Annotated in this window: 54 protein-coding genes (1 of these 54 only partly in view); 23 read left to right on the top strand and 31 right to left on the bottom strand. The window is 60.6% G+C overall.

Annotation, left to right across the window (positions count from 1 at the left end; genetic code table 11):
* Window positions 1–448, top strand: partial view of a class II fumarate hydratase gene (locus tag AOA59_RS11000; protein ID WP_065931355.1) — the 3' end only. The gene continues 941 nt to the left of window position 1, outside the view; only the last 448 of its 1,389 coding nucleotides appear in the window; its start codon lies off the left edge, out of view; the stop codon is at window positions 446–448.
* 200 nt (window positions 449–648) lie between these two features.
* Here AOA59_RS11000 and AOA59_RS10995 read toward each other — a convergent pair whose 3' ends face one another.
* The 12 genes from AOA59_RS10995 to pap all read right to left on the bottom strand — a co-directional run bounded on the left by AOA59_RS10995 (window position 649) and on the right by pap (window position 13,015).
* A complete protein-coding gene (locus AOA59_RS10995) occupies window positions 649–1,605 on the bottom strand; it encodes a DMT family transporter (protein WP_099487285.1) in 957 nt (318 codons plus the stop codon).
* An 81-nt stretch (window positions 1,606–1,686) separates the two neighbouring features.
* Window positions 1,687–2,640, bottom strand: a complete 954-nt coding sequence (locus tag AOA59_RS10990) for a fimbrial protein (protein ID WP_099487283.1) — start codon at window positions 2,638–2,640, stop codon at window positions 1,687–1,689.
* A gap of 91 nt (window positions 2,641–2,731) precedes the next feature.
* Window positions 2,732–3,268, bottom strand: coding sequence for a fimbrial protein (locus tag AOA59_RS10985; RefSeq protein WP_069786553.1), 537 nt, complete (start codon window positions 3,266–3,268; stop codon window positions 2,732–2,734).
* An 11-nt stretch (window positions 3,269–3,279) separates the two neighbouring features.
* On the bottom strand, window positions 3,280–3,759 hold the full coding sequence (locus AOA59_RS10980) for a fimbrial protein (protein ID WP_065931351.1): 480 nt from the start codon (window positions 3,757–3,759) through the stop codon (window positions 3,280–3,282).
* 13 nt (window positions 3,760–3,772) lie between these two features.
* Window positions 3,773–4,267, bottom strand: coding sequence for a fimbrial protein (locus AOA59_RS10975; RefSeq protein WP_065931423.1), 495 nt, complete (start codon window positions 4,265–4,267; stop codon window positions 3,773–3,775).
* 10 nt (window positions 4,268–4,277) lie between these two features.
* Entirely contained in the window at window positions 4,278–4,862 is a 585-nt protein-coding gene (locus AOA59_RS10970; RefSeq protein WP_065931350.1) for a fimbrial protein, read from the bottom strand.
* A gap of 25 nt (window positions 4,863–4,887) precedes the next feature.
* Entirely contained in the window at window positions 4,888–5,646 is a 759-nt protein-coding gene (locus AOA59_RS10965; RefSeq protein WP_099487281.1) for a fimbria/pilus periplasmic chaperone, read from the bottom strand.
* On the bottom strand, window positions 5,643–8,246 hold the full coding sequence (locus AOA59_RS10960; RefSeq protein WP_158235237.1) for an outer membrane usher protein: 2,604 nt from the start codon (window positions 8,244–8,246) through the stop codon (window positions 5,643–5,645). The genes AOA59_RS10965 and AOA59_RS10960 overlap by 4 nt, the downstream gene beginning before the upstream one ends.
* Before the next feature lie 20 nt (window positions 8,247–8,266).
* On the bottom strand, window positions 8,267–8,827 hold the full coding sequence (locus AOA59_RS10955) for a fimbrial protein (protein ID WP_099487279.1): 561 nt from the start codon (window positions 8,825–8,827) through the stop codon (window positions 8,267–8,269).
* 52 nt (window positions 8,828–8,879) lie between these two features.
* Window positions 8,880–9,401, bottom strand: coding sequence for a fimbrial protein (locus tag AOA59_RS10950; protein ID WP_099487278.1), 522 nt, complete (start codon window positions 9,399–9,401; stop codon window positions 8,880–8,882).
* A gap of 494 nt (window positions 9,402–9,895) precedes the next feature.
* On the bottom strand, window positions 9,896–11,080 hold the full coding sequence (locus AOA59_RS10945; protein WP_065931347.1) for a thiolase family protein: 1,185 nt from the start codon (window positions 11,078–11,080) through the stop codon (window positions 9,896–9,898).
* Window positions 11,081–11,500: 420 nt separating this feature from the next.
* Window positions 11,501–13,015 carry a polyphosphate:AMP phosphotransferase gene (gene pap, locus AOA59_RS10940; protein WP_065931346.1) on the bottom strand — a complete coding sequence of 505 codons (1,515 nt, stop codon included), beginning with the start codon at window positions 13,013–13,015 and terminating at the stop codon, window positions 11,501–11,503.
* Window positions 13,016–13,171: 156 nt separating this feature from the next.
* On the opposite strand from pap, the gene mnmC reads away from it, so the two are divergent.
* From mnmC to AOA59_RS10915, 5 genes are all read left to right on the top strand, one after another.
* A complete protein-coding gene (mnmC, locus tag AOA59_RS10935) occupies window positions 13,172–15,160 on the top strand; it encodes a bifunctional tRNA (5-methylaminomethyl-2-thiouridine)(34)-methyltransferase MnmD/FAD-dependent 5-carboxymethylaminomethyl-2-thiouridine(34) oxidoreductase MnmC (RefSeq protein WP_099487276.1) in 1,989 nt (662 codons plus the stop codon).
* Window positions 15,161–15,324: 164 nt separating this feature from the next.
* Window positions 15,325–17,097, top strand: coding sequence for an N-acetylglutaminylglutamine amidotransferase (locus tag AOA59_RS10930; RefSeq protein WP_099487274.1), 1,773 nt, complete (start codon window positions 15,325–15,327; stop codon window positions 17,095–17,097).
* 3 nt (window positions 17,098–17,100) lie between these two features.
* Window positions 17,101–18,846, top strand: a complete 1,746-nt coding sequence (ngg, locus tag AOA59_RS10925) for an N-acetylglutaminylglutamine synthetase (protein WP_065911446.1) — start codon at window positions 17,101–17,103, stop codon at window positions 18,844–18,846.
* Window positions 18,847–19,012: 166 nt separating this feature from the next.
* The gene (locus AOA59_RS10920; RefSeq protein ID WP_056861133.1) at window positions 19,013–20,197 is read left to right on the top strand and encodes an osmoprotectant NAGGN system M42 family peptidase; all 1,185 of its coding nucleotides are present in this window, start codon (window positions 19,013–19,015) and stop codon (window positions 20,195–20,197) included.
* A gap of 90 nt (window positions 20,198–20,287) precedes the next feature.
* On the top strand, window positions 20,288–20,515 hold the full coding sequence (locus AOA59_RS10915) for a YheU family protein (protein ID WP_056861132.1): 228 nt from the start codon (window positions 20,288–20,290) through the stop codon (window positions 20,513–20,515).
* Between the two features lie 7 nt (window positions 20,516–20,522).
* Here the strand turns inward: AOA59_RS10915 and csrA are convergent, their stop codons facing one another.
* Together csrA and AOA59_RS10905 are read right to left on the bottom strand one after the other, a co-directional pair.
* On the bottom strand, window positions 20,523–20,720 hold the full coding sequence (gene csrA / locus AOA59_RS10910) for a carbon storage regulator CsrA (RefSeq protein WP_065911447.1): 198 nt from the start codon (window positions 20,718–20,720) through the stop codon (window positions 20,523–20,525).
* A 260-nt stretch (window positions 20,721–20,980) separates the two neighbouring features.
* Entirely contained in the window at window positions 20,981–21,796 is an 816-nt protein-coding gene (locus AOA59_RS10905; protein ID WP_065911448.1) for an SDR family oxidoreductase, read from the bottom strand.
* A gap of 328 nt (window positions 21,797–22,124) precedes the next feature.
* On the opposite strand from AOA59_RS10905, the gene AOA59_RS10900 reads away from it, so the two are divergent.
* Entirely contained in the window at window positions 22,125–22,277 is a 153-nt protein-coding gene (locus AOA59_RS10900) for a DUF3309 family protein (RefSeq protein ID WP_015885095.1), read from the top strand.
* Between the two features lie 56 nt (window positions 22,278–22,333).
* Here AOA59_RS10900 and AOA59_RS10895 read toward each other — a convergent pair whose 3' ends face one another.
* The 5 genes from AOA59_RS10895 to AOA59_RS10875 form a co-directional block, all read right to left on the bottom strand.
* Window positions 22,334–24,421 (bottom strand): LTA synthase family protein, encoded by a 2,088-nt coding sequence (locus AOA59_RS10895; RefSeq protein WP_056861129.1) that lies wholly within the window; start codon window positions 24,419–24,421, stop codon window positions 22,334–22,336.
* Between the two features lie 408 nt (window positions 24,422–24,829).
* Window positions 24,830–25,021 carry a PLDc N-terminal domain-containing protein gene (locus AOA59_RS10890; RefSeq protein WP_003172956.1) on the bottom strand — a complete coding sequence of 64 codons (192 nt, stop codon included), beginning with the start codon at window positions 25,019–25,021 and terminating at the stop codon, window positions 24,830–24,832.
* Window positions 25,022–25,088: 67 nt separating this feature from the next.
* The gene (locus AOA59_RS10885) at window positions 25,089–25,619 is read right to left on the bottom strand and encodes a hypothetical protein (RefSeq protein ID WP_099487272.1); all 531 of its coding nucleotides are present in this window, start codon (window positions 25,617–25,619) and stop codon (window positions 25,089–25,091) included.
* A 40-nt stretch (window positions 25,620–25,659) separates the two neighbouring features.
* Window positions 25,660–26,175 carry an ankyrin repeat domain-containing protein gene (locus AOA59_RS10880; RefSeq protein ID WP_099487271.1) on the bottom strand — a complete coding sequence of 172 codons (516 nt, stop codon included), beginning with the start codon at window positions 26,173–26,175 and terminating at the stop codon, window positions 25,660–25,662.
* Window positions 26,176–26,275: 100 nt separating this feature from the next.
* Complete coding sequence (locus AOA59_RS10875; RefSeq protein ID WP_099487269.1) at window positions 26,276–28,102, bottom strand: long-chain-acyl-CoA synthetase; 1,827 nt, start codon at window positions 28,100–28,102, stop codon at window positions 26,276–26,278.
* Between the two features lie 393 nt (window positions 28,103–28,495).
* Between AOA59_RS10875 and AOA59_RS10870 the strand changes: the two genes are divergently transcribed.
* Window positions 28,496–28,774: a DUF3509 domain-containing protein gene (locus tag AOA59_RS10870; protein WP_016970113.1), complete on the top strand. Its 279-nt coding sequence runs from the start codon at window positions 28,496–28,498 to the stop codon at window positions 28,772–28,774.
* A 62-nt stretch (window positions 28,775–28,836) separates the two neighbouring features.
* Here AOA59_RS10870 and AOA59_RS10865 read toward each other — a convergent pair whose 3' ends face one another.
* The 4 genes from AOA59_RS10865 to aroC form a co-directional block, all read right to left on the bottom strand.
* Window positions 28,837–29,106: a response regulator transcription factor gene (locus AOA59_RS10865; RefSeq protein WP_017137824.1), complete on the bottom strand. Its 270-nt coding sequence runs from the start codon at window positions 29,104–29,106 to the stop codon at window positions 28,837–28,839.
* A gap of 208 nt (window positions 29,107–29,314) precedes the next feature.
* Entirely contained in the window at window positions 29,315–29,845 is a 531-nt protein-coding gene (locus AOA59_RS10860) for an acireductone dioxygenase (RefSeq protein ID WP_099487267.1), read from the bottom strand.
* Complete coding sequence (locus tag AOA59_RS10855) at window positions 29,842–31,002, bottom strand: MFS transporter (protein WP_099487265.1); 1,161 nt, start codon at window positions 31,000–31,002, stop codon at window positions 29,842–29,844. Before AOA59_RS10855 ends, AOA59_RS10860 begins: the two co-directional genes overlap by 4 nt.
* 10 nt (window positions 31,003–31,012) lie before the next feature.
* Window positions 31,013–32,104, bottom strand: a complete 1,092-nt coding sequence (aroC, locus tag AOA59_RS10850; RefSeq protein WP_056861123.1) for a chorismate synthase — start codon at window positions 32,102–32,104, stop codon at window positions 31,013–31,015.
* A 143-nt stretch (window positions 32,105–32,247) separates the two neighbouring features.
* On the opposite strand from aroC, the gene AOA59_RS10845 reads away from it, so the two are divergent.
* Together AOA59_RS10845 and AOA59_RS10840 are read left to right on the top strand one after the other, a co-directional pair.
* Window positions 32,248–33,210, top strand: coding sequence for an alpha/beta hydrolase (locus AOA59_RS10845; protein WP_099487263.1), 963 nt, complete (start codon window positions 32,248–32,250; stop codon window positions 33,208–33,210).
* A 99-nt stretch (window positions 33,211–33,309) separates the two neighbouring features.
* Window positions 33,310–34,116, top strand: a complete 807-nt coding sequence (locus AOA59_RS10840) for a hypothetical protein (protein WP_069786546.1) — start codon at window positions 33,310–33,312, stop codon at window positions 34,114–34,116.
* Window positions 34,117–34,267: 151 nt separating this feature from the next.
* Here AOA59_RS10840 and prmB read toward each other — a convergent pair whose 3' ends face one another.
* Window positions 34,268–35,176 carry a 50S ribosomal protein L3 N(5)-glutamine methyltransferase gene (gene prmB, locus AOA59_RS10835; protein ID WP_058420625.1) on the bottom strand — a complete coding sequence of 303 codons (909 nt, stop codon included), beginning with the start codon at window positions 35,174–35,176 and terminating at the stop codon, window positions 34,268–34,270.
* Window positions 35,177–35,416: 240 nt separating this feature from the next.
* On the opposite strand from prmB, the gene AOA59_RS10830 reads away from it, so the two are divergent.
* The 5 genes from AOA59_RS10830 (at window position 35,417) to AOA59_RS10810 (ending at window position 38,194) form a co-directional block, all read left to right on the top strand.
* Complete coding sequence (locus AOA59_RS10830) at window positions 35,417–36,007, top strand: cysteine hydrolase family protein (RefSeq protein ID WP_058420624.1); 591 nt, start codon at window positions 35,417–35,419, stop codon at window positions 36,005–36,007.
* A gap of 136 nt (window positions 36,008–36,143) precedes the next feature.
* Complete coding sequence (locus tag AOA59_RS10825; RefSeq protein ID WP_056861118.1) at window positions 36,144–36,464, top strand: hypothetical protein; 321 nt, start codon at window positions 36,144–36,146, stop codon at window positions 36,462–36,464.
* Window positions 36,465–36,539: 75 nt separating this feature from the next.
* A complete protein-coding gene (locus AOA59_RS10820; RefSeq protein ID WP_099487261.1) occupies window positions 36,540–37,097 on the top strand; it encodes a Smr/MutS family protein in 558 nt (185 codons plus the stop codon).
* A gap of 78 nt (window positions 37,098–37,175) precedes the next feature.
* Window positions 37,176–37,721, top strand: a complete 546-nt coding sequence (gene folE, locus AOA59_RS10815; protein ID WP_003442011.1) for a GTP cyclohydrolase I FolE — start codon at window positions 37,176–37,178, stop codon at window positions 37,719–37,721.
* A 101-nt stretch (window positions 37,722–37,822) separates the two neighbouring features.
* Window positions 37,823–38,194, top strand: a complete 372-nt coding sequence (locus AOA59_RS10810; protein WP_017137834.1) for a glutathione S-transferase N-terminal domain-containing protein — start codon at window positions 37,823–37,825, stop codon at window positions 38,192–38,194.
* A gap of 136 nt (window positions 38,195–38,330) precedes the next feature.
* Here the strand turns inward: AOA59_RS10810 and AOA59_RS10805 are convergent, their stop codons facing one another.
* From AOA59_RS10805 to AOA59_RS10795, 3 genes are read right to left on the bottom strand one after another with little or no spacing between them, the layout of a single operon-like run.
* Window positions 38,331–38,651: a hypothetical protein gene (locus AOA59_RS10805; protein WP_099487260.1), complete on the bottom strand. Its 321-nt coding sequence runs from the start codon at window positions 38,649–38,651 to the stop codon at window positions 38,331–38,333.
* Complete coding sequence (locus AOA59_RS10800) at window positions 38,648–39,970, bottom strand: acyclic terpene utilization AtuA family protein (RefSeq protein ID WP_099487258.1); 1,323 nt, start codon at window positions 39,968–39,970, stop codon at window positions 38,648–38,650. The genes AOA59_RS10805 and AOA59_RS10800 overlap by 4 nt, the downstream gene beginning before the upstream one ends.
* 1 nt (window position 39,971) lies before the next feature.
* On the bottom strand, window positions 39,972–41,264 hold the full coding sequence (locus AOA59_RS10795; protein WP_099487256.1) for a CitMHS family transporter: 1,293 nt from the start codon (window positions 41,262–41,264) through the stop codon (window positions 39,972–39,974).
* Window positions 41,265–41,375: 111 nt separating this feature from the next.
* Here AOA59_RS10795 and AOA59_RS10790 point away from each other — a divergent pair, with 111 nt between their 5' ends.
* Complete coding sequence (locus AOA59_RS10790) at window positions 41,376–42,272, top strand: LysR family transcriptional regulator (RefSeq protein ID WP_099487254.1); 897 nt, start codon at window positions 41,376–41,378, stop codon at window positions 42,270–42,272.
* Between the two features lie 129 nt (window positions 42,273–42,401).
* On the opposite strand, the gene AOA59_RS10785 is transcribed toward AOA59_RS10790, so the two are convergent.
* Window positions 42,402–43,004, bottom strand: coding sequence for a glutathione S-transferase family protein (locus tag AOA59_RS10785; RefSeq protein ID WP_056861112.1), 603 nt, complete (start codon window positions 43,002–43,004; stop codon window positions 42,402–42,404).
* Between the two features lie 10 nt (window positions 43,005–43,014).
* Entirely contained in the window at window positions 43,015–44,181 is a 1,167-nt protein-coding gene (locus AOA59_RS10780; protein WP_099487252.1) for a PLP-dependent aminotransferase family protein, read from the bottom strand.
* Window positions 44,182–44,262: 81 nt separating this feature from the next.
* Here AOA59_RS10780 and AOA59_RS10775 point away from each other — a divergent pair, with 81 nt between their 5' ends.
* The 3 genes from AOA59_RS10775 to AOA59_RS10765 all read left to right on the top strand — a co-directional run bounded on the left by AOA59_RS10775 (window position 44,263) and on the right by AOA59_RS10765 (window position 47,050).
* Window positions 44,263–44,694, top strand: coding sequence for a MarR family winged helix-turn-helix transcriptional regulator (locus AOA59_RS10775; RefSeq protein WP_099487250.1), 432 nt, complete (start codon window positions 44,263–44,265; stop codon window positions 44,692–44,694).
* A 314-nt stretch (window positions 44,695–45,008) separates the two neighbouring features.
* Window positions 45,009–46,355, top strand: coding sequence for an NCS2 family permease (locus AOA59_RS10770; RefSeq protein ID WP_099487248.1), 1,347 nt, complete (start codon window positions 45,009–45,011; stop codon window positions 46,353–46,355).
* 68 nt (window positions 46,356–46,423) lie between these two features.
* A complete protein-coding gene (locus tag AOA59_RS10765; protein ID WP_099487246.1) occupies window positions 46,424–47,050 on the top strand; it encodes a LysE family translocator in 627 nt (208 codons plus the stop codon).
* Here the strand turns inward: AOA59_RS10765 and AOA59_RS10760 are convergent.
* Both AOA59_RS10760 and uraH read right to left on the bottom strand, forming a co-directional pair.
* A complete protein-coding gene (locus AOA59_RS10760) occupies window positions 47,040–52,274 on the bottom strand; it encodes a dermonecrotic toxin domain-containing protein (RefSeq protein WP_099487244.1) in 5,235 nt (1,744 codons plus the stop codon). The genes AOA59_RS10765 and AOA59_RS10760 overlap by 11 nt on opposite strands.
* 162 nt (window positions 52,275–52,436) lie before the next feature.
* Window positions 52,437–52,790, bottom strand: coding sequence for a hydroxyisourate hydrolase (uraH, locus tag AOA59_RS10755; protein ID WP_065911480.1), 354 nt, complete (start codon window positions 52,788–52,790; stop codon window positions 52,437–52,439).
* A gap of 390 nt (window positions 52,791–53,180) precedes the next feature.
* On the opposite strand from uraH, the gene puuE reads away from it, so the two are divergent.
* From puuE to AOA59_RS10735, 4 genes are all read left to right on the top strand, one after another.
* Complete coding sequence (gene puuE, locus AOA59_RS10750) at window positions 53,181–54,107, top strand: allantoinase PuuE (RefSeq protein ID WP_065911482.1); 927 nt, start codon at window positions 53,181–53,183, stop codon at window positions 54,105–54,107.
* Window positions 54,104–54,619, top strand: coding sequence for a 2-oxo-4-hydroxy-4-carboxy-5-ureidoimidazoline decarboxylase (gene uraD, locus AOA59_RS10745; RefSeq protein WP_099487242.1), 516 nt, complete (start codon window positions 54,104–54,106; stop codon window positions 54,617–54,619). The genes puuE and uraD overlap by 4 nt, the downstream gene beginning before the upstream one ends.
* 41 nt (window positions 54,620–54,660) lie before the next feature.
* Window positions 54,661–55,656 carry an allantoicase gene (gene alc / locus AOA59_RS10740; protein WP_065911485.1) on the top strand — a complete coding sequence of 332 codons (996 nt, stop codon included), beginning with the start codon at window positions 54,661–54,663 and terminating at the stop codon, window positions 55,654–55,656.
* Window positions 55,657–55,794: 138 nt separating this feature from the next.
* Window positions 55,795–56,298, top strand: coding sequence for an ureidoglycolate lyase (locus tag AOA59_RS10735; protein ID WP_056861103.1), 504 nt, complete (start codon window positions 55,795–55,797; stop codon window positions 56,296–56,298).
* Window positions 56,299–56,339 lie beyond the last annotated feature (41 nt).

Below are 56,339 nucleotides of genomic sequence, written 5' to 3'. Positions count from 1 at the left end.
GGGCAGCTCGATCATGCCGGGCAAGGTCAACCCGACCCAGTGCGAAGCGCTGTCGATGCTGGCCTGCCAGGTGCTGGGCAATGATGTGACCATCGGCATCGCCGCCAGCCAGGGGCACTTGCAGCTGAACGTGTACAAGCCGGTGATCATCCACAACCTGCTCGAATCGATCCGCTTGCTGGCCGACGGCTGCAACAACTTCCAGGAGCACTGCATCGCCGGCCTTGAGCCGGATGCCGAGCAAATGGCCGAGCACCTGGAGCGCGGTTTGATGCTGGTAACGGCGCTCAACCCGCATATCGGCTACGACAAGTCGGCGCAGATTGCCAAAAAGGCCTACGCCGAAGGTTTGACGCTGCGCCAGGCCGCGCTGGATCTGGGTTACCTGACTGATGAAGAGTTCGATCAGTGGGTGCGCCCGGAAAACATGCTGGAAGCCGGGCACTAGGAGAGCGGGCGAAAAAGCATCCTGTGGTGAACGCAGTTTCTGTGGCGAGCAGGCTTGCCCTGCGTTGGGTGGCAAAGCCGCCCTGATCCAGGCAACGCGCTCTGTCAGACAGACCTCGTCGGCGGGTTTTGGGGCCGCTGCGCAGCCCAACGCAGGGCAAGCCTGCTCGCCACAGTGGGCGTGTTCGTCCTTTAAGGGTATTAATGCGCCATGCGCAGCCGCCGGGCCTTGAGCCCGGCGAGCAGCGACGGCGCCAGCGCTACCGTCGCTGACCCGAGCACCACCACCAACGCGCCGACGTAGCCCAGGGTATTGATCTGCTCCGCCTGCACATAGTCCGGCCACAACCACGCCGCCAAGGCCACCGCGACAAAGGTCACCAACGGCGTCAGCGCCAGGGTCGCACTGACCCGCGACGCCTCCCAATGCGCCAGCGCTTCGGCAAACGCGCCATACGCCACCAACGTGTTCATGCAGCAGGCCAACAGCAACCAGCCTTGCAGCGGGCTCAATTGCAAAGCCTCCAGCGGATGCGCCCACGGCGTGAGCAACAGGGCGCACGACAGGTAGATCACCATCATTACCTGCAGCGAATTCCACACCGTCAGCAGTTGCTTCTGGCCAAGGGCGTAGAACACCCAGATGGTGGTGGCCAGCAGAATCGTCAGCACGCCGGCCGTGTAGGCACCCATGGAGGTCAGCAACTCAGCCAGGCGCTGATTGAAGAACAGACCAAAACCAAGGATCAGCACCACCAACCCCGCGCCCTGCCCCAGGCTGAAACGCTCCTTGAACACGAACACACTGGCGATCATCAAAAAGATCGGCCCCATCTGCACCACCAGTTGCGCGGTGCCGGGGCTGAGCATTTTCAGGCCCACCAGGTACAGCACGTAGTTGCCCACCAGCCCGCACACAGCCATCGCCACCAGCCAACCGCCCCTGGGGCCAAGCACCTTGCGACTGGGCAAGCGTTTGCTCAGCGCCAGGTAGATAAACAGGCAACTGCCGGCCGCCACCAGGCGAAACCAGGTGACGGTAACCGGGTCCATCACCTGCAACACTTGTTTAAGCTTGATCGGCAGAATGCCCCAGAGCAGCGCGGTCAGCAGGGTCAGGAGAAAACCATAGACCCAGCGGCCCGAAGAAATGTGCATGAGTGCCCCAAAAAACCAGAGGTGGAGGAGCCGGCATTCTAGGGCGATGCACTGCGCTTTGGGTATCGATCATTTGGTGTGTCAGGGCACCCCCATCACCAGCACACCGCTGCCACTTACAGCCCCTGCTGTCGGAAGAGAGCCATTGCGCCGTACCAGCGAGAACGTCACATCGTCTGCGCCCGTGCTGTTGGTGATACGGGTGAGGAACGAACCGTTCACCGGCACTGCAGTTCCCGCGCGCACCATGGCCGTGCCCACGTCCGGGTTACTCATCATCAACAGCCGCGTGTCGAATCCGGAACGGGTGCCTTTGTAGGTAATCGTGATAGGCGTGTTGATCCCGCCGTCCGGGCACGAGTAGGTGAGTCTGCGGTTACTGACGATGGAGGATGTGAGCGGGTCTATGCCGATTGCGCGCTGGTGCACCGTGCCGAAGTTGATTTCGATCGGGTTATTGTTGTTGATCGTGCAGGTGGAGGGGGAAACGGTGAAGTCGTTGCCTGCGGTGTAGGTCACCGTGAGATCCGCTCTGTCTGAGTTATAGTTGTTCGTGGCGGAGATACGCAGGAGCCCAAGCATATCGCCGATTCGAACATCGATCGGGTTGGATGGACTGCTACGCATCAGAATGTAAGGCGTGATATTGATCGGGTAGCCGACGCCGTTGTTGGGCATCGTGGCTATTCGTATCCCCGCCGGAACAGGAACATTCTGGAAAGATCCGTTGATTCGCAAACCGGCCCTCTCGCTGCTGAATTTAGGGCCGGGGGTCCAAGGGGCGCCTGTTGGATTACCGGTAGCCCAGTAGTCTTCGCCCCAAGCAGGACCTGCACCAGCGGTGAATCGACATTCGAGCCGGGCACCCTCCATCAGAATCCTCGTGCGATCCTCATCGAGCCGGACGTTCACGGGTACGGTCAGGTGAGTGACACGCCCCCACGCCCCGCCATTGACCCGACAGTCAACGGCCTGCGCGGTCGTTGCAACAGCAGTCAGCAGGAGCAGCACAACAGCTTTGTATATTCGTTTCATTTTGATCTCTCGTTGCGTATCCGCGCAGACCACCTTCCAGCGAGCGAGGTGTGTGCAAGGCTGTTTCCAACCTATGAATGTCGGTTGATCGTTACGGGTAATCCAGCGTAAACGTTGAGGTCACCGTGTATGCACCGTGCCCGATGGTTTGATCCCTGATGGCGGTCGGCTCGCCCTGCACAAAAGCCTTGAGCTCGATCACATTGCTGCCATCACTCAACACCTGTTCATCGCTGACGGCATTCACAGGCAGTGGCTTATCACTCAGTGTCTCAATACCGACGCCAATCCCTGAGGCACCACTGCCACCGTCCAGCGCGAACAAACCGGGCAGCTCGCCGTTTTCGGCACCGCCGAAGGTGATGGTCACGGTGTTGCCAATGGTGGTGTCACACTCCTCCAGGTGCAGCTGGAACCGCTTGCCCACTGTTCGCGTGTTGATGTAGAGGTGCTTACTGGTGACGTCCCAGAGCTCCAACGTGATTGCTTCATCGCCTGGGCGGAGGGTGCAGGCCTCTTCAACCAGGTTGCCCTTGAACATCAGGTTGTCCGCCGCATGGCCCAGGGGGATCAGGCCGAAGGTGAGCAAAAACGCCAGCCCGCCTTTTGGCACAATGTGGTTTCGCATCGACTCAGCTCCTACTGGTATTCGGCCAACAACGTGGCCACCGCCGTAAAACGCGAGGGCGTCAAAATGGCGCCTGGCAGCTGCACCGGCACCACTTCCAAAGTCGGCGGTGACGACAGGTTGATGTCCAGTGGCGTATTAAGTGGAAGTGGCAGGTTATTCTGGAAAACACGAATGCCCAGTGCCGGTACGTTGGTCTGCACCGCTGCACCGTCAAACGAGGTGGCTGTGCCGTTGACGCTCAATTTGAGCTCCCACGGCAACGTGTCGGTGCCACAGTTGATGGCGTAGCCGACACCTCTGCGATACTTCACACCGTCGACGCGCTTTACCCCGACGTCGCCAAAATCCACCTCAATCGTGTTGCCGCTGTCGATCGTGCAAGGCGGTGGTTCATTCAGCGTCCCGCTGAACGTCAAATTGGCCGACGCACCACTGCAAAGGCCGATGGAACACAAGGTGAGCAACGCGCGCTGCTGCCAAAAAGTCATTGATCATTCCTCGTCATTGGTAATCGACCACCAGGGTGGCGGCAGCATCGAATGCCCCACCGGTCAGCTTGCTGCCCTCACGCTTGACCGGCACCGCCTGCACCACGGGGAAATTGGGAAAGGTAAAATTCACCGCCGTATTCAGCGGCCAGTCAGTGCCGTTCACGAACAACTTGACCCCAAGGTCGGCCTTGCGGGTCGCCAGCACGCGGCTGTCAAACCCGGCGCCGGTGCCTTTGAGTTCCAGGGTCAGGGCGTTGCTGAAGGGCGAATCACAGGTGACGGTGTAAGGCACGCCGCGACGATAATTGACGCCATCCACCCGTGACGTCTGAAGGTCATTGCCAAACGGCACATCAAGGGTCGTGCCGTTATTAATGACGCAAGGCGCAGGCGCGATGATGACTGCCCGGATGACCAAACTGGTCTCGGCCTGCACACTTTGACTGACAAACCACAGCAGGCCACCAGCAATAAGAATGGCCCTTGGGCCGATTGATTGGGTCATCGCGTTGCCCTTACTCATAATTGAGCCTGAAATCCACCACAGCCCTGAATGCCCCACTGCTCAATGGCGCGGTGGTGCGGGTGGGCCGAACACGCCAGGTCTGGGTGTTGCGTCCTACGGGCAAAAACAAGGGTTGGCCCCTTGAACCCAGCTGTACGTCACGGCCCAAGGCGTCGGTCAATTGCAGGCCCATCCCGGTGATGCCTTGCACTTTGACCAGCCGTGGGTCATCGGCATCGGCCGGCGCATCAAACGTTATCGACACCACGGGTTGGTAGGCGCTCCATGCCAGGTTTCCCGTGCGTTCGTTGCGCACACGGCCGGCCGTGCGCAGGCAATCGGTAAACCGCAGCTGAAAGGCCTTGGCCGTCGCCTGGTCGCCGGGCCGTTGCAATTGGCTGGTGGACACGGCGTCCAGGTCAACCGTCTGATGCAGTGAGGTCATATCCAGGCTGCAAGGCGATTCATGCATAGAGCCGAGCACATTCAGCAGCCCACTCATACCTTCGATATCCTCGTCATCCTCGGCGGCGTGAACCGCCGCCGCCAAGACCCATAACAGGCCGCCCAAGACCTTCACACGTTGCGACTTCATGATGTTCTCCAGCAGCTGGCATTACTCAATTAGGCGATGAGGCCTGCACGTTCACGTTGCACGTGTCACCCGTGCAGGTGAACGCCAGGAGCGGACGACCGCCGTAATCATTCACATAGGCCAGGTAAGGCGCCGAACCCAGCGCCTTGGCGGAAGGGCCCAGGGTCAACGACTCCTTGGGCGCAATCATCAGGGGCGCAAAGCCCTCCACGGTTTTGCCCTCCTTGCTGCTGCGCGCATCCACCAGGGTCACGTAGTAAGGCGTCGGGTTGTGGACCCGGTACTGGTCGCCTTCGCGGGTCAGGGTGAGTTTCTGCTGCCAGGGGTTGGACAGGTCCTGCTGGCTCGGCGTAATGGCTTGCGGCCGGTAGAACAGCTTGATGCGGGTCTGCAAGGCAATTTGCAGGGTGTTGGACTTATCGCTGCGCGGCGGAATTTCCCGCAGGTTGAAGTAGTAAACCGTCTCCCGGTCCTGCGGCAGCGACTTGGCCGCCGGCAGCGCCTGGACTTTCACTTGGCTTTGTTTGCCAGGCTCCAGGCGTTGAACCGGTGGCAGCACGATCAGTGGCGAGGTGATTTTTTTACCCGCTTCGTCCTCGATCCAGCCTTGGGCTAGATACGGCAACTGGGTGTTGTTATTGGTGATGTTCACGCTGGTGGCATCTTTGCCGCCATCGAAAATCACGCGGGTGCGGTCCAGGCCGACGGCGGCGATGGCACTCTGGCTAAGGGCCAGAGCCAGCAGCGCCAAGGCCTGGGAGGTAAGGCGTGTGTTGAGCTTCATGAGGATGTGTTCTCCGTATCAGTGGGCTTGCCGGTCAGCACGGCGGGTTCAGCCAAGGATGGGTCTGCGGCTACCAGTTGGCAGCGCAGTTGCAGGGCGTCGGTCAAACCATCCGCAGGCAACGTGGCAGGCAGCGTGAGCAGGCAGCGTTCGTCACCGCCCCAACTGACGACCATCTGCTCGCCGGCCTGGATACCGCTCAGGTAGACGTTGCCGCCGTCATTCACAATCCCGGTGTCCTGTTGTTTGAGGTTCTTCACCGTGGCGCCGAAAGGCGGCAAGCTGCCATCGGGCAGACGCACAACGGCCATGGCCTTTTCACCGGCGATCACATCCAGCGAGCGGTAACCGATCGCGCCTTCGGTAAGGGTCAGTTGCGTGACCGATTGAGTGGCCTCGACATTGTTTGGCAAGCGCTCCAGATCAACGCTGGCCGCCGTGCGCTGGTAACTGCTGATGTCGGAGATCACGGCCTTGCCGAACACATTACTGCGGGTCGGTGAGCCATAACCGCGCACCGGAACATCAGGTACGCCGCCGGTGTCGATCATCAGGCGCGTGCCGCCGGTGCTGGTCGTGCGATGGAGTGCGCCACCGTAGGGGGTGAGCGTGCCGCCGCCACGTGCCGACAGGCCGAGGCTGCTGTAGCCGCCCTCTTGGGTGCTGGCGCTCAGGTCGATGTCGGCCTGGTCGCCCATATGGCTCAAGTAACCACTGGCGGAAGAATCACTGGCACTGAGCTGGTAGCTGTTGCGCTCATCGAGGCGATCGCTGTAGCGCGTCGCGAAGTTGTTCCTGCCGGCGGTCCGGTTGGCATCCATCGACAGTGTGCCGGTGCGCCCCAAGGGCAGGCTGACCGTCACGGCCATGCCGTTGTCTTTGTAGTTGTATTCCTGGGTGCGGTACATGTTCAGGGACAGGCTCATGTTCTTGACCGTGCCCACATTGAAATAGCGCGACAACGACAGGTTCCAACGCTGCGTGTCTGGCCGGTCCCAATAGGTTTGCTTGTTGTAGCTGGCGTAGACGGTGGCGCCCAGGTCACGAAACTGTTTGTTGACCGTGACCGTATACAGTGCCTTGCTGCCACCAATCGGCTTCCAGCCCTCACTGGGATCGCGATAATCGCCTCGCCCGCCGAGTTCGCCGTTCAACCCGTAATACCGGGCGTCCAGGTACTCGCTCATGCTCAAGAAGTTTTTCTCGGAAAACCGGTAACCGGCGAAGGTCACTTGGCTGTCGTACTCTTCGAAGTTCTTGGAGTATTGAAGGCGGTAGGATTTGCCCGAGAGCGTTTCGCGCCAAACCTCGGCGCGCGACTGCGTCACATCCAGCGAGACGGCACCGAACGCCAGCAAGTCCCTGCCGGCCCCGACCGATAACGCCCGATAGTTGTTATCGGTCATACCGCCGCCGAACAACGACCAGCCATTACTGATGCCCCAGGAAAACTCGCCGGTGCCGAAAACATTGCCATCCGAGCCGTTCTGAAGATTCGACGGTCGGCCAGTCGCCAACTTGTAGCGAACCTGTCCAGGGCGAGTCAGATAAGGAACACCCGCCGTATCCATCTGGAAGCTGTGCACCGAACCGTCCTGCTCCTCGACGCGTACATCCAGCTTGCCCGTTACCGCATCCTGCAAGTCCTGGATGCGAAAGGGGCCTGCTGCGACCAGGGTTTCGTAGAGCACACGGCCCTGTTGGCTGATGATGACTTTGGCATTGGTCTTGGCCACCCCGACCACTTCCGGCGCGTAGCCACGCAGGTTGGGCGGTAACTGGCTCTCGTCCGAGTTGAGCGCGGCACCGGTAAAACGGAAGCTGTCGAACAGGTCCGAATACAGGTAATTCTCGCCCACCACCAGGCGCGCCTTCAGCGCAGGAATCGCGCGATAGGCGTAGTAGCGGCTCCACTCCAGCTTTTGCGGCCCGGCCGCTTCCTGCCGACCACGTTCTAGGCGTCCTTGCCAGTCGGCCCTCAAGCGCCAGGCGCCGGCATTGGCGCCGACGGTGCCGTTGCCACTGAGGTTATTGCGGTTGCCGTCGCCTCGTTGGTAATTGGACTGGGCCGTCAGGCTGTAGTCCACCAGCAACCCTGGCACCCCTTCATCCCAGCGCGCAGGCGGGTCCCAGTTGATAGCGTTGTACTCCAGGTACGCCTGGGGCAAGTTGATACTCAGCGTGGAGGTGGCCAGGTCTCCACTGACTTCCATGCCTGGCAAACTTTGAATATCCAGACACTCGCCGCCCTTCCACCATGCCAGCTTGTCGGCATCGGAGCCTTTCAGGCTTAACTGTTCCACCAGGCTGCGCGACAAACACGCCTGACTGCCTTTGGGGTCTTTGTCCGGAGGATAGAACGCCACCGATTGTTCAGGAATAGGCTGGCCATTGACTTGCACCACCATCGTGTAAGTACCCGGCAAAATAAACCCGCTGCGGGCAAATTGAGACAAGTCAATATTGCTGCGATCAATCAGGTCGAGCACATCCGTATTAAACTCGACATCCCCGGCTCCCAGTGCTGTTCCTGCCAGAGACATCAACCCGCCAAACAGGCTCGGGCGCAGCGTATTTTTGAACTTCGCTGTATTCAACATGAACGCCTGTCCATCACTATTCAAAAGTATTCCAACTTGAACCGCACTGCGGCGGTGTGAGCACCCACGACCAGCGGCAGTCCATTACCGACCAGATAAAATCTGTAGTTGAGCGTCATATCGCCCTCCGATAAAGGCGTGGGCGACATTCGCTGCCCGGGAACACTCTCTTCGCCAGCAGCGTCAACGATGTGCAGGGCAACGCCCTGCGAGCCACCAAACACGGCAAAGGAGAGCCCTCCACGGTCGGTAGCGCCGTCAAATGTCACCCGCATGTGTTCCCAGTCAGGCAGGGTCGCCCCAGGGCGTGATGGGTCCGGGCGAGTCAGCGTGCAATTGACCAGTCGCAGTTGGAAGGGATGGTCTTCGCCGCGCGTGTTGCGTAGCAACCGGCCGACCGGCTCCGGTGGCATCTCGATGGTCTGATCGATACTGCCCAGTTCCAGCCCGCAGGCGGAGTCAACGACTTCTCCCCCCAACTGAACCACGCCATGACCTTGCGAAGATGCCTGGGCGAATACGCAAGGGCTGATGAATGTCATCAAAGAAGAGGCGAGTGCGAGGCGTATGAATGTTTTCACCTGGATCTCCCGTCAGCGTCCCCCCGCCACGCTGGGTGGCGGGGGGCAAAACTTACTGATAAGCCAAGGTGAAGTTGGTGACGGCGCTGAAGTCGCCCGGGATGATCGGGTCGGTGGCAGCGCCTTGCACGTAGGCACCGAACTCCAGGGTGTTGTTACCGGTGGCGATGGCCTGCGGGGTAGTGGGTTTGCCCAGTTCAACCAGGTCACCGCCGTGAGTCATCATGATGCCCACGCCGCCTGCACCACCGACCGTACCGATCGCACCAGGCACAGCGCTGGAAGGCGCGCCGGTGAAGGTGGTGGTCACGGTGTTATCGGTCAGGCCGGACAGGTCGCAGCCTTCCAGTTCAATCAGCACACGACGCGCTTCAGACTTGCCGCCCGAATCCAGTTGGTGTTTGGCAATCGCCCCCAGGCGAACGGTCTGATCCACCGAGTCAGGCTTGATAGAGCAAGCACCCGAGTGCACCGACCCCAGAAACGTAACCGTCCCATCCGCTGCCTGCGCAACAGAGATCGAGCCGGCCATCAGACCGATAGACAACAGCGCAGCTTTCATTTTGGTTTTCATGTACAGATTCCCACTTATTCACAAGTGTCATTAAAGAAGCCCGGCCACAGGTCGGTGCAGGGCTGATTAAACGAGCGGTTATAACCCGTGTTGTTAAGCCGATGATTCCCGAGTTGTTTTCCAATTAGTTGTATTGCAATTCAGGGATCAGCTCAACGCCAGGCAATTCTCCACTTCACACTTGCGCAAGTAAGCCATCCATTTCCGCAAACCAAGTAGCCGCGACACACTAGACCACGCAGGAAAAACATGGCTATTTGCCAAAACTTTGAAAAGCGCTGAAGGAAAAGGACTACGCGCGGACTAATGAGAACAATTCAAACAAGATCGCATCTGTAAGACGAGGATTACATGAGTTAAAAAATAACCGTGTTTACGCCATTAGAGCAACTAATCAAACAAACGAAGCCGTACCTGATTATTACCAAACAGCGAATGTGCAAAGGGGGAGCATGCTCCCCCTTTATTTGGCTACGGTGCTAACTGTCGATTGACTAACGCACCGCCTCAAACAAACCGGTCGCACCCATGCCACCGCCCACGCACATGGTGACGATGCCGTAGCGCAGGTTACGGCGCTGCAACTCACGCACCAGGTGCCCCACTTGCCGCGACCCGGTCATGCCGAACGGATGGCCGATGGAGATCGAGCCGCCGTTGACGTTGTACCTGGCGTTGTCGATTTCCAGGCGATTGCGTGCGTAGAGGCACTGCGAAGCAAACGCTTCGTTAAGCTCCCACAGGTCGATATCCGCCACCTGCAAGCCCTTGGCTTTGAGCAGTTTGGGCACCGAGAACACCGGGCCGATGCCCATTTCGTCCGGCTCGCAACCGGCCACGGTAAAACCACGGAAAAACGCTTTGGGCTTGAGCCCCAGTTGCAGGGCTTTTTCCAGGCTCATCACCAAAGTCATAGAAGCGCCATCGGACAACTGCGAGGAGTTGCCCGCCGTCACCGAACCGTCTTCGGCAAACACCGGCTTAAGGCCATTGAGGCTGGCCAGGGTGGTGTCGGGGCGGTTGCAGTCGTCGCGGTCGACCACACCATCGAGCACCTGCACCTGGCCGGTATTTTTGTCTTCGACCTTGTACTGGACCGCCATCGGCACGATTTCATCGTTGAACAAGCCGTCGGCCTGGGCCTGGGCGGTACGTTGCTGGCTTTGCAGGGCGTACAGGTCCTGGTCTTCGCGACTGACGTTATAGCGGCGCGCGACGATCTCGGCGGTCTGGCCCATGGGGAAGTAAATGCCCGGCACCTGCGCCTTGAGCAGCGGGTTGATCAGGTTGTCGGTGTTGACGCTTTTCATGGTCAGGCTGATGGACTCGACGCCACCGGCGACGATGATATCGCTGCAACCCGAGGCAATCTGGTTGGCCGCAATCGCAATTGCCTGCAAGCCCGAGGAACAGAACCGGTTGAGGGTCATGCCCGCCGTCCCGGTGCCCAGTTGCGAGAGCACCGCCACGTTTCGCCCGATGTTGTAGCCCTGGGCGCCTTCGTTGGAGCCTGCACCGACGATGCAATCCTCGACCGTCGCCGGGTCGATGCCGTTGCGCGCCAGCAGCGCGTTGACGCAATGGGCCGCCATGTCATCCGGGCGCGTCTGGTTGAACTTGCCACGAAAGGACTTGGCCAGGCCGGTTCGCACGCTGTCGACGATCACTACTTCACGCATGGGCTACCTCGATCTTGTTGTTGGGAGATGGACCGAGCATAGAGCCGGGCCTGCCCAACCGCGATGATCATTCACCTGGCATATGCAAAAGCATGACCGCCTTACGAACGATGCCTCCGTGGCGAGCAGGCTTGCCCTGCGCTGGGCTGCGAAGCGGCCCCAAAACCTGCCGATAAGGTTTGCCTGAAAGAACGCGCTGCCTGGGTCGGGGGCCGCTGCGCAGCGCAGCGCAAGCCTGCTCGCCACAGGTTTTGCGCCCAGCCAGGGTTATTTCTTTGGATCGTTCCCACGCTCCGCGTGGGCATGCAGCCCCGGACGCTCTGCGTCCCGCTGACCACGGCCACCTTGAAGGCGACGCGGAGCGTCACTGGATGCGTTACCACGCAGAGCGTGGGAACGATCAATGCTCGACAGCTTCCGCTATTTCTTTTTCTTCTTGTCGTGTTTGTCGGTCTTGTCGAACGCCTCTTCCAGCGCGCGGTTGATGGTGCGCAGCACTTTTACCCGCGCCCAGCGCTTGTCATTGGCTTCCACCAGGGTCCAGGGCGACACTTCGGTGCTGGTACGGTCGACCATGTCACCCACCGCCGCCCGGTAATCGTCCCACTTATCGCGGTTGCGCCAGTCGTCTTCGGTGATCTTGAAGCGTTTGAAGGGGATTTCCTCACGGGCCTGGAAGCGCTCCAACTGCGTGTCTTTGTCGATGGCCAGCCAGAACTTGACCACAATCACGCCCGCATCACGCAGTTGCTCTTCGAAATCATTGATCTCGCCATAGGCGCGCATCCAGTCCGCCGGGGTGCAGAAGCCTTCGATACGCTCCACCAACACACGGCCGTACCACGAGCGGTCGAACACGGTGAACATGCCGCGTGCCGGAATCTTCTGCCAGAAGCGCCACAGATACGGCTGAGCGCGCTCGTCTTCACTCGGCGCGGCAATCGGCACGATATGGTACTGGCGCGGGTCCAGCGCTGCCGCCACGCGACGGATCGCCCCGCCCTTGCCCGCCGCATCGTTGCCTTCAAACACGGTGATCAATGCGTGCTTGCGCATGCGCTTGTCGCGCATCAGGCCGGAAAAGCGCGCCTGCTCGGTAATCAGCTGTTCTTCGTAATCGTCTTTGTCCAGGCGCTGGGTCAAGTCGAGGCTGTCGAGCAAGCTCTTTTTGTCCACCGAGGCAATCAACGGCGCCGGGTTCATGCCGCTGGCCTTGCCCTTGGGCAGCTTCAAGGCGTTTTGCAGGCTTTCGAGCAGGATTTTGCCCACCGTGAGGCTGCGGTAATTCGCATCCACGCCTTCGATCACATGCCACGGCGCGTAGTCACGGCTGGTGCGGCGCAGGATACGCTCGCCGAAATGCACAAACTTGTCGTAGGTTTCGGACTGCTGCCAGTCCAGCGGGCTGATGCGCCAGCTGTGCAGCGGGTCGTCCGCCAGCGCCTTGAGCCGCGCCTTCATCTGCTTTTTAGACAGGTGAAACCAGAATTTGAAGATCAGCGCGCCTTCATCACAGAGCATCTTTTCCAGGCGCTCGGCACCGGCGATGGCCTGGTCCAGGCGCGCGTCCTTGATCTGGCCATGCACACGGCTTTGCAGCATCTGGCTGTACCAGTTGCCGAAAAAGATGCCCATGCGGCCCTTGGCCGGCAGCTGGCGCCAGTAGCGCCACGCCGGTGGCCGTGCCAGTTCTTCGTCGGTCTGCTGGTCGAAGGTGCGCACCTCGATCAGACGCGGATCCATCCATTCATTGAGCAGCTTGACGGTTTCGCCCTTGCCCGCGCCTTCGATGCCGTTGATCAGGATGATCACCGGGAAGCGCTTCTGCTGTTGCAGTTCGTATTGCACTTCCAGCAAGGCTTCACGCAGGGCCGGCACTTCGGCCTCAAAGGTGTCTTTGTCGATGGCGTGACCGATTTCCGCGGATTCGAACATGGGCAGCTCCATTTCAAGATGGCTCAAGACTAGCGGATTGGGCAACGACACGCGGAAGGAAATTCAACCCGCGCTTGCCGTGGGTCAATTCATTACCGGTTGATCGGCTAGAATGGCCGCCGTGCCTTTGCCTGCCGTTATTTTTATGAGCCGCCCATGACCCCCATCACCCACGCCCAGCTCGACTGGGATGACCAAGGCCGCCCGCATTCGCGAGTGTTCGACGACGTGTACTTTTCCGACAAGTCGGGCCTTGAAGAAACCCGTTATGTGTTCCTTGAACAGAACCGTTTGCAGGAGCGCTTTGCCGCCTTGCCGGTGAATGGGCGGTTGGTGATTGGTGAAACCGGTTTTGGTACGGGGCTGAATTTCCTGTGCGCCTGGCAACTGTTCGAACAACACGCAGTGCCCGGGGCACGCCTGCATTTTGTCAGCGTGGAGAAATACCCGCTGAGCCACGCAGACCTGCAGCGCGCCCTCGCCCTCTGGCCCGAACTGCAGCCTTTTGCAGAACAACTGCTGGCGCAGTACATCGCCATCCACCCAGGCTTCCAGCGCCTGGTGCTGGATAACGGTCGCGTGACCCTGACGCTGCTGATCGGCGACGCCCTGGAGCAATTGCCGCAACTGGATGCGCAGGTGGACGCGTGGTTTCTCGACGGCTTTGCCCCGGCGAAAAACCCCGACATGTGGACCGCCGAGCTGTTCGCCCAACTGGCAAGCCTGGCGGCGCCGGGCTCGACCATCAGCACCTTCACCAGTACCGGCTGGGTACGTCGGCTGATCAATGCCGCCGGGTTCAAGATGAAACGCACGCCGGGCATCGGCCACAAGTGGGAAATCCTGCGCGGCGAGTTTCTCGGTTGGCCCGACGATACGCCACCGCCGGCCACACCCAAACCCTGGTTTGCGCGCCCGGCAGCCGTCGACGGCGAGCGCCATGCCATGGTCATCGGCGGCGGCCTGGCCGGTTGCGCCACTGCCGCCAGCCTGGCCGCCCGGGGTTGGCGCGTCAGCCTGCTGGAACGTCACCCCGCACTGGCCCAGGAAGCCTCGGGCAACCCGCAGGGCGTGCTGTACCTCAAGCTGTCGGCGCATGGCACAGCGCTGTCGCAACTGATACTCAGCGGCTTCGGCCATACCCGGCGCCTGCTGGAGCACTTGCAGCGCGGCGTTGACTGGGACGGTTGCGGCGTCCTGCAACTGGCGTTTGACGCCAAGGAAGCCCAACGCCAGGCGCAACTGGCCGAGGCCTTTGCACCGGATCTGTTGCACGTACTGAACCAGGACCAGGCCCAACAACAGGCCGGCATAGCATTGGCCCAGGGCGGGCTGTTTTTTCCGGAAGGTGGCTGGGTGCATCCACCGGCGCTGTGCCAATGGCAAGCTACGCAGCCGCTTATAAAGGTGCTCACCCATCACGAGGCGCTGGAGCTGCACCGCGTCGACGACCAGTGGCAAGCCCGTGACGGCGACGACGTACTGGCCAGCGCCAGCGTGGTAGTGCTGGCCGGTGCAGCCGAAATCAAGCGCTTCGCGCTCAGTGCGGATTTGCCGCTCAAGCGTATTCGCGGGCAGATCACGCGTTTGGCGCAAACTCCCGCGAGTGCGGCATTGGCCACCGTGGTGTGCGCCGAAGGTTATGTGGCACCGGCGCGCCTTGGCGAACACACCCTGGGCGCCAGTTTTGATTTCAACAATGAAGACCTGACACCCACCGTTGCCGAACACACCGGCAACCTCGCGATGCTGCGCGAGATTTCCGAAGACCTGCTGCTGCGTCTTGGTGCTGACTCACTGAACGCCGAACACTTGGAAGGCCGCGCCGCATTTCGCTGCACCAGCCCTGACTACCTGCCAATCGTCGGCCCCTTGGCCGATAGCGCTGCGTTCCAACAGGCTTACGCCGTACTGCGCAAAGACGCCCGGCAAGTCCCGGATACGCCCTGCCCCTGGTTGCCGGGCCTGTATATCAACAGCGGCCACGGTTCACGCGGGCTGATCACCGCGCCACTGTGCGGCGAACTGCTGGCCGCCTGGTTGAGCGACGAACCGCTGCCGGTCCCGGCCAGTGTGGCCGAAGCCTGCCACCCGAACCGGTTTGCGTTGCGCGCGCTGGTGCGAGGAAAACCCGCAACACGCTGATCACGCTGAGGGATGAAATAACGCCGTTACGAGCATCGCGGCTATTTGCCTTATAACTTATCGGTCTAAAACTCCACGCATAGCACTGGGTCAGTTTCTGGGTACGCGCCCCGTCGGGCGTATTGAGTATTGCCCTCCCCAACGGAAAAACCGGTAAGGAATTTATGTGTGGACTAGCTGGCGAGTTACGCTTTGATCATCAACCTGCCGACCTGGCAGCCGTAGAACGCATCACCCATCACCTTGCCCCGCGAGGCCCCGATGCCTGGGGCTTCCATGCCCAAGGGCCTATTGCCCTGGGCCACCGCCGCCTGAAGATCATGGACCTGTCGGACGGCTCCGCCCAACCGATGGTCGACGCCCAGCTTGGGCTGTCGTTGGCATTCAACGGCGCGATTTACAACTTCCCGGAATTACGTGAAGAGCTGGAAGCCCTGGGCTACGCCTTCTATTCCGGTGGTGACACCGAAGTGCTGCTCAAGGGCTATCACGCCTGGGGCGAAGCCTTGCTGCCCAAGCTCAATGGCATGTTTGCCTTTGCCATCTGGGAGCGTGACGCCCAGCGCCTGTTTATCGCCCGTGACCGTCTGGGTGTGAAGCCGCTCTACCTGTCGCGCACCGGCCAGCGCCTGCGTTTTGCCTCAGCGCTGCCGGCACTGCTCAAGGGTGGCGATATCAACCCGATTCTGGATCCGGTTGCGCTCAACCATTACCTGAACTTCCACGCCGTGGTGCCTGCACCGCGCACCTTGCTGGCGGGTATTGAAAAACTGCCGCCGGCAAGCTGGCTGCGCATCGACGCCAACGGCACCACCGAGCAGAAAACCTGGTGGACTCTGCCCTACGGCCCGCACGAGGATGAAAAAAACCTCAGCCTCGAAGACTGGACCGACCGCGTGCTCGACAGCACCCGCGAAGCCGTGGCGATCCGCCAACGTGCGGCTGTGGATGTCGGCGTGCTGCTCTCGGGCGGTGTCGATTCGAGCATGCTGGTGGGCCTGCTGCGGGAAGTCGGCGTGCAGGACCTGTCGACCTTTTCCATCGGTTTTGAAGACGCCGGTGGCGAGCGTGGCGATGAATTCCAGTATTCGGACTTGATCGCCAAGCACTATGACACCCATCACCACCAATTGCGCATTGCCGAAAGCGAAATCATCGAGCAACTGCCGGCAGCCTTCCGCGCCATGAGCGAGCCGATGGTCAGCCATGACTGCATCGCCTTCTACCTGCTGTCGCGGGAAGTGGCCAAGCATTGCAAAGTGGTGCAGAGCGGCCAGGGCGCCGACGAGCTGTTCGCCGGCTACCACTGGTACCCGCAAGTCGATGGCGCCAGCGACCCGTATGCCGCCTACCGCGACGCTTTTTTTGACCGCAGCTACGACGACTACGCCGCCACCGTTGCGCCCAAATGGCTGACCGCCAACGACGCCGCCGGCGACTTTGTGCGCGAGCATTTCGCCATGCCCGGCGCCGATGCTGCCGTGGACAAGGCCTTGCGCCTGGACAGCACGGTGATGCTGGTGGACGACCCGGTCAAACGCGTCGACAACATGACCATGGCCTGGGGCCTGGAGGCGCGCACGCCGTTCCTGGACTATCGCCTGGTAGAACTGTCGGCCCGCGTGCCGGGCAAATTCAAATTGCCCGATGGCGGCAAACAGGTGCTCAAAGAGGCCGCGCGCCGAGTCATCCCCAGCGAAGTCATCGACCGCAAGAAGGGCTACTTCCCCGTGCCCGGCCTCAAGCATTTGCAAGGCGACACCTTGAACTGGGTGCGCGATTTGCTGATGGACCCAAGCCAGGATCGCGGCCTGTTCAACCCGGCCATGCTCGACCGCCTGCTGACCGACCCGCAAGGCCAACTGACGCCGCTGCGCGGCTCCAAACTGTGGCAACTGGCGGCGCTGAACCTGTGGCTCAGCGAACAAGGAATCTGATTGATGAAACCTCTTGCAGCGGCTTACAGCCAACGCTTGCTCAAGGGCCAGGCGCCGACTTACGAACGCCTGCAGGCGCGCCTGGCCGAAGACGGCAGCCCACTGGCCGCCGAGCCGATTGCCGTGCATTGCGGCTGGGGCCGATTGTTGATCGGGCACACCTTCCCGGACCCGGCCAGCCTGGCGCAGGAACTGCTCAATGAGCAGGCGGGCGAGCGCGACATTGCGCTGTACGTGGCAGCGCCCCAGCAGATCCTCGGGATTGACCCGCAGCAGTTGTTCCTCGACCCCTCCGACACCTTGCGCCTGTGGTTCAGCGATTACCGCCCCGCTACGCGGGTATTTCGCGGCTTTCGCATTCGCCGTGTGCAGAGCGAGGCCGATTGGCAGGCGGTCAACCAGCTGTATCAAGGCCGCGGCATGCTGCCCGTCGACGCCGAGCGCCTGACACCACGCCACCAAGGCGGCCCGGTGTATTGGCTGGCCGAGGATGAAGACAGCGGCGCGGTGATCGGCAGCGTGATGGGCCTGAACCATCAAAAAGCCTTCCACGACCCGGAAAACGGTTGCAGCCTGTGGTGCCTGGCGGTCGACCCGCAATGCACGCGCCCAGGTGTGGGCGAGGTGCTGGTGCGCCACTTGGTGGAGCACTTTATGAGCCGTGGCCTGAGCTACCTTGACCTGTCGGTGCTGCACGATAACCGTCAGGCCAAGAGCCTCTACGCCAAGCTCGGTTTCCGTGCGCTGACCACCTTTGCGATCAAGCGCAAGAACGGCATCAACCAGCCGCTGTTTCTAGGCCCCGGCCCGCAGGCAGGCTTTAACCCGTATGCACGCATCATCGTCGAAGAAGCCCATCGACGTGGCATTGACGTGCAGGTGGATGACGCCGACGCCGGCCTGTTCACCCTCAGCCACGGCGGGCGCCGTGTGCGTTGCCGCGAGTCGTTGAGCGACCTGACCAGCGCCATCAGCATGACCCTGTGCCAGGACAAGAGTCTGACCCACAAGACGCTCAGCGCAGCCGGGCTGAAACTGCCGTCGCAACAACTGGCCGGCAGTGCCGACGACAACCTGGAGTTTCTCGATGAGCATCAGCGCATTGTGGTCAAGCCGCTGGATGGCGAGCAAGGCCAGGGCGTGGCGGTGGATCTACAGACCATCGAGGAGGTGCAAAAAGCCATCGAGACTGCGCGTCAATTTGACAGCCGCGTGTTGCTCGAAAGCTTCCACGAAGGCCTCGACCTGCGCATCCTGGTGATCGGCTTTGAAGTGGTCGCCGCCGCCATTCGGCGGCCTGCCGAGGTGACCGGCGATGGCCAACATTCCATCGGCGCCTTGATCGAGGCCCAGAGCCGTCGCCGCCAGGCGGCCACCGACGGCGAAAGCAAAATCCCGCTGGACGCCGAAACCCAACGCACGCTGCACGCCGCCGGTTATGACTACAGCAGCATTTTGCCCCGTGGCCAAACGTTGGCCGTGCGCCGTACCGCCAACCTGCATACCGGCGGCTGCCTGGAAGATGTCACCGCGATTCTGCACCCGACACTGGTGGACGCCGCCGTGCGCGCAGCCCGTGCACTGGACATTCCCATGGTCGGCCTGGACCTGATGGTGCCCGCCGCCGACCAACCCGAGTACGTGTTTATCGAAGCCAACGAACGCGCCGGGTTGGCTAATCATGAACCGCAACCGACAGCGGAGAAGTTTGTGGATTTGTTGTTTCCGCACAGTCAGCCGACGGCTTGAGTGATGTGTTGCCTGGACCGGCGCTTTCGCGAGCAAGCCCGCTCCCACACTTGAAACGCATTCCAAATGTGGGAGCCGGGCTTGCCCGCGAAGAGGCCGGCACAGCCTATGAACCTCTCAGCACCTCATCGAAACCATCGATGCCCTCAACTCATCAGGAGTTTCCATGACCCGAACCATTCCCGAACCGGATCTCAACTACCTGCAAAAAGTGCTGCTGGAAATGCTCGCCATTCCCAGCCCCACCGGGTTTACCGACACCATCGTGCGCTATGTCGCCGAGCGCCTGGAAGAACTTGGCATTCCCTTTGAAATGACCCGGCGCGGCACCATCCGCGCCACGCTAAAGGGCCAGAAAAACAGCCCCGACCGCGCCGTCTCCGCGCACCTGGACACCATCGGCGCCGCCGTGCGGGCGATCAAGGACAACGGCCGCCTGACGCTCGCGCCGGTGGGCTGCTGGTCCAGCCGGTTTGCCGAAGGCAGCCGCGTCAGCCTGTTTACCGACAACGGCGTGATCCGTGGCAGCGTGCTGCCGTTGATGGCCTCCGGGCACGCGTTCAATACCGCCGTGGATGAAATGCCGGTGAGCTGGGACCACGTGGAACTGCGCCTGGATGCCTACTGCGCGACACGTGCCGATTGCGACTCGTTAGGCATCAGCATCGGTGACTATGTAGCGTTCGACCCATTGCCCGAGTTCACCGAGAGCGGGCATATCAGCGCCCGCCACCTGGACGATAAAGCCGGTGTGGCCGCCCTGCTCGCCGCACTCAAGGCCATTGTCGACAGCGGCGAACCGTTATTGATCGACTGCCACCCGCTGTTCACCATCACCGAAGAAACCGGCAGTGGCGCGGCCGCCGCCCTGCCGTGGGATGTCAGTGAATTTGTCGGTATCGACATCGCTCCGGTCGCGCCCGGCCAGCATTCCAGCGAACACGCGGTGAGTGTGGCCATGCAGGATTCCGGCGGGCCGTATGACTATCACCTGTCCCGTCACCTGCTGCGCCTGGCCTCGGAGAATGAATTGCCGGTGCGCCGCGATCTGTTTCGCTATTACTTCAGCGACGCCCACTCGGCGGTCACCGCCGGCCACGACATTCGCACCGCGCTGCTGGCGTTCGGCTGCGATGCAACCCATGGCTATGAGCGCACGCACATTGACAGCCTGGCCGCGCTCAGCCGCTTATTGAGCGCGTACATCCTCAGCCCGCCGGTATTCGCCAGCGACGCACAACCGGCCCAGGGTTCGCTGGACAGGTTCAGTCATCAGATCGAGCACGAAACACAAATGGAGAGCGACACCCGCGTGCCGTCGGTGGACAGCCTGGTCGGTCAGAAGTCCTGACACCGGCAACTACTGGTAACTGATGGTAACTGCTGGTAACAAGGGCCCCCGGCGCAGTAGCATCGCCGGGTTCTTACCTGCGAGGCTTGTATGCTGATTCCCTACGACGCACTTGAAGTCGACACCCTGACCCGCCTCATCGAAGACTTCGTCACCCGCGACGGCACCGACAACGGCGACGACACGCCCCTGGAAACCCGAGTACTGCGCGTGCGCCATGCCTTGACCAAGGGCCAGGCCCTGATTGTGTTCGACCCGGAAAGCGAGCAATGCCAGTTGATGCTCAAGCACGACGTGCCCAAGCATCTGTTTGACTGAGCAGGTGTCAGCGGTTGGTTACGGCGTGGGTGTCTGCGGCCTGGCGTTCGAGGATCTTCTGATACACCTCGGCCCGATGGACATTCACATCCGCTGGGGCGGCGATGCCGAATTTCACTTGAGTACCGTTGAGTTCTAGGATGTGCAGGGCGATGTCATCGCCGATGGAGATGATTTCGCCTACAGCGCGGCTTAAAACCAGCATGGCGTTTGTCCTTTTGGAATGACAGGACCTTGACCATGCGTGATTGGATTTGGCGCAGCAATGGCTTGCGGCAAAATCAGGCAAGGCCTACTCAGCCCGGTAATTTTGCTGACAGACAAGCCCCTATATTTGATCGCTTCTGATCGTTCCCACGCGCAGCAAAGGAATGCCGCCCCGGACGCTCCGCGTCCCGCTTTCAAGGCGTGATGCGGAGCGTCACCGGATGCATTCCTTTGCTGCGCGTGGGAACGATCATCCGCTCAGCCCTTGGTGGCCTGCGCCTTGGCGCGCATCTTGTCGGCCATCAGCGTCATTTCGTCATACAGCAACTGCGGGTTCTTTTGCTTCAACGCCCACGCCATCCGCCCCTGCTCGTGGGGCAAAATCATGAACTCCCCTTCGGCCACCCGCTGATAAATATAATCGGCAATATCCGCCGCTGAAATCGGTGAGCTCTCCAGCAACTTGCCGACCTGCGCCTTCATCGCAGGCGTTGGCCCACGGAATGAATCCAGCAGGTTGGTCTGGAAAAACGACGGGCACACCACATGCACACCGACTTCCTGCTGCTTGAGTTCCACCAGCAAACTCTCCGACAACGCCACCACACCGGCCTTGGCCACGTTGTAGTTGCTCATCGCCGGCCCCTGCATCAGCGCAGCCATGGAGGCGATGTTGATAATTCGGCCCTTGCTCTTTTCCAGCAGCGGCAGGAACGCCTTGCAGCCCTTGACCACGCCCATCAAGTTGATCGCAATTTGCCAGTCCCAATCTTCCAGGGACAACTCGGCAAAGAACCCACCCGAGGCCACACCCGCGTTGTTGACGATCACATCAATGCCGCCCAGCTTGACTTCGCAAGCCTGGGCAAAGGCGGTGAGCTGGCTGTAGTCACGCACGTCGCAGCGCTGGATAAAACCATCGCCACCGGCCTCGCGGACCCGCTTGAGGGTTTCCTGCAAGCCGGGCTCGCTGACGTCCGACAAGGCCAACTGCCAACCCTCGCGCGCCCAGCGCAGCGCGATTTCGCGACCCAGGCCGGACCCGGCACCAGTGATCATCATGCGATTTTGCATAGGTAGTAGCCTTGTAGTTCACGGAAGAAGTGATCGGCAGTGTAGCGAAGGTTTTTCCTGCACCCACGCACCATCCAATTGATGAATGCCTCAGGCAAACCGCCGGCCAGGTAGCAGCCCGCCTTATAGCGTAAGTTCAATCTTTTTCAACTAAGTGCACGTCATTGCGAACGTATTAAAAGAAATAAGCCTGTTTGCGAAATGCTTTAAGAAACGATGGAATTTTCTGCACAACAGCACAGTCGGAGTTATTAAGGCGTCCGTAAATAAACCCACGGGCCTGTCGTTAAACAACCGGTCTTTTCAGAAGGCCCACAAGGAAAAAAACATGAGCCTGATTCTGATCATTATCCTGATCCTGCTGCTGGTCGGCGGCCTGCCGGTGTTCCCGCACTCACGTAACTGGGGCTATGGCCCATCGGGTATTCTCGGTGTGGTGCTGGTGGTGCTGCTGGTGCTGTTGCTGCTCGGCCGGATATAACATCCGGACAAAAAAAAGAGGCCTTTTAGAAGGCCTCTTTTTTTATGCCCGGATTATTAGTCCGGCTTGCCGTCAATCACACCGGCGGTGTTATCCAACAGGCTCTTGGTGGCCGTCTGCAGGAACGACTCAAGTTTCTGTTTCAGCGCGGCTTCGTCCGGCGATTCGGGAATCACCTTACCGGTCGGGTTAGCGCCCAGCTCGTATTCCCACAGTTTCGGCGGCATCTCTTTAGGCAGTACCAGGATGCGGTCAGCAGTGACCAGGGCGACGGTCTGGTCGCTGCCCGACGGCTTGATCACCCCAAAGCCCTTGTCGCCTTCCGGCAGGTTCAACAGGTCGCGGCCCCAGCACTGGTGCAAGGTGTCGCCACCCAGACGGCCCATGATGGTCGGCACGATGTCGATCTGGGTGCCCACGGTGTGGTCACGCTCGCCGAACTTCTCCTGCATGCCCGGTGCGATCATCAGCATCGGCACGTTGAAGCGGCCCAGGTCCATCTCGGTGATCTGCTGTTCATTACCAAAACCGTGGTCACCCACGATCACGAACAGGGTTTCCTTGAAGTACGGCTCTTTACGCGCCTTTTCAAAGAACTGGCCCAGGGCCCAGTCGGAGTAACGCATGGCCGTCAAATGCTCGTTGAGGCTGCCACGGTCGGTGACTTTCTCGACCGGCAAGGGCGTCGGCAACGCATACGGCGTGTGGTTGGACAGGGTTTGCAGCAGCGCGTAGAACGGCTTGCCGCCTTCGCGGGCCTTCAACTCTTCCAGGCCACGGTTGAACATGTCCTGGTCGGACACGCCCCAGGTCGGGTCGGAGAACACCGGGTTAACGAAGTCGTTGCGCCCGATAAAGTTGGTCATGCCCTGGTTGCTGAAGAAACCCGACTGGTTGTCCCAGGCGAAATCGCCGTTGTAGACATACACGTCGTCAAACTTGCGCGCGCTGAGCAGCTGCGGCAGGCCCGACAGCTTGTGGCTGCCTTCCGGGGTCTGCATCAGGTATTCGAAGCCCGGCAGGTTCGGGAAGCACGCCATAGTGGCAAACATGCCCTGGTGGGTGTGGGTGCCGTTGGAGAAGAAACGGTCGAACAGCAAACCTTCCTTGGACAGCTTGTCGAAGTACGGCGTGATGTTGCCCGGGCGACCCAGTGCGCCGACCGAGTGACCGGCGAAGCTTTCCATCAGGATCACCACGACGTTCTTGATCGGCAGGGTTTTCTCGGCCGGTGGCGTGTAGTCACGGCGCACCGCGGCGGTGTCGGTATCCACCAGTTTCTCTTGCGGCAACACCAGCATGTCACGCACGGTCTGGGTGGCCAGCGGTTGGTCCAGGGTGGCTTTCCAGATGTTCGAACGCTCTTCGGAGAAGCGCGACTTGGCCGCCGCGATCAACGACAGCGTGCCGTTCAAGCCCAACTGGTTGGCGAAGTTGGATTCGGTGGTGTAGACATCACCCCAACGCAGCGGCGGGCCCTGGCGCAGGGTGCCACGGATGGCGACCACAGCGATCAGCAGGCACACCACAAACACCGCAATGCGGCTGTACCACGGCGCCACCTGGCGAGTACCGACGGTGCCGCCGCTGAATGGGCCACGTGGGCGCGTCGCGCGGTCGGCGCCCTTGAAGGCGATGCTCAGGATCAGCGTGCCCACGGCCCAGGACAGCAGATAGCGCACCACTGGGAAACCGTACCAGAGCATGCTCATTACGGTTTTCGGGTCTTCCTTCACATACTGGAACACCAGGCCGTTGAGGCGTTGGTGGAATTCGCGGTAGAAGTCCATCTCCATCAGGCCCAGGAACAGGGCAATGCTGGACACCACGGTCAGCCAAAAACGGAAGAACCCACGCGCCGCCATGGCCCGTACGCTGAACAGCGCCAGCAGCAGCGGAACCAGTGCGTACATCACAAAGCGGATGTCGAAGCGCGTGCCGTTGACAAAGGCTTCGAGGAAGGTCGAGGCCGGCGTGTCGAGGATCATCTCGCGGTTGTAGACCAGCAGCGCCAGGCGCAGCAGGGAGAACATCACCATCATGACCAGCGCGCAAAGCAGCGTGTATGCCAGATGGGATTTGACGGTCGGTTGCAGCAAGCGATTAGAAGCTCGCTGCTGACTCAGGGCGTCCGGGTTTGCCATGTCGTTCTAGGACCCATTGGAAGTTTAAGTTTCGAAATAATGCAGTGGCGTCCGACCCTCGCCCAGGCCGGCTGGGGTAGGCGGTTAACGCGGTGGCGCAAATGGTGCCCGATCAACGGCATCAACGCTATTAATTACTGAACGTGCGCCCGGGACCTGCCTTTAATGGCACCCGAGTTAGAGCCTTGGCAGAGCCGGAAAAGCGCCGAATTGTCTTGGAAAAGATGTGAAAATTGTGTGCAGCGAATAGTTTCGACACACAAAATCCTTATTAGGCTGAAAACCAATGTGGGAGCGGGCTTGCCCGCGATTGCAGTGTGTCAGTCAAAACATCTGATACTGATACACCGCATTCGCGGGCAAGCCCGCTCCCACAGGGATGATGCTCACTTCAAATTAAGTGAACGATCAGATCCGCACGTTACCGCGCGGCCCGGCAATCGCCCAGATGATCAGGCCCAGTACCGGCAGCAACAGGATCAGCAGGATCCACAGCACTTTGGCGCCGGTGCTGGCGCCACTTTTGAACACGTTGATGATCGCCCAGATATCCAGCGCCAGAATGATCAGGCCGATAAGACCGTTGAAAGTGGAACCCATGGTGTCGCTCCTAAGTGAGGGCATGCACTTGTAGGATAGTCAGCCCTGGCAGGGGTTCCGTTTTATTTCAGACGTGGACGGCGACTTTCAAGGCTTCCAGCGACGGCTCGGCCTTGATCCCGACTTCGGCGCACAGTTCCAAAACGCGCGGCAGGTCATTGCCATACACCAGCACCGCCTGGATCTCGTCATCGAGCAATTGGCTGAAGTTGAGCAACACATAGCCGCCCTCTTCGGGGCTCAACGCGCTCATCTGGATCTGGATGCGGTTCAGCGCGGTGAGGTCCTCGGTCTTGGCCAACTGCTTGGGCTTGAGGTTGAACGCCACGCCGGGGCCGAACGAGGCGACGATCTGTGCGAACAGATCGCCATAAGTATCGGCCTGGAACAGCACCGTGTCCGGCAGGCTGCCAACTACTACCCACTCACCCAACGGGATCGGGAAGGTGTCGTCGTAGTTGATATCCGGGTTCGCCGCCAGAAACGCCGCAGGGTCCGCGTAGGCCTGGGCGGCTTCTGTGGCGATGCGTACCACCTCGTCCTCGCCCATGACGCCGGCGCTGATTTTGCTGATAAGTTCGACGAGGGCGGTGTGCATGGGAAGGTCCTGTGGCGGCTGGTTTTTGAGGGCGGGTAGCCTACACCAGTTTCTGCAACTGCGCCGCCGTATCCGCCGCGCCCATGGTGTGCGCCGCCGCCAGCGCGGTCGCGCCCTGGGCATCGGTGGCCTTGGGGTTGGCGCCTTGAGCGAGCAGGTAGTCGACCATTTCAACGCGGTTGAACATTGCGGCCAGCATCAGCGCCGTACGCCCGTCCGAAGATGCGGCATCCACCGGCACGCCGCCTTCGATCAGCGCCTTAACCACCGCCAAGTCGCCTTTGAACGCGGCGCCGGCAATCGGCAGTTGGTTCTTATCGTTGGCAATCAGCGGATCGGCCTTGAACTCGAGCAACACTTTTACCGCCTCGACATGGCCGTGATAGGCCGCGAGCATCAGCAAGGTGTCACCATTGTGATTACGAAAATTGGCCGGCAAGCCTTTGGCCAGCAGCGCAGCCAGCATCGCCGCGTCGCCTTTGCGGGCCACGTCGAAAACCTGTTCGGCGAATTCGGCGGCTTCATCGTCGGTCATTTGTTTGGGCTGGTCTGACATGCAGGGCGCTCCTTGTCTGGGAATGTGTATAAGGCGCCCAGTGTCGCGAGGGAGTTCCCCGCTGTCATGGCTTTTTTGTCAAAAGCATTCATAGCCAGAATCAATAACGGAACTGCCCGCCCTGGATCTGTGCCAGCAATTGCCCGGTGACCGGTACATAACTGTCGGAGCCCGGCAGCCACGCGAACACCGGGTCGTTACCGGCCTTGTCCGGGTCGAAGGCTTCCTCCTTGAGCTTGACCTTCTGGTATTTGAAGGTGCCGGTGGTTTCCATCTTGACCTTGATGCGCAAAAACAAGGGCACCGCATAGTGCGGCAACTGGCCGTGGGCAAACTGCAGCAGCTCGCGCATGTCCAGGGCCGCCAGAGATTCGCTTGGCGTGATGGCAACCATGCCGGCGCGGCCATTGGTGTTTTCGATCTCGACGCCATAGGCCACCACTTCGGCGATCTGCGGGTGCTGCAACAGCACGTTTTCCACTTCGGTGGTGGAGACGTTTTCGCCCTTCCAACGGTAGGTATCGCCCAGCCGGTCGACAAATTGCGCATGACCGAAGCCAATACTGCGCAACAAGTCGCCGGTATTGAAGTAGCGGTCGCCCTTCTCGAACACGTCCGTGAGCACCACCTTGCGGTTCTTTTCCGGGTCGGTGTAGCCATCGAACGGCGACTTTTCATCGATCCTGGCCAACAGCAAGCCCTTCCCGCCGGTTTGCACCTTGCGCAGAAAACCATCGCTGCCCCGCAACGGCTCGCCGGTTTCGTGGGCGTACTCCACCAGCGCCCAATGCTGCAGGCAAAAACCGATGGTGTTGTCGAAATTCAGCACATTGGTAAACCCGATGTTGCCGTCGCTGGCCGCATACAGCTCGCAGATGTGCGCCACGCCATAACGCTGCTTGAACTGCGCCCAGACACCGGGGCGCAGGCCATTGCCGACCATCTTGGTGACTTTATTGTCGCGATCCTGCGCACTGGCCGGCTGATCCAGCAGGTAGCGGCACAGTTCACCGACATACCCCAGGGTGGTTGCGTTGAATCTGCGCGCATCGTCCCAGAACTGGCTGGCGCTGAATTTACGCCGGATGGCAAAGCCCGACGCGCCGATAATCGCCGAACCCCAGCACACACACAGGCCGGTGGCGTGGTACAGCGGCAAGGTGCAATACAGGACGTCTTGCGGCCCCATGTCCAGGGCGATGCTGCCGAAACTCACCGCCGTCTTGGTCCAGCGCCCATGTTTCATGATGCCGGCCTTGGGCAAGCCGGTGGTGCCGGAGGTGTAGATATAGAAGCACGGGTCGTTGAAGAAGATGTGCCCGCTGCTGGCCGGGTTGTCCAGCGGGCTGTCGGCGCTGGCGGCCAGCAGGTCGGTGTAGCCTTGCGGCATCACGGTTGAGGATTGATCCGCCACACACCAGCTGCGTTCGGCCGCGATCGACACTTGATCGCGCACCGCCGCATAGGCGTCGAGCAATTCCGCGCCTGCCACGATCGCCACCGGGTTCACCAGGTTCAGGCTGTGCACCAGCGCCGCCTGGGTTTGCGCGGTGTTGAGCATGGCGCAGATGCCGCCCAGCTTGGCCACGGCCAACACGCTGAGCAGCAACTCCGGGCGATTTTCAATAAACAGCGCGACCACATCACCCTTGCCGATGCCCTGCTCGTGCAGGTAATGCGCGATACGATTGGCGCGCTGGTTGGCTTCGCGGTAGCTGAGCACGCTGTCGCCGTACAACAACGCCGCGCCGTCGGGGTTACGCAACACAGCCTGTTCAAAGTGCCAACCGAGGCCGCAGGGCTGCGCGGGGTCGGTGACATTCGCGGCGCGCATGCCGCGCACCACGCGTGGCAGGGCGCGAACAATCGCAGGCACCTTACGCAAGAGCTTGCCCCACGTGATCATGTCGTCTTGTTGATGGCTCATGGCGCAACGTCCTTTTTCTTATTCTTCGTATGATCCAGGGACAGCGGCAGCCATGTAGGCAGATGCCGAATGCCTTGCAGGAAAATACGCCTGCCATTCTTCGACTGTACATGCGGGATTTGAAAAGTTTTGTATCCCGAGCCGGCCTCCACCGAAAAGGAATTTTGCCCGGCCGAGGCGGTCTTTATCCTGGAGGCTGACCTGAAACAGCTGGCGCGAATAACGCAAAATGCAGGATGCACGATGGCCATTCATGCAAATTGCACGAAACCGAAAATCTGTTAAGTTTTTAACTGATTGATTTATAACGACTTTTTCAGATATCCAATACTGGCACAATCACTGCACCTATCTCTCCATGCTTGCCAACTTGAGCCAACGGAGCTGATAGACATGAGCCTGATCCAAGATAAATTCGCTTCAGTATTCTCCCAATACGACGTCACCACTCAGCCACGTCCCGACGGCGGTATCCTGCTGACCCTGCGCAACAGCGAAGGCAAACAGGTCAAGCGTTCGATCTCGTATCAACAGCTGCACACCGCTGACCAACTGACCTGGGTGATCAGCGCGATCCGCCGCGACCTGGCCGAACAAGCCAGTGAACTGCCACAGATTTCGATGCTGCAAAGCCAGAACCGCTTTGCCCTGCCGACCTACCATTCGGCATAAGCAGAAGATAACCAAAAAGGGCCGCGACGCTGACAGGCGTCGCGGCCCTTTTTTGTGTGGCTTCAGCACAAGCCTTGTCGGCTGGCCTCATTCATCGCCTGTACGCGGTTGGTGACTTCCAGCTTGCCGTAGATATTGCGCAGATGGAATTTCACCGTGGCTTCAGAGGTTGCCCGAATCTGACTGATCTCCCAGACGGTCTTGCCTTCCGAGGCCCAGCGCAAAATTTCCAGCTCGGTCGGGGTGAGGGGCTTGCCGCCCAGGCTCAGACGTCTTCTAACGGTCATCGGCGCGTCCACCGGCGTGCGACACGACTGTTCTGGGCCACTCATTGTGCTCTCTCCTTATGTAGTGGATGCCCTATCACCTTTCGGATTCCTGCTATTGACAGGTGATATAAACATCGAGTCCGCAGAGAGTTACATAACGAATGGATTGAAAGCACAGGGCGCAGCAGAAACAGCTACGCCCTACAGATAATCAGGCTTATTCCCACAACAAATTCCAACTTGCCTGGGTTGAACATTTAGATATCTGTGCTTAGTCGTCCAAGCCCGGGAAACCATCGGCAATAGCATCGCCGGTAAGTTGAGGCTCACAGCCTTTAGCTGTGTTGAACAAACGCAAGGTGACAAAGTGCGGGTTCTCGCCCATGTCGAACCAATGCGGCATGCCGGCCGGAATCACCAGCAGGTCATTTTTCTCACAGCGCACGGCATACACATAGTCGCCCACGTGCACGTTAAACAGGCCCTGGCCTGCGACGAAGAAACGCACTTCGTCTTCGCTGTAGCGGCGCTCATCGAGGAACTGTGCGCGCAGTGCAGCATTCTCTAGAGGGTCACCCGCCGCCCTGAGCACTTGCACAGCGGCGTAGCCAAGGGCATCGATCTGCGGTTGGTACGCGGCGATGATGTCTGCGTCGCTGGCGCCCTTCTCTATCGGCGCCGGCTGCCAGCGCGCAAAGCGCACACCGTGGTCGGCCAGCGTCGAGACGATATCGTCGAAATGGGTCAGGACCTTGTTCGGGGTATCCGGTGTGGCAGCAGCGTAAACAGCGACATAACTCATTGCTCGGTTCCTGTAGTCGGTTCTTGCAATCGAAGGCCAATGATAATGGCGGCGGCCAGGGCGGCGACGCTGGCGATGCTGAAGGTCAGAGTCGGGCCCAACAGGTTCCAGCTGTAGCCGGCGTAAAGAGCACCCAACGCGCCCCCGGTGCCGGCCAGCGCGGCATACAGCGCCTGGCCCTGGCCTTGTTGTCTGGCGCCGAAGCTGCGTTGCACAAAGGCGATGGCGGCCGCATGAAAGCTGGCGAACGTGGCGGCGTGCAGCACTTGCGCCAGCAGCAATACCCAGAAGATTTCCGCGAATGACCCCAGCAGCAACCAGCGGATAGCCGCCAACACAAAACTGGCCAGCAGCACCCGTCGCACCGAAAAACGCGTGAGGATGCGGCTCATGGCCAGGAACATCAGCACTTCCGCGACCACGCCCAGCGCCCACAGCATGCCGATCACGCCACGGCTGTAACCCAAATGTTCAAGGTGCAGGGTCAGGAAGGTGTAATACGGGCCATGGCTCATTTGCATCAAGGCCACGCACGCATAAAACGCCAGTACGCCGGGGCTGCGCAATTGCTTGAGAAAACCGTCACCGCCCAGGCGGTTGCCCTGCACGGCAGGCTGCGCGTTCGGCACCCACAGGCTGGCGCCAATAATGCCGGCCATGATCACCACGACCACCACCGGGTAAATGTCCAGGCTCAGCCCGTCGAACAGGCGGCCCATGATCACCACGGTGAGGATAAAACCGATGGAGCCCCACAGGCGGATCTGGCTGTAACGTGCGGTCTGCTTTTGCAAGTGCGCAAGCGTGATCACTTCAAACTGCGGCAACACCGCGTGCCAGAAGAACGCATGCAACGCCATCACCAGGGCCAGCCAGGCGTAGGTTTTGCTGAAGAAGATCAGCGAGAAACTCGCCAGGGTGCACACCGCGCCAAAGCGCACGATGGCCAGGCGCCGGCCAGTGTAGTCGCCGAGCCAGCCCCACAGGTTGGGCGCCACGCAGCGCATCAGCATGGGGATGGCCACCAGCTCGCCGATACGCGCGCTGGAGAACCCCAGGTGGTCGAAGTACAGCGCCAGGAACGGCGCCGTCGCCCCGAGCAGGGCGAAGTAGAAGAGGTAGAAGCTGGAGAGGCGCCAGTATGGGAGGGCTGTCACGGTCAGCCCGTCACAGCTGGCCCAACACCGGCGTACTCACCTGCACATCGGCATTTTGCCCACGGTGGCGCAGCAGGTGGTCCATCAACACGATGGCCATCATTGCCTCGGCAATCGGTGTGGCGCGGATGCCCACGCAAGGGTCGTGGCGGCCCTTGGTGATTACGTCCACCGGGTTGCCGTGCACATCGATCGAACGGCCCGGCGTGGTGATGCTCGACGTGGCCTTGAGCGCCAGGTGCGCAACAATCGGCTGGCCGGAGGAAATACCGCCGAGGATGCCGCCCGCGTTGTTGCTGAGGAAACCTTGCGGGGTCATCTCATCGCGATGCTCGGTGCCGCGCTGGGCGACGCAGGCAAAACCGGCGCCGATTTCCACGCCCTTGACCGCATTGATGCTCATCAGCGCGTGGGCCAGCTCGGCGTCGAGGCGGTCGAAGATCGGCTCGCCCAGGCCGGGTTTGACGCCTTCGGCGACCACGGTGATCCTGGCACCCACCGAGTCCTGATCACGGCGCAACTGGTCCATATAGGCTTCCAGTTCCGGCACCTTGTCCGGGTCTGGGCTGAAAAAGGCGTTATCGTCGACGCTGTCCCAGGTCTTGAACGGGATTTCAATCGGGCCCAACTGGCTCATGTAGCCGCGGATCACGATGCCCTGGGTGGCCAGGTATTTCTTGGCGATGGCACCGGCGGCCACGCGCATGGCGGTTTCGCGCGCCGAGCTGCGGCCACCGCCACGGTAGTCGCGCTCACCGTATTTGTGGTGGTAGGTGTAGTCGGCGTGGGCCGGGCGGAACAGGTCCTTGATCGCCGAGTAGTCCTTGGACTTCTGGTCAGTGTTGCGAATCAACAGGCCGATGGCGCAGCCGGTGGTGCGGCCTTCAAACACGCCGGAAAGGATCTCGACTTCGTCGGGTTCCTGGCGCTGGGTGGTGTGGCGGCTGGTGCCGGGCTTGCGGCGGTCGAGGTCACGCTGCAGGTCTTCCAGAGACAACTCGAGGCCTGGCGGGCAGCCGTCGACAATGGCGACCAACGCCGGGCCATGGCTTTCGCCCGCGGTGGTGACAGTGAACAGCTTGCCGAAGGTATTGCCGGACATGCAGGGCGCTCCGTGAAATCAGTTGAATCAACTCAACCGTAATAACTTAAGGCGGCCAGTATACGCAGGCTAACCGACTAGTTCATCCTCGAAACCTTACCGGTAGACGTTGGTCCAACCGGCACCTTCCTGATGATGGCGCGATGATGCTGCGAGTTTTGCTTTTGACCCTTACCCTGTTTTCCAGCCTTGGCTTCGCCGCCTCCCCTATTGTGCTGCAACGGCCGATCAGCCTGGACACCGGCAGCGGCGAGTTGTTTGGTTCGCTGCTGCTGCCCAAATCCGACAAACCCGTGCCCGTGGTGCTGATCATCGCCGGCTCCGGCCCTACCGATCGCAACGGCAACAGCGCCGATGGCGCGCGTAACGACAGCCTCAAGCGCCTGGCCTGGGTGCTGGCGCGCAACAACATCGCCAGTGTGCGCTACGACAAACGCGGCGTGGCCGCGAGCCTGGCCGCCACACCCGACGAACGCAACCTCAGCCTGGATGCCTATGTGGCCGATGCCGTGGCCTGGGGCAAGCTGCTCAAGGCCGACAGCCGCATGGGCCAGTTGATCGTGCTGGGCCATAGCGAAGGTGCGCTGGTGGCCGCCCTGGCCGCGCCGCAACTCGACCCGGCCGGGGTTATTTCGCTGTCCGGCAGTGCCCGGCCAGTGGACCAGGTGATCCGCCAGCAACTGGCCGACCACCTGCCGCCGGCCCTGTTGCTGCGCAGTAATGAAATCCTCGACCACCTCAAGGCCGGCCGGGTGGACGCCGACGTGCCGCGCCCGCTCGAAGGGATCTTCCGCCCCAGCGTGCAGCCTTACCTGATCAGCCTGTTTCGCGCCGACCCATCGGCCGCTTTCGCCAAACTGACGATGCCGGCGTTGATCCTCCAGGGCACCAACGATATCCAGGTGGGCGTGGCGGATGCCCAGCAGTTGCAAGCGGCCAAGCCGGACGCACAGCTGAGCGTGATTCAAGGCATGAACCACGTGATGCGCATCGTGCCCAAGGGTGTGAAGGAACAGCTGGAGTCGTACAACGACCCGAAACTGCCCCTCGCCGCCGAACTGGGCCAACGTATCGTGCGCTTTATCGACGGACTTCAACCCCGTTAAGCGACTATTTGCCTCCAGTCCTGAATAAAACGGCCGATAAGCCCAGAGTCGACAGTAAAAAGACTGTCGACTCGCAGGGCTTGGACAGGATCGCGCCGCATGACTACCACCGAAGCAACACCCGACTCTACTGCCGACAACCCGGCTGAAAAAACCGAGGCTGTCGAGGCCGCAGCACTGCCGTGGGCGGACGTCCAGGCCGAACACTTCAAGATGCTGCGCCTTGCGCCCCTGGCCACCGATCGCGCCACCGGCGCGCGGCCGCTACGGTTTGTGCAGTTCGGCTATACCGAGCGCCATGACAAGAAGCACAGCCTGTTGCGCATGGTGATCCAGCTGCCGGGCCAGCGTGTGCGCCGCGAGCAGAACCACCTGGATATCTGGGTCGACCACGAAACGCACCGTGTGCACTTCGGCCCGGGCAACAGCCTGGAAATCGAACCGGCCAACCGGGGCCTGGGACGCTTTCTGGTCGCACAGGGCGCCGCGTGGGCAAAAAAGAAGTGGTCACATTACCGCGTTGACGGCGTGAACCTCGCCAACAAGGATGCACTCAACGAAGCCACGCGCCTGCGCCGCGATCATTTCCTGCGCATCCAGGGGTTTGATGTGGCCTACGCCGATGTACAGCACCTCAAAGGCAACGTGCAACCCGGCAAAGTCAGCGAAGTGCTGGACAGCTGGAACACCGAGAAGGTGCAGTACGTAGAAATCCTCGAGGCGGCGCAGATGCTGCAGCAGGCCGAGCACAACCTGGCCGAGCAGGAAGTGAAGCTGCGCAAGGAAGAGGAAAAGGTCACCAAGTTCAAGCGCGAGGACAGTGGGTTGCGCTTTACCATTACGTGCCTGGTGGCGTTTACGGTGTTTCAGGCGGGGTTGTTGATCTGGATTGCAACACACCGCTGAAAGGTTGGAATGCATTCCAAATGTGGGAGCTGGCTTGTCGGGTCGCCGCATCGCTGCGATGGCGGTGTGTCAGTTGCCACCGCTATCGCAGCGATGCGGCGACCCGACAAGCCAGCTCCCACACTGACCGCGTTCCTATTGTGGAATGAAGTTAAACCCGCGCCGCAAACACCGCCTGATGCGCCCGGCACTGCTCAGCCGTCAGCATGAACACACCGTGCCCGCCGCGCTGGAAGTCCAGCCAGGCAAAGTCGACTTCCGGGTACAGCGCTTCGACGTGCACCTGGCTGTTGCCGACTTCAACAATCAGCAAGCCCTTCTCGGTCAGGTGGTCGGCGGCCTCTGCCAGCATGCGCCGCACCAGGTTCAAACCATCGTCGCCGCAGGCCAGGCCCAGTTCCGGCTCGTGCTGGTATTCGTCCGGCATGTCGGCGAAGTCTTCGGCGTCCACATACGGCGGGTTAGACACGATCAAGTCAAAACGCTGGCCCGGCAGGCCATCGAAGCCGTCACCCTGCACGGTGTAGACGCGCTCATCAACACCATGACGCTCAATGTTCTGGTTGGCCACTTCCAACGCTTCGAAGGACAAGTCGCCCAGCACCACTTCAGCGTCCTGGAACTCGTAGGCACAGGCGATGCCGATGCAACCGGAGCCGGTGCACAGGTCGAGAATGCGCGCCGGCGGTTGGGCCAGCCACGGCTCGAAGCGGTTTTCGATCAACTCGCCGATCGGTGAACGCGGGATCAACACGCGCTCGTCAACGATAAACGACATGCCGCAGAACCAGGCTTCCTTCAACAGGTAGGCAGTAGGAACACGCTCGTGGATACGCTTGTGCAGCAAGCGCTGCACGTGGGCGACTTCCTCTTCTTCCAGGTTGCAGTCCAGGTAGCTGTCGGCAATTTCCCACGGCAGGTGCAAGGCGCCGAGCACCAATTGCCGGGCTTCGTCCCAGGCGTTGTCGGTGCCATGCCCGAAAAACAGGTCTTCCCCATGGAAACGGCTGACAGCCCAACGGATGTGGTCGCGCAACGTGCGCAGGCGAGAGGTAATCACGGGGGCAAGCTCCTGGAAAAAACGACTGGCGATTCTAACAGCCTTCGCCTGTACCGACGATGTACGAAACCCCTTCACCATCCGTCGGATTTCATTCAAATTGCCATCATTGTGCTAAACACGCCCACCTCTTGACATGGCTGCACGTCAACAACGGCGTACCTTACGATGGTAGCGATTCACAGAACCGCTCAGCCAGTGGACAATGTGACAAAAGCCCCACTCACAGGAGCCCCCAGAATGTCCGTTCCAAAGACGATGTTTCAACTCAGCGGTCGCGGTTACGCAGCAGCCAACCTGAACCATGCGACCCTCGTGATCATCGACGCCCAGAAGGAATACCTCAGCGGCCCACTCGCCCTGTCCGGCATGGACGCGGCGGTCGACAATATCAAGCAGTTGGTCGCGGCGGCACGCAACGCCGGGCGACCGATCGTGCATGTGCGTCACCTTGGCACCGTCGGTGGCCTGTTCGACCCGCAAGGCGAGCGCGGTGAATTCATTCCTGGCCTGGAACCCCAAGGCGATGAAACCATCATCGGCAAACTGCTGCCGAGCGCGTTCCACGGCACGGGCCTGGAGAAACACCTGCAAGACCTCGGCTCCCTGGACTTGATCGTCTGCGGTTTCATGAGCCACTCCAGCGTCAGCACTACCGTGCGCGCCGCCAAGAACCTGGGCTTTCGCTGCACCCTGGTGGAAGACGCCTGCGCCACCCGTGACCTGCCTTACAAAGGTGGGATCCTGAGCGCCGAACACGTGCAGCACACCGAAATGGCCATCATGGCTGACAACTTTGCCACCCTCGCGTTGACCAAAGATCTGATCTGATCGCCCTTGAGATGAGCGGCGCATTTATTGCCCCGCTCATCCGCAAAGCCCTCTCATTTGGCGCATTTACCGCTGCTGTCGGAACAACCTGTGTATCTTCCGGTCGAAGGGCCGATACCCTGGAGGAAAGGTCGGAATGAAGATATCCGATGGTTTTGACGCTCGTCGCTTGCGCCCCAAGGGCCCGAGCAATTGGCGTCTGCGCCTGGTAGCCGGCTTTGCCGCGTTGCTGGCCATTGTAGGTTTGCTGTTGGCCGGCGCTGGTGGCGCCGGCCTGTTTGGTCATTCGCCAGCCCTTGGCGAGTTGAATGCCAGCCCCGGTGGCTCGGCTATCCTGTTGGTGATCGGGCTGCTGGTGCTGTGGTTGGGCGTGTGGTTGTGGCGTCGCAGCCGTCGGAAAATGCGTCAACCGCTGTCACTGAACATCGCTTCGCACCTGATGAAAAAGCACGACTGATGGCGCTTGGATAGCGTTTCCTGCGCCCTGGCCGCCGCGATTTAGGTAAACTGCCCGCCCTTCGCGGAGGCTGACATGCAAGACGACGATTTTTCCCTGTTCAAAAACGAGCTGCGCGGCGTCAAGCCGATCAAGCATGATCGTGCCGACACCGGCAAACCCAAGGCCGACCGGGCGCAGATCGCCAAGCTGCGCCAGGCCGCGACCGTGCGCACCGACGCCACCACCGTGGACGGCCTGTCGGACCAGTTCGTGATCGACGTAGGCCCGGAAGATGAGCTGATGTGGGCCCGCGACGGCGTGCAGGAAAGCCAGATGCGCAAGCTCAAGATCGGCCAGATTCCGTTCGAAGGCAGCCTCGACCTGCACGGCATGAACGTGGAAAAAGCCCGCGAAACCCTCTGGGCCTTCCTGGCCGAAGCAACCAAATTCGAAATCCGCTGCGTGCGCGTCACCCACGGCAAGGCTGTACGCCTGGACGGCAAGCGCCCGATGATCAAGAGCCACGTCAACACCTGGCTGCGCCAGCACACCCAGGTGCTCGGCTTTACCTCCTGCCAGGCCCGCCACGGCGGCGCCGGTGCGGTGTATGTAATGCTCAAGCGCACCATGATGGAAGGGCGCGACGAGTAACAAGTGCCATCGTCAGGCTTGCAGCGATGTGTCCGCCACCGTAACCTTGCGCTTTGCGAAAATCCCACAGGTAGTTTCATGTCCCTGGAACAGAATTACACCGCGATCCTCGGCCAACTCGGCGAGGACGTTTCCCGCGAGGGCCTGCTCGACACGCCAAAGCGTGCCGCCAAGGCGATGCAGTACCTTTGCCGCGGCTATGAACAGACGCTGGAAGAAGTCACCAACGGTGCCTTGTTCAGCTCCGACAACAGCGAAATGGTGCTGGTCAAGGACATCGAGTTGTACTCGCTGTGCGAGCACCACCTGCTGCCGTTTATCGGCAAGGCGCATGTGGCGTATATCCCGAGCGGCAAAGTACTGGGCCTGTCGAAGGTAGCGCGGATTGTCGACATGTATGCGCGCCGCCTGCAGATCCAGGAAAACCTCAGCCGCCAGATCGCCGACGCGGTGATGCAGGTGACGGGTGCCCTGGGCGTGGCGGTGGTGATCGAAGCCAAGCACATGTGCATGATGATGCGCGGTGTGGAGAAACAGAATTCGTCGATGATCACCTCGGTGATGCTGGGTGAGTTCCGCGAAAACGCGGCCACCCGCAGCGAATTCCTCAGCCTGATCAAGTAACAGGCTGTGTAAGGAAAAGCCGGCGTTCATCGCCGGTTTTTTTTCGCCTGCGAAATTCAGGTAAGCTGCGGCCCCTTCTTCATGGGCAAGAGGTTTCAGCCATGTTCGTCAAAGCACTTCGAGTGGGTCTCGGCCAAATCATCATCGCGGGCGACTTCCTTACTCGCCCGCGCAAAAAGCAGCGTTCCGCCGAGCAACAGGCTCAGGTGAATGCGGCGGCCAAGGAACTGACGCTGTACCAGTTCCACGCCTGCCCGTTTTGCGTGAAGACTCGCCGCACCCTGCACCGCCTGAATGTGCCGGTGGCGCTCAAGGATGCGAAAAACAACGAACAGGATCGCCAGACCCTGCTGGAGCAAGGCGGCAAGATCAAAGTGCCGTGCCTGCGTATTGAAGAGAATGGCCAGACCACCTGGATGTATGACTCCAAGGTGATCATTGATTATCTGGACAAGCGGTTTGCAGCGGTCTGACGGCCGCTAAAGAACCCAAGTGGAAGCTGGCTTGTGTGGGAGCTGGCTTGCCTGCGATGCAGGCACCTCGGTGATTCAGGCAGACCGAGTTGATGCTATCGCAGGCAAGCCAGCTCCCACACATGCCCGCACACAGTTAGTTATGTATTACCAATTCCAGATCCAATAAAGCCGAGCCCAGGCACTTGCCGTGGGCGTCCAGCGCCAGCGAGCGGGTTACGCCGCCACGCAGGATCCCCGGCAGCACGAAGTTCAGCGCCTGCACGTGGGGCAATTCATAACGCCGCACCGGCGCCGCATCCGGCTCACGCAAGCCGGCAAAAAATTCGGCGACACGCTCGGGCGTGAGTTGTTCGCACAGCAGCGGATAGTCCTCTGTACGGTAGGCGATGATCGAGATGTTTGAGGTGTCGCCCTTATCGCCGGTACGGGAATGGGCCAGTGTGTGCAGTTTCATGCTTCGATCCTCGGGTTGACCGCGCTACGCGGCAGCAGCAAGGAGGCCACCGCCACCACCTGGCGCACGCTTTTACTCGCCCCGCCGCCGCCCGACGGGCCATTGGTGTAGAGGGTTTCCACTTCATTGCCAACCCGCACCGCTTCGCTGCGCTCCTCACACCGAGCGGCCACGCGCAGGCGCACCTCCCAGGGTTCGACGTTACTGCGGAGGCCGTGCAAGGAGTCCATGCCAATCAGCTCGGCGCGCAGGTCTTGCATCTTCACACCCATGAGTGCCAGGCGCTTGAGTACGATATCCCGCGCCAACTCAGCCCGTGCGACAGCGCCCGGGCCGCCGTAGGACATCTGCCCTTCACCGATCCATCCGTCCAGGTAACCCACGCTGACCTTCAACTGTTCAGGCCGCGCCCGGCCATCGGCGCCTTGGGCACTGACGCGATCCACGCCCTCCTCCACAAAGCTCACGTGGGAAAAGTCTGCCGTCACGTCCGGCGTCAAGTAAGCCGCCGGGTCGTGCACTTCGTAGATCATCTGTTCGGTGCACGTCGCACGGCTGACCCGCCCGCCTGTGCCTGCGACCTTGGTGATCACAGCTTCGCCATCGGCATCGATGTCGGCCAACGGGAAACCCAGGCGTGCCAGGTCATCCACATCCTTGAATCCGGGGTCGGCAAAATAGCCACCGCTGACCTGCCCCGCGCATTCCAGCAAATGCCCGACCAACGTCCCGCGCCCCAGCCGCTGCCAGTCATCCGCAGCCCAGCCGAACTCAAACATCTGCGGCGCCAAAAACAGCGACGGGTCGGCCACGCGCCCGGTAATCACCACATCGGCATCGGCGCGCAAGGCTTCAAGGATGCCGTCGACGCCCAGGTAGGCGTTCGCGGATATCAACCGCGCGCCCAAAGAACCGACAGTCTGGCCGTTATCCAGGCGTTGCTCGGGCTGTAAAACATCCAGCACGTCATCGCCCACCACCGCCACGACCTTGAGGTCCTGGCCCAATTCGCTGGCAATGCGCCGCACTTCAACGGCCGCCGCTACCGGGTTGGCCGCGCCCATATTGGTGATCACCCGCAGGCGCCGGCCACCGTTCCCGCCAACAAACGGCAACACCCGGCGCATACGCTCGCTCAGCAGCGGGTCGTAACCCCCTTGTGGATCGCTGATACGCGCCTGTTGCGCCAGGGCAATGGTGCGTTCGGCGAGGCATTCGAACACCAGGTAATCCAGGTCGCCCTGTTCGGCCAGTTCCACGGCAGGCTCGATACGGTCACCGGAATAGCCGGCGCCGGAGCCGATGCGCAAGGTCTTCATCTCAAATCACTCCCAGGAGCAATGCGGTCAGGGTCATCAACACTGACGCGGCAAACAGAAACGGAATGGTGAAGCGCTGGTGATCGGCCAGTTCGATCTTGCACAGGCCCACCAGCAGGAAGGTCGCAGGCGTCAGCGGGCTGACCGGGAAACCGGTGGTGTGCACGCCCAGCAACGAGGCCTGGGCCACTTGCAGCGGGTCGACGCCCAGGGCTTTACCGACTTCGGCGATCACCGGCATCACGCCGAAATAGTAGGAATCAGGGTCGAACAGCATGCTCAACGGCATGGAAATAAAGCCCACCACTGCCGGGATCAACTTGCCGTGGCCGGCGGGAATCTGCGCCACCGCCACCTCGGCAATCGCCTTGAGCATGCCGGTGCCTTGCATGATGCCGGTGAACACCCCGGCGGCGAGCAGGATACTGGCCATGGTCAGGGCGGTTTTGGCATGGGCATCGATGCGCGCGCGTTGGGCGTCCACATTCGGGTAGTTGATGCACAGCGCCACCACGGTGCCGAGCATAAACATCACCACCGGGTCGACCCAGCCGGCAATCATCACCACCATCACCAGCACGGTCAGCAACAAGTTGACCCAAAACAGCCGTGGGCGCCGCAGCTTGATGTCATCGTCGCTGAGCACCCGTTGCGGCACCGCCTCCACCGAGGAACCGGCGCCCAGGCCCAGGCGTTTTTCTTCACGACGGCCCAGCCACCAGGCGCAGGCAAACACGAAGACCAGGCCGACGATCTGCACCGGAATCAGCGGCTGAAACAGGTCGGCCACCGGCACATGCAGGGCCGCCGACGAGCGCAGCACCGGGCCGGTCCACGGCAGAAAATTGACCCCGGCAGCCATGGCACAGACACACGCAAGGATGCGCTTGTCGATGCCCAGCCGCGTATACAGCGGCAGCATCGCTGGCACCGTCACCAGAAACGTCACCGCCCCGGAGCCGTCCAGGTGCACCAGCAGCGCGAGGGTCGCGGTGCCGACCACAATCCGCGTAGGACGCGTGCCTACGGTGCGCAGGATGCGATCAATGATGGGATCGAGCATGCCGGCGTCGGTCATGATCCCGAAAAACAGAATCGCGAACACGAACATGCCCACCACCGGGGCGACGTTCTTGATTCCGGTAACGATAAAAGCGCTGGTTTGCAGGCCGAAACCGCCGAGCAATGCGGCAATGATCGGCAAGGCGATCAGCGCCACCAGCGGCGACAGGCGTTTGCTCATGACGGCAGCGAGCAGGCACAGGATGGTAATGACACCCAGGGTAGCGAGCATGGGTTACTCCAGAGCGGCCTTGGTGGCCGGTTATTGTTTTCCCTGGAGTATTGGAAGCGGGTTAGTCTTTGTAAATTGGAATATTCGGCCTGGCACGTTCGGAAAAACAAAATGAAGAACAGCATCCAACACATACAAGCCTTTCTCGCCGTAGCCCGCACCGGCAGTTTCACCAAGGCAGCCAACGAGTTGCACTTGTCGCCCTCGGCCTTGACGGTACAGGTGCAACAACTCGAAGACTGGCTTGGCGTCGCGCTGCTCGATCGCAGCCCGCGCCACGTAAGCATTACCGCCGCAGGCGAAGACGCGCGCGGCCCCATGGAAAAACTGCTGCTGGACCTGGACAACATCGTCACCGGCTCCCGTGACCTCGCCGCCCTGCGCCGTGGTGTGGTCAGCATCGCCGCGCTGCCCTCGGTGTGCGCCGGCGCCCTGCCACCGGCCTTGCGCCTGTTTCGCGAGCGCTTTGCCGGCATCGAAGTGCGATTACATGACCTGGTGGCCCATCGAATTCATGCGCAGGTACGTGAAGGCGTGGTGGATTTCGGCATCGGCGTGCGCGCCCGGCTGAGCCACGGCCTGGAGTTTTTGCCGGTGCTCAATGATCGGTTGTGTGCGTTTGTGCCACTGGGCCATCCCCTCGCCCACCATCGCCGGCTGATCCTGGAGCAATTGGCGGACCAGCCGATCATCCTCACCGGCCGCGACAGCAGTGTGCGTGAGCAGGTGGACGCATTGTTTGATCAGACACGGCTGACAATGAATGCCGGCATGGAAGCCAACTATATGTCGACGGTGCTGGCGCTGGTGCGCCAGGGGTTGGGCATCAGTGTGCTGCCGGAGTCGGCGGCGGACAGCTTGGCGGGGCTGAAGCGCATCAATATTGACCATCCCGGCGTGAACCGCGAGATCGGCTTGATCAGTCGCAGCGGGATGGGCCTCAGTCCGGCGGCGCAGCGTTGCTTTGAATTATTAAATGATGAACTCTCTGACAAAACATCGAGCTGAAAATGGACACTGTGGGAGCTGGCTTGCCTGCGATGCAGACACCTCGGTTTATCTATGAGCCCGAGTTGATGCTATCGCAGGCAAGCCAGCTCCCACATAAACCAGCTCCCACATTTTGACCACGTAAACTCAGTCCAGCATCGCTACATGTTTTGGATGACTGGCCACCCGCGCCAGCCACGCCTGCACACCCGGATAAGCGTCCAGCTCAAAACCACCCTCCTGGGCCACATGGGTATAGGCATACAACGCCACATCGGCGATGGAGAATTGATCACCCACCAGATACGGGGTCAATTGCAGTTGGCGCTCCATGACCTTAAGCGCCTTATAGCCACCTTTGTGCAGCTTCTTGTATTCCTCAAGACGGTCTGCGGGCAAGCCCAGGTAAAACTGGATAAACCGCGCCACCGCAATGTACGGCTCGTGGCTGTACTGCTCGAAAAACTGCCACTGCAACACTTGTGTGCGCAGACGTGGCTCGGCCGGCAAAAACTCGCTGCCATCGGCCAGGAAGTTGAGAATCGCGTTGGACTCCCACAGGCAGGTGCCGTCTTCAAGTTCCAGCACCGGGATCTTGCCATTCGGGTTCTTGGCCAGAAACTCGGCGGTCTGGGTGTCGCCCTTGAGGATGTCGACATCGATCCACTGGTACGGGATGCCCAGCAGGTTGAGCATCAATTTGACCTTGTAGCAGTTGCCCGACTTGTAATCGCCATAAACCTTGTACATGGGGCTCCCCTTATGCCGCTTGCGCGTGCTGTGCTTGACGGACTACCGCGGCCAGGCGCTTGAGACCTTCGTCCAGGCGGGCCGGGTCGATATGGCTGAAATTGAGGCGCAACGAGCCCAGGTGTTGGTCGGGCTCGGAAAAGAACGGTTCACCGGGCATGAACGCCACGTCCTGAGCCAATGCTTGCGCCAACAAGGTGCGGGTGTCGAGGGGTTGTTTCAAGGTCAGCCAGAAGAATAATCCACCTTGGGGCACTTGCCAGTCGGCCAAGTCGCCAAAGTGGCGCTCCAGCGCCGACTGGAATGCATCACGACGCTTGCGGTAAAAACTGCGCAATTGCACCAGATGCTGCTGATATTGCTCGGTGCCGATCCACTGCATGGCCTGCCACTGGCCAATGCGATTGGTGTGCAGGTCGGCCGATTGCTTGAGCTTGAGCAGGTGCGGGAACAAATCCTCGCTGGCGATCAGGTAACCGACGCGCAACCCCGGCAACAGGGTCTTGGAGACGGTGCCGGTGTAAATCCAGCTGGCTTTTTTCAAGCGCCCGGCGATGGGCTGGGCACTGGCGCCGTCGAATGTCAGCTCGCGGTAGGGCTCGTCTTCGATCAGGGTTACGCCGAACTCATCGAGCAAAGCGGCCACAGCTGCGCGCTTGGCCTCGCTGTAGCGCACCGCCGAAGGGTTCTGGAAGGTCGGGATGAGGTAGATGAACGCCGGGCGATGGCGTTCGAGGCTGGCGCGCAAGGCGGCCAGGTTCGGGCCGTCGGCCTCCAGTTGCACGGTGAGGCAGTCCGCGCCAAACAGTTGGAAAATCTGCAAGGCGGCCAGGTAGGTCGGGCCTTCCAGCATGACTTGAGTGCCCTTGTCGATGTACAGCTTGGCTGCCAGGTCGAGGGTTTGCTGGGAGCCGCTGACCACCAGTACCTGGCTGGCCTGGCATGGCACGCCCAGGGCGCGGGCCTCGGCGGCGAGCAGTTCACGCAGTTGCGGCTCGCCTTCGCTCATGCCGTATTGGCCGATGTTCAGTGGCAGGTCATCCCAATTCAGGGCCGGCAACATGGCTTCGGCCGGCAGGCCACCGGCGAACGACATCACGTTCGGGCGCTGAGCTGCCGCGAGGATTTCACGGATCAAGGAGCTTTTGAGGCGCGTAACACGTTCAGAGAAGGCCATAGGGTCACCGGTAGCGAAGTCGGGGGCAAATACGTCAAACTGGTTGACCGAAATTACGATGACTTACATGGATACGTCAATATGCTTGACCTTAAAAACCAGGGCAGCCAGCAACAAGCCATGGAAGCCTTCTTCTTCGGCTACCAGGCCTTTACCGCCAAGGCCGACGAAATGCTCGAGCGCCGAGGCCTGAGCCGTGTGCATCAGCGCATCGTGTTTTTCATCGCGCGTTACCCGGCCTTGAGCGTGAAGGAGCTGCTGGAATTGCTTGGGGTGAGCAAGCAGGCGCTGAACATGCCGCTGCGCCAATTGCAGGAAATGCACTTGGTCGACAGCGTTGCGTCTGAGGCCGACAAGCGCAAGCGCCTGCTGGAACTGACTGAAGAAGGCCAACGTTTTGAGCAGTCATTGCGCCGCGAGCAGGTGAAGCTGTTGCAGCGCGCGTTCAGTGAAGCCGGTGAAGAAGCCGTGGCGGGATGGCTAGCCGTGAATCAAGCCCTCGCCGGCCAATGATTGTTCCCACGCTCTGCGTGGTAACACCGCCTAGGACGCTCCGCGTCCCGCCGCCTGACGCGGAGCGTCAGCAGATGCATTCCCACGCAGAGCGTGGGAACGATCAAGAGAAACGGCCCCGCATCCGCCTTTCATCCCCTTCCGCCGACAAAATCGAAAACATTATTTGCTTTATTTGTATACAAAAGCATAATTCGCTTCGTGCGAGTTCCTGACCTATTGGTCAACAAAACCCGCCAGTACCTCAAAGCGCTGCTGCCCACCTCTGTGACCGGCGCTGGAAATAACAATAAAACTCTTGAGGAGTACTTGCTGTGGATAGCCAAAAAACCGAAGCCCCTACGCTGGACCTCGCCCCACCGCAAGGCGGCTGGCTGGAACGCCTGTTCAAACTGCGCTTGCATGGCACCACAGTGAGAACCGAACTGATTGCCGGCCTCACCACCTTCATCACCATGGCCTACATCATCTTCGTCAACCCCAACATCATGGCCGACGCCGGTATCGATCACGGTGCGGCGTTCGTCGCTACCTGCATCGCCGCCGCGCTGGGCTGCCTGTTGATGGGGCTGTACGCCAACTGGCCGGTGGGATTGGCGCCAGGCATGGGCCTGAATGCGTTTTTCACCTACACCGTGGTCGGCACCATGGGCTACCACTGGGAAACCGCGCTGGGCGCAGTGTTTATTTCCGGCGTGCTGTTCATGGGCCTGACGCTGTCACGCGTGCGTGAATGGCTGCTCAACAGCATCCCCGTGAGCCTGCGCCATGCCATGGGCGCAGGCGTCGGCTTGTTCCTCGGCGTGATCGGCCTGAAGACCGCCGGCATCATCGTCGACAGCCCGGCCACCTTGATCAAGCTCGGTTCATTGCACGAACCTGCACCCTTGCTGGCGGCCGTGTGCTTCCTGTTGATCGCGATCCTCAGCTACCACCGGGTGTTCGGCGCGATCCTGATCAGCATCATCGCCGTGACCCTCGCCGGTTGGGGCCTGGGCCTGGTGCACTACAACGGCATTCTCTCCACCCCACCGAGCCTGGCGCCGACCTGGATGGCCATGGACATAAAAGGTGTATTCAATGTCAGCATGATCAGCGTGGTATTCGCCTTTCTTTTTGTACACATGTTTGACACTGCAGGTACACTGATGGGCGTCGCGCAACGGGCCGGGCTGGTCAATGCCGATGGCAAGATCGATAACCTGTCCCGCGCGCTGAAGGCCGACAGTGCCTCAAGCGTATTTGGCGCCATGGTCGGTGTGCCGCCGGTGACCAGCTATGTGGAAAGTGCTGCGGGTGTGGCCGCAGGGGGGCGCACCGGGCTGACGGCGGTGACCGTGGGCATTCTGTTTGTGGCGGCGATGTTTTTTGCGCCGCTGGCGGGGATGATTCCGGCGTATGCCACCGCCGGCGCGCTGATTTACGTGGCGATGCTGATGATGGCGAGCATGGCGCATATCCATTGGGATGAGGCCACCGACAGCATTCCGGCGATTGTTACCGCGATCATGATGCCGCTGACGTTTTCGGTTGCCGACGGCATCGCCCTGGGCTTTATCACTTACGTGGCGCTCAAGGCCGGCACCGGCAAGTACCGTGAGATTTCTGTCAGCCTGTGGGTGCTGTGCGCGATCTTTATCGCCAAGTTCGTCTTCCTGTAGTACGGGAACGGCTGAAAACCGCCTCACCTTCGGGTGGGGCTTTTTGCATATATAAGGGAGGGATGTCGATGAACCTGGATACCTGGCTGTTGTTCAGTGGTGCGGCACTGGTGGTGATCCTGATCCCCGGGCCGCTGTCGCTGTTGATGATCAGCAATAGCCTCAACTACGGCCTGCGCCGCTCGTACCCGGCGTTTCTGGGCGGCGTGTTTGCGTCGATCTGCCTGCTGAGCGCCTCGGCATTGGGCCTGGGTGCGTTATTGCTGGCCTCCGAGCAGTTGTTCAGCGCCTTGAAAATCGTCGGCGCGCTGTACCTGTTTTACCTTGCCTGGCAGAGCTGGCAGCAATCACGGCAACCTGCCCTCGGCGCCGACGTGCCGCAGACGCCGCCAGTGCCGCGCTTTCGCGCGTTGTTCGGCCGCGCTTTTGTGCTGGGCGCCAGCAACCCCAAGGACATCCTGTTTTTTGCGGCCTTCTTGCCGCAATTTCTCAGCAGCCAGCAGCCCTTCCTGCCGCAACTGCTGATCATGATTGCCACCTGGACGGTGCTCGACTTGCTCTGCAAGCTGGCTTACGGCCTGGGCGCCCACGGTGCGGCGCGCTACCTGCGCAGTGGCGCGGGCCAGAGCTGGTTCAACCGCGTCAGTGCCGCACTGTTTGGCGGCGCAGCCACGGCAGCGCTACTCAAGGGCTGAACGGCGCGACTTTGGCAAAATACACGCTGGCGGGGCCTGCATAACGAGCTCGCCACTGAATACCGGCAACGAGCCGGACCATACGGTTTTCTGCCATGGCTTGCTCAATGGCAGCAAACTCCACCGAGTAGGGCGATTGCGAACGGATACGCTCGCGAAACCAGGCATCGGAGAGCTGCGGAGCCACCCTGGAGTTCAGGCTGACGTTGCGACTTTCGATCCAATTATTGAGCACAAAATAAACCGAGTTCGAATGCGAATGGGTGCAGTAAAAGTCACTCATACTGGCCCCGCCATGCCGCCGCGGGATTCCCCTGACCGTAAATCCATAGTGCTCCAGCATGTGCCTGACGGCCGTTTGAACCGCTTCCGAACGAAGTGCACCGTTGCCGCGGCTTCGCCTGAGCAACGTGGGGTCGAGGGCAAAGGGCGGAGTGAAATCCAGCCGCATACCCCCCGGCGCGCCCCCATCTACCCCGATGTTAATGATGTTGGCGCCCGGCTCATCGGCAGGCCTTAGCATGCTCAGCAGATCGGGCATGCGGTTCGAGGTTTGCGGTTCCAGCCAACGGTCGAGCGTCGCCCGGATATTGAGTAAATGCGTGGCCGTCACCGTGGGTCCGGTGTCGGCCAATTCAGTCAGCCGGTCGGCAACAAACCGCCTGCTGCCCCGGGTCATCGCAGGAAAAATCCGCCCAATCGTGACGTCCAGGCGCTCGGTGAACAGCGGTTGATGGGGCGTCCACAGCCCATTGGCCCCCAGGGTCGCCGGTATCGGCTGCTCGGCAACCGCCACGCCCAGCCAGCGCTCCAGATCCACGGCTGCCCGAACGGAAATATCCTGGTTGCGCATAATAAAGACAATGCTCGAAGACGATGCATTAGTACCCTGGGGCAACAACCGATAGTAATCGGGCCCTAATCGCAAGAGGTCAAAGGCGGCAACACCCGCCGTCGCCGGCACCCGGTATATATGACGGCCCACGGGCGGCACTTCGGTCAGAGGGTCAGCACGCCGAAAGCCCCACGCCTGCCAGGCACTGTTGGCCACGGGCGAGGCGCGCAAAGCCGCTTCCGTGCGCGTGCGCGATGGCGGTGACCAATCCGTTACACCTCGGGTGGGCGCCCATGGTTGCCACACGTCTGAACTCGGCCCGGCCACCGGCGCATCGGCGCCTAACAGCCATTCATGGGGCTGTTCGATGTGCAGGATCAGTTCATCTTGCCCTTCTCCCTGGTTACTTTTCAGGCGCAGCCCCCGCTCGTTCTCGCGTCGGTAGACCGGGTAAACCTCGTTACCCTCGCGAATAAACTGCTGGCCATCTTTTACATACCGCCCTTTACCTCCCGGCCCCGCCAATTCAACGGCCCCCTCCAAACCGCCCTGGGACTGGAAGTGCTCCAGCAAATGACGGGGTTTGAGCGGTACCGGTTTGAGGCCCGCGCGCGTTCCCCGCATGATCCCCTGATGGTGATGCAAACGCCCCAAAGCGACACGCGAAACGCGCGCGCCCTTCGTGGAAGGACCAAAAGATGTCATCACGTCGAAGAACGCAAGTAGCGTCAGGAACGCCACATCCACAGCGTCGTGGGCAGCCCCGCTGAAATGAAAGCGCCGCGCGGCAAGCAGCATTTCATAAAGGCTGACGCCAACGCCCAATACTGGAACAAAGCCCAGCAGACCGCGAATCGTCGCGTCGTGCTGCTCGCCCAAACGTTGCTCACGGTAGTGCTCCAGCGCCCGGGAAGACTGGGATTGGGCCTGGGCACGACGTTGCAGATCGAACACCTGCGCGTGGGCCAGCAACGCCAATGCATTGCCATAGGTGGTAGGCGCAGCCGCCAACCAATGTTCAGGCTGCGACTCAATCTGCTCTTTTATCAACGCTTCGACGCTTGCCTGGTCCACTGCCGGCGTCTTTGCCGGGGCCAAAAACAACTCCACAACCATGGCAATCAAACGATAGAGGCCGGGTTGTCCTGGCTCAAGCGAGTGAGGCCGGCGAGGTTGCACCTGCAAGTCTTCACCGGGGTAGCCGGCAAGCGCCTGCGCCTCCCAGCCGGGCGCCACCTGGCGCGCCAACGTCTGCTGGTTTTCGGCAAGTGCGCCGACGCGATTCATTGCCTTCTGCGCCTCGTCCAAACTGACATACGCGACAATCACCCGACTGGCCGCAGCCATGGGCCAATACACCACGCAGAGCTTGGATAACCTGTCATGAATGAACAACAGGCCAGTGATGTGGCGATCATGTTCGGGGCTGGCGTCCATCAGGCGCAGCACCGCCAACTGGATGTCGAACGCGTCTGTTTTCAGGTCACTTGCCGACTCGGCTGCCAGCGCCTGGGTAAATAGACGCTGGGCTGTCTCACTCAAGCCCTGCTGCACCGCAGAGTACAGCTGCATCTGGGCACGCTGTCGCAAAGCCCTATAGACCAGGGCCTGGGACAGACCTGACGACTTGGCTTGAGTCGCCGCCGGAGGATAAAAAGTCCCGAGGATCAGCTTGTCGTACTCGCCACCCATGTCGAGCGAAGACAGGGTGTCGATCAGGTAACGCACACTCAAGCGCTCTTTCCAGGCCGGGTCCAGCCAGCGTGCACGATTCAACCGCCAGCGGGTCCAGGGCGCCTTGGGGTCGAGATTATGCAACGCCAATTGCAGCAGACTGAACGTGGTTCGCTGCGGGCTGACGGTCTTTTTGGTATCACGATCGCCCACTGCGCACTGACTCGACCAGCCGCACAATTGGGAACTGACATCATCGGGCAAATCCACCAGCGGTTTGTCGATATCCAGCTCAGGGTAAAAACCGTCCTGCGTCAATCGCGCCACCAGGGCTTTACGGGCGAATGACTCCAGGCTCGGCAAATCCCGCCAGAGTTTGCTCTCCACCGCAAAGGCATTGATCACATAGCGGCGTGACAACCGTTCGTAGTGTTTTCGCGTGCCGGCTGATGCAATGCCCAACCACGACGGGAGTTTTTGCGCTTGAGTGGCTGCTACCTGCAACAGGTTGATATTCACCAACGCCAGTGTGCGCGCATCATTGGCGGGCACTTGCAGGCACTCGAACAATTCCTGAGCCAGCACCATACGGCTCAACTGAGGATCGCTGATTTCACTGAACAACCTGACACCCTTGCCAATAAGCGTGTCCAACGCGGCGTGATGTCGCATCAGTTTGATGAACAGGTCTTTGAGTGCGGTGCGCTTGATGGCCTCGTAGCTCACCCCCACAGAGGCATTCTTGGGCAACCCATTGATCATGGCCCGCGCCGCCTCGCGCTGATCACGTCCAATGCAGCGCCACAACACCGATCCGTCGCGGCTTTTCAGGCTGGCTTGAAGGCCCTTGGCAAACGCGTTCAAGTTATCAAAGGGCACCAGCCCGCCATACAGGCCCGTTACGCATAACAACACTGAGTGTGGGCCATTGGGCTGGGCCAAGGCTTCATGGGTGGTCACGAGCAACGCGCCCAGCAACGTGTACAACGGAGCGGGCGCGCTGCCGACGGTTACCTGCAACGCACAGGTATCAGCCGCACTGTCGCCGGGCACCCAGGAATCACTCAATACGGCGTTCAATCGCTCTACGTGCACAGAGGGCAACAGGTTCAACTGCTGCTGCATCCGGGCTTCCAGAAGCAACGCCCGGCGCAGGGCAGTGCCCACCAATGAACCGCGATTAGACGTGCCCAAAGGCTGCTCAAGCCAGAACGCCTTTTGAAACATCCGCTCGTGTGGGCCATGGGCTAATTGAGTCACTGTGCTCACGTGTTTCTGCCATTGCCGCTCAAGGCTCAAAAAGTTTTCATAGGGCGCACTGCTTTGGCTCACATCCGTGTGATCGAGCAGGGCCATCAGGCCTTTTTCGTAACGATTGAGCTGCGCTTCACGGGTCTTGAAGGCGAGATCCGGCGTCAGGCTCGCACACACAATCTCACCGAGGCGGCGCCGGCAATCCCACTCCAGCAAGGTGTCCAGGCTGTTTCCCAACAGGATGCTGCGCGCCAGCCGGCGACGGCCTTTTTCGATAAATTTAAGCAAGCGTTGCACATCCGTAGCGGCGGACTGCCCTGCACCTTGACCCCCCACAGCAGCAGGATTGATTGACAAGGCACAGGCCACCTCGTTATCCCACTGCGCCTCCAGCAACTCGGTTGCACTGGCGAGCAACGCGTCTTCCTGGTGCGCACCGATAAGCTGAAAGGCAAATGCCTGCGGCTTGACGCTTGGCGCGTCACACAGTTCATGCCAACGGCGCAGTGGCAAACACTGCCAAAGCACCTGACTCAAAGGACCATTGACCAGTGCTGGCAGATCACATTGCAGGCGGTACCAGGAACTGAACTCGTAAAACTCGCGAATCAGACCCGGCAGGTAAATGACATGGAGCGTGTCCCCTGCGACGTCATCACGATAAATATGCAAAGCGCCCGGCACCGGGACCAGGGCGCGATTTGTGCCAGGCCATGCCACCCTGCTCACTTGAATACTCGCCCACTCGCCTGCGGCCTGACGGCGCGCATCGACGCCAGGGATTTCCATGAGGGCGCGGACCAGCGCAAAGCCGCGGTCCGTCAGTTGATAAACGCGATGGGCCAGCAGTGCATTCTCGGCGAACAACGACTTTCGCAACCGGACCCAATGTTGTTTGCGTGTCAGCCACGATCCATAGGCCAGTTGCTGCCAATATGCTCGTCCAGCCCTCTCGATCTGCCCGAGCAACGCCAAGCCTTTCACACGTGCCAGCGCATCCCAGGCGGTAAACGGCACCGAGCGTGCGGGTTCACCCTTGATACTCAAGGACGTGAACTGGCTAATGTCGAGCGGCACATCGGGTTGAATCAGCAGCCCCAAGGCTTTTTCGGTCAGGTTATTGACCTTCAGGTGAAGGGGCGCCGGCCGGGATTCGGTGAACAGCAGCGTGTCGGGGTCAAGCGCAAAGGCTTTGCGCAATGCGCCACGGATAATGCCCAGCACTCTCGGCGCCCGCCCCATCAAGGTTCTCAGGGATTTTGCCGACGCTCTGGCACTGAGTTGTGCTTCGTACAGGCGATTGATTTCATGACTGGGCTGCGAGACCTCGTTAAGCCGTCGGGTCACAAGCGTGCGAATCGCCGCATCACGCTCCGCGTCCAGGGTTTGCGGGTCATCAAAATCAAGCGCTTGGGCCGCAGCGAACTCAGCGGCCAACCAGGCGGTGGTGTCGGTACTCATGGCAGACTCTTCCGTACAGAAAAGCCGAGCCTAGGCACCTCGGCCGCCCCAAGTGCGTTACATAGTTGGGCGGCCCGTAAGCCATCGGGAATAAAAAAGCCCGCAGTGTGGGCGGGCAAAAAACCAACGAAGAGCTTTGGGGGTGTGAAGCGAGGTGACGACTCAGCTACCGCGATAGGTGGAGTAGCTGTAAGGCGAAATCAGTAACGGCACATGGTAGTGGTCCTGTTCGGCGCTGATGCCGAAGCGCAGCACCACCACGTCGAGGAAGGCCGGCTCCGGCAATTGCACGCCACGGGCGCGGTAGTAGTCGCCGGCGCTGAATTGCAGTTGGTACACACCGCTGCGGTAGTCGTCGCCTTGCAGCAGCGGCGCATCGCAGCGGCCGTCGCTGTTGGTGGTGGCGGTGGCCACCCGTTCCAGCTGCGCGCCGTTAACGCGATACAGCTCGACCTGGATATGGCTGCCGGGGCAGCCGTGTGCGGCGTCCAAAACGTGTGTGGTCAAACGTCCCATGGCGTCTACGCGCCTCCTTAAGTCAGTAGAAGATAAACCTGCACTTTTTCAGGGCATCAAAAAAGCTGGCGATGGCTGATTAAGACACTTTTTAAAAAAAATGTACACAATAAAAATCACAAAGTTTTGGATCACCCTGTCGGCGTTGCTCGGTGGAGCAATTGGCAAGTAAACCTTGCTTTTAAACGACCTTTTGTCCATTAGCTGACCAACCAGGCAAGTTTATTGCTACACCCTTTTAACCGAGTGCTGCAGAAAAAATGCAGAAATGCAGGCTTACAAAGTGGCTGATAAGTTGTATACAATCACTCATCGCTGTGACGCCACCCAGTCTTTTCACTGCCCGGCCGCCACACACACTTGCTACCACGAACAAGAAGGAAGACTGCAGTGAGCGCTGACTACCCACGCGACCTGATCGGTTACGGCAGTAACCCTCCTCACCCCCACTGGCCGGGCAAGGCACGCATTGCGCTGTCGTTCGTACTCAACTACGAAGAAGGCGGTGAGCGCAACATTTTGCACGGTGACAAAGAGTCCGAAGCCTTCCTCTCGGAAATGGTCTCGGCCCAGCCGCTGCAAGGCGCACGCAACATGAGCATGGAGTCGCTGTACGAATACGGCAGCCGTGCGGGTGTGTGGCGCATCCTCAAGCTGTTTAAAGAATTCGATATCCCGCTGACCATCTTCGCCGTGGCCATGGCCGCCCAACGCCACCCGGATGTGATCCGCGCGATGGTCGAGGCCGGCCACGAGATCTGCAGCCACGGCTACCGCTGGATCGACTACCAGTACATGGACGAGGCCCAGGAACGCGAGCATATGCTCGAAGCCATCCGCATCCTCACCGAACTGACCGGCGAGCGCCCATTGGGCTGGTACACCGGCCGCACAGGCCCCAACACCCGTCGGCTGGTGATGGAGGAAGGCGGTTTCCTCTATGACTGCGACACCTATGACGACGACCTGCCCTACTGGGAACCCAACAACCCCACCGGCAAGCCGCACCTGGTGATCCCTTACACCCTGGACACCAACGACATGCGCTTCACCCAGGTGCAGGGCTTCAACAAGGGCGATGACTTTTTCGAGTACCTCAAGGACGCGTTTGACGTGCTGTACGCCGAAGGCGCCGAAGCACCGAAGATGCTTTCCATCGGCCTGCACTGCCGCCTGATCGGCCGCCCTGCGCGCCTGGCGTCGTTGAAGCGTTTTATCGAATACGCCAAAGGTCACGAACAGGTGTGGTTCACTCGCCGCGTCGATATTGCCCGGCACTGGCACGAAACCCACCCGTATACGGGAGCCGCAAAATGACAGCGTTCCAGACCCTGAAACCGTCGACCTTAAGCCGCGACGCATTCGTCAACGCCTTTGCCCACATCTACGAACACTCGCCATGGGTGGCCGAAAAGGCCTTCGACCTGGGCCAGGACAGCTCGATCGATCAGATCGAAACCCTGCACCAGCGCATGAGCGATATTTTGTTGAGCGCCGATCATGCCCGCCAACTGGCGCTGATCAATGCTCACCCGGACCTGGCAGGCCGTGCGGCCGTCCAGGGCCAACTCACCCAAGCCAGCACCGATGAGCAAGCTGGCGCGGGGATTCACCAATGCACGGCCGAAGAGTTCTCGCGCTTCACCGAGCTGAACGACGCCTACAAGGCCAAGTTCAAGTTTCCCTTCATCATGGCGGTAAAAGGCAGCAACCGGCACCAGATCCTCGCCGCGTTTGAAACGCGCATTCACAACTCGGCAGACGCCGAGTTCAAATGCGCGCTGGCCGAGATCAACAAGATCGCGTTGTTCCGTTTACTGACCCTCTAAACGACCATCCCCAGCCACTCTATTCAAGGCAGACAAGAAGAATGAAAGCGCAACCCGTACCTTTCGAAAAGTTCGTCAACCTGGCCGACGCCCGCCTGGGCACCAAGATCCTCTCGGTGACCGATGACTGGTTCGCTGACGCCAACCGCCTGTTTCAGCCGACCCCGGCCGTGTGGAAGGAGGGCGTTTTCGATGACAACGGCAAGTGGATGGACGGCTGGGAGTCACGCCGCAAGCGCTTCGAAGGCTACGACAGCGCAGTGATCCGCCTCGGCGTACCCGGCTCGATCAAGGGCGTGGACATCGACACTTCATTCTTCACCGGCAACTTCCCGCCATCGGCCTCTCTGGAAGCCTGCTTCCTGGCCTCTGGCGAGCCGGACGCCGACACCCAGTGGGTGGAAGTGCTGTCGGCGGTGGAGCTGCAAGGCAACAGCCACCACTACCACGAGATCAACAACGACCAGGCCTTCAGCCACCTGCGTTTCAACATCTACCCGGACGGCGGCGTGGCGCGTCTGCGCGTATACGGCGTGCCGTTCCGCGACTGGTCCTCGGTGGGCGACAACGAACAGGTCGACCTGGCTGCTGCGCTTAACGGCGGTCGCGCCCTGGCGTGCTCCGATGAACACTTCGGCCGCATGAGCAACATCCTCAACCCAGGCCGTGGCATCAACATGGGCGACGGCTGGGAAACCGCCCGTCGTCGCACGCCAGGCAATGACTGGGTGATCGTCGCATTGGGCCACCCCGGCGAGATCGAGAAAATCGTGGTCGACACCCTGCACTTCAAGGGCAACTACCCGGACACTTGCTCGATCCAGGGCGCATTCGTGAAAGGCGGCACCGACAGCCAGATCGAAACCCAATCGCTGTTCTGGCGCGAACTGCTGCCTGCGCAGAAACTGGAAATGCACGCTGAACATACGTTTGCCGAGCAGATCAAAGCACTCGGCCCGATCACCCACATCCGCCTGAATGTGTTCCCGGATGGGGGTGTGAGCCGCCTGCGGGTGCTGGGCAAGGTTTCGAAGTAACACCCGATCGTTCCCACGCTCCGCGTGGAAATGCTTACCGTGACGCTCTGCGTCACAAGAGCGGACGCAGAGCGTCCGGGGCGGCGTTCCCACGCAGAGCGTGGGAACGATCCACAGAATTCGGATAAGAAGACAGCCATGCGCACACTCGTGATCGAACCCCTGACCAAAGAAGCCTTCGCCCCTTTCGGAGACGTTATCGAAACCGATGGCAGCGACCACTTCATGATCAACAACGGGTCGACCATGCGCTTTCACAAGCTGGCCACGGTAGAAACCGCCCAGCCTGAAGACAACGCGATCATCAGCATCTTCCGCGCCGACGCGCAGGACATGCCGCTGACCGTGTGCATGCTGGAGAGACACCCGCTGGGCAGCCAGGCTTTCATTCCGCTGCTCGGCAACCCCTTTCTGATCGTGGTCGCGCCACTTGGCGATGAACCTGTATCGGGCTTGGTCCGCGCCTTCGTTACCAACGGCAGGCAGGGCATTAATTACCATCGCGGCGTCTGGCACCACCCGGTGCTGACGATCGAAAAGCGGGATGACTTCCTGGTGGTTGATCGCAGTGGCACAGGCAATAACTGCGATGAGCATTTTTTCAAAGAGGATGAGCGGTTGATCCTCGCCCCCCACCAATAAGAGAAGGCTTGATCACCCGACAACAAGGGTGACAGGCGAGA

It is taken from the genome of Pseudomonas sp. 2822-15 (genome assembly GCF_002742515.1).
In the GTDB taxonomy this organism is placed as follows: Bacteria; Pseudomonadota; Gammaproteobacteria; order Pseudomonadales; family Pseudomonadaceae; genus Aquipseudomonas; species Aquipseudomonas salomonii.
The sequence above is the reverse complement of the archived record's forward strand: the minus strand, read 5'-3'. Positions and strand labels throughout refer to the sequence as shown.

Excerpts from the sequence above, each read along its gene's own strand:
- pap (WP_065931346.1), bottom strand. The coding sequence starts at position 13,015 with ATGTTCGAATCCGCGGAAATCGGTCACGCCATCGACAAAGACACCTTT.
- AOA59_RS10970 (WP_065931350.1), bottom strand. The coding sequence starts at position 4,862 with ATGAAGTCGCAACGTGTGAAGGTCTTGGGCGGCCTGTTATGGGTCTTG.
- AOA59_RS10820 (WP_099487261.1), top strand. The coding sequence starts at position 36,540 with ATGCAAGACGACGATTTTTCCCTGTTCAAAAACGAGCTGCGCGGCGTC.
- AOA59_RS10950 (WP_099487278.1), bottom strand. The coding sequence starts at position 9,401 with ATGAAAACCAAAATGAAAGCTGCGCTGTTGTCTATCGGTCTGATGGCC.
- AOA59_RS10960 (WP_158235237.1), bottom strand. The coding sequence starts at position 8,246 with ATGTTGAATACAGCGAAGTTCAAAAATACGCTGCGCCCGAGCCTGTTT.
- AOA59_RS10765 (WP_099487246.1), top strand. The coding sequence starts at position 46,424 with ATGAACCTGGATACCTGGCTGTTGTTCAGTGGTGCGGCACTGGTGGTG.
- AOA59_RS10870 (WP_016970113.1), top strand. The coding sequence starts at position 28,496 with ATGAGCCTGATCCAAGATAAATTCGCTTCAGTATTCTCCCAATACGAC.
- AOA59_RS10885 (WP_099487272.1), bottom strand. The coding sequence starts at position 25,619 with ATGCACACCGCCCTCGTCGAACTTATCAGCAAAATCAGCGCCGGCGTC.
- AOA59_RS10805 (WP_099487260.1), bottom strand. The coding sequence starts at position 38,651 with ATGAAACTGCACACACTGGCCCATTCCCGTACCGGCGATAAGGGCGAC.
- AOA59_RS10990 (WP_099487283.1), bottom strand. The coding sequence starts at position 2,640 with ATGAAACGAATATACAAAGCTGTTGTGCTGCTCCTGCTGACTGCTGTT.
- AOA59_RS10760 (WP_099487244.1), bottom strand. The coding sequence starts at position 52,274 with ATGAGTACCGACACCACCGCCTGGTTGGCCGCTGAGTTCGCTGCGGCC.
- AOA59_RS10880 (WP_099487271.1), bottom strand. The coding sequence starts at position 26,175 with ATGTCAGACCAGCCCAAACAAATGACCGACGATGAAGCCGCCGAATTC.
- csrA (WP_065911447.1), bottom strand. The coding sequence starts at position 20,720 with ATGCTGGTTTTAAGCCGCGCTGTAGGCGAAATCATCTCCATCGGCGAT.
- AOA59_RS10860 (WP_099487267.1), bottom strand. The coding sequence starts at position 29,845 with ATGAGTTATGTCGCTGTTTACGCTGCTGCCACACCGGATACCCCGAAC.
- AOA59_RS10945 (WP_065931347.1), bottom strand. The coding sequence starts at position 11,080 with ATGCGTGAAGTAGTGATCGTCGACAGCGTGCGAACCGGCCTGGCCAAG.
- AOA59_RS10920 (WP_056861133.1), top strand. The coding sequence starts at position 19,013 with ATGACCCGAACCATTCCCGAACCGGATCTCAACTACCTGCAAAAAGTG.
- uraD (WP_099487242.1), top strand. The coding sequence starts at position 54,104 with ATGACAGCGTTCCAGACCCTGAAACCGTCGACCTTAAGCCGCGACGCA.
- AOA59_RS10895 (WP_056861129.1), bottom strand. The coding sequence starts at position 24,421 with ATGGCAAACCCGGACGCCCTGAGTCAGCAGCGAGCTTCTAATCGCTTG.
- AOA59_RS10800 (WP_099487258.1), bottom strand. The coding sequence starts at position 39,970 with ATGAAGACCTTGCGCATCGGCTCCGGCGCCGGCTATTCCGGTGACCGT.
- AOA59_RS10795 (WP_099487256.1), bottom strand. The coding sequence starts at position 41,264 with ATGCTCGCTACCCTGGGTGTCATTACCATCCTGTGCCTGCTCGCTGCC.
- AOA59_RS10930 (WP_099487274.1), top strand. The coding sequence starts at position 15,325 with ATGTGTGGACTAGCTGGCGAGTTACGCTTTGATCATCAACCTGCCGAC.
- AOA59_RS10900 (WP_015885095.1), top strand. The coding sequence starts at position 22,125 with ATGAGCCTGATTCTGATCATTATCCTGATCCTGCTGCTGGTCGGCGGC.
- AOA59_RS10785 (WP_056861112.1), bottom strand. The coding sequence starts at position 43,004 with ATGTACAAGGTTTATGGCGATTACAAGTCGGGCAACTGCTACAAGGTC.
- AOA59_RS10845 (WP_099487263.1), top strand. The coding sequence starts at position 32,248 with ATGATGCTGCGAGTTTTGCTTTTGACCCTTACCCTGTTTTCCAGCCTT.
- AOA59_RS10825 (WP_056861118.1), top strand. The coding sequence starts at position 36,144 with ATGAAGATATCCGATGGTTTTGACGCTCGTCGCTTGCGCCCCAAGGGC.
- AOA59_RS10890 (WP_003172956.1), bottom strand. The coding sequence starts at position 25,021 with ATGGGTTCCACTTTCAACGGTCTTATCGGCCTGATCATTCTGGCGCTG.
- uraH (WP_065911480.1), bottom strand. The coding sequence starts at position 52,790 with ATGGGACGTTTGACCACACACGTTTTGGACGCCGCACACGGCTGCCCC.
- AOA59_RS10905 (WP_065911448.1), bottom strand. The coding sequence starts at position 21,796 with ATGCAAAATCGCATGATGATCACTGGTGCCGGGTCCGGCCTGGGTCGC.
- mnmC (WP_099487276.1), top strand. The coding sequence starts at position 13,172 with ATGACCCCCATCACCCACGCCCAGCTCGACTGGGATGACCAAGGCCGC.
- AOA59_RS10865 (WP_017137824.1), bottom strand. The coding sequence starts at position 29,106 with ATGAGTGGCCCAGAACAGTCGTGTCGCACGCCGGTGGACGCGCCGATG.
- AOA59_RS10980 (WP_065931351.1), bottom strand. The coding sequence starts at position 3,759 with ATGACTTTTTGGCAGCAGCGCGCGTTGCTCACCTTGTGTTCCATCGGC.
- folE (WP_003442011.1), top strand. The coding sequence starts at position 37,176 with ATGTCCCTGGAACAGAATTACACCGCGATCCTCGGCCAACTCGGCGAG.
- AOA59_RS10735 (WP_056861103.1), top strand. The coding sequence starts at position 55,795 with ATGCGCACACTCGTGATCGAACCCCTGACCAAAGAAGCCTTCGCCCCT.
- AOA59_RS10840 (WP_069786546.1), top strand. The coding sequence starts at position 33,310 with ATGACTACCACCGAAGCAACACCCGACTCTACTGCCGACAACCCGGCT.
- AOA59_RS10830 (WP_058420624.1), top strand. The coding sequence starts at position 35,417 with ATGTCCGTTCCAAAGACGATGTTTCAACTCAGCGGTCGCGGTTACGCA.
- alc (WP_065911485.1), top strand. The coding sequence starts at position 54,661 with ATGAAAGCGCAACCCGTACCTTTCGAAAAGTTCGTCAACCTGGCCGAC.
- AOA59_RS10790 (WP_099487254.1), top strand. The coding sequence starts at position 41,376 with ATGAAGAACAGCATCCAACACATACAAGCCTTTCTCGCCGTAGCCCGC.
- AOA59_RS10995 (WP_099487285.1), bottom strand. The coding sequence starts at position 1,605 with ATGCACATTTCTTCGGGCCGCTGGGTCTATGGTTTTCTCCTGACCCTG.
- AOA59_RS10810 (WP_017137834.1), top strand. The coding sequence starts at position 37,823 with ATGTTCGTCAAAGCACTTCGAGTGGGTCTCGGCCAAATCATCATCGCG.
- AOA59_RS10780 (WP_099487252.1), bottom strand. The coding sequence starts at position 44,181 with ATGGCCTTCTCTGAACGTGTTACGCGCCTCAAAAGCTCCTTGATCCGT.
- AOA59_RS10875 (WP_099487269.1), bottom strand. The coding sequence starts at position 28,102 with ATGAGCCATCAACAAGACGACATGATCACGTGGGGCAAGCTCTTGCGT.
- AOA59_RS10985 (WP_069786553.1), bottom strand. The coding sequence starts at position 3,268 with ATGCGAAACCACATTGTGCCAAAAGGCGGGCTGGCGTTTTTGCTCACC.
- AOA59_RS10775 (WP_099487250.1), top strand. The coding sequence starts at position 44,263 with ATGCTTGACCTTAAAAACCAGGGCAGCCAGCAACAAGCCATGGAAGCC.
- AOA59_RS10965 (WP_099487281.1), bottom strand. The coding sequence starts at position 5,646 with ATGAAGCTCAACACACGCCTTACCTCCCAGGCCTTGGCGCTGCTGGCT.
- AOA59_RS10915 (WP_056861132.1), top strand. The coding sequence starts at position 20,288 with ATGCTGATTCCCTACGACGCACTTGAAGTCGACACCCTGACCCGCCTC.
- AOA59_RS10975 (WP_065931423.1), bottom strand. The coding sequence starts at position 4,267 with ATGACCCAATCAATCGGCCCAAGGGCCATTCTTATTGCTGGTGGCCTG.
- aroC (WP_056861123.1), bottom strand. The coding sequence starts at position 32,104 with ATGTCCGGCAATACCTTCGGCAAGCTGTTCACTGTCACCACCGCGGGC.
- ngg (WP_065911446.1), top strand. The coding sequence starts at position 17,101 with ATGAAACCTCTTGCAGCGGCTTACAGCCAACGCTTGCTCAAGGGCCAG.